Raw genomic sequence first — 51,547 nt, 5'->3', positions numbered from 1 at the left:
CCAAGATTCTCTCGTCGAGACCGCTAGTGTAACCGCTCTGCCACAGAACTCAGGCTTCAGAAACAGCTAGCCGAGGATGCTTTGTGAGGTACTGAATCTTCTCCGGGGACGTTCCCAATCCAATTGAGAACCCCAGAGGCAGTGGAATGCACGAAACCGACCGGGTAGTAGTTTCCCCCGGCGAGACGGCCGACCTGTTCAGTAGTTCGTTTCCGTTCGGTACAGAAACTGAGGACGGGATGGGATGCTCCCCAGACGGGAATAGTGGCCAGTTTACTGTTATCGTTGAGACACGGGTCGGTGGAAATCAGGTCTCAAGCACCTACAACGTTCAATACACTGGTTCCGACGATATGACTGATTGTGAGGTCACGATCACTGAGGTATAACGATGGTCGATCTCATTGATGTCGTCCTTGAGGGTATCAAGGGCGTCGTTGAGTGGTTCATTGGGCTGTTCATGGACGGTCTCAGATCAGGGTATGAAACTCTGACTGAGGGAATGTTCGGGACACCTACTCCAGAGACGAACGGAGCTTTTGTCTTCGGTGAACCGACCAATGCACCCTGGCCAGCGATTCACGATGCTCTCATCGGCGGCGAAATCATGCTAGTTGCCCTCTTGCTCCTTGTGATGAGCGTTCAGGGCCGTCACACGGTTCGGATCTTCAATATTGGAAGTACCTACGAAGCCCGAAAAACGAAGAAAACGGCCTGGGTCGGTGCTTTTCTAATCATTACGTGGTACTGGATTGGGACTCTCGCGCTCTACCTCGTTGACGGATTCACTATCGCCCTGATGCCGGAGCTTTCCTCGGTTACGGAGGCGATGATTGGATTCTTGGAAGTATCTATCACAAACCCAGGGCTGGGATTATTGTTTGCCGTGATTGGTGGAATCTCGATGTGGGCGTTGGAGGCGCTGTTCTACATCCGGATGATTCTGCTGTATGTCTACCTGTACGGAATGCCGATTGCATTTGCACTGGCCTACGGAAATATTCCGGTCGTATCCGATATCGCGATGGGGTTTTGCAAACGGTTTGTCCCGTTGGCTGTCCTCCCGCTCCCGGCAGCGATGGTCCTCAAGGGGTACGACTTGATCTACGGCGGTGGGACGCTCACGCCAGGAACAGCGTTCCTCAAATATCTCGTCGCTGCGTCCCTCCCGCTGGTCGCCCTCTACATCACGTGGAAGACGTTCAAATACGCGACTCCGCTGACGGCCAAAGTCGTCGGCGGTGCAACGAAAGGCGCAGCACTCGTTGGCGGTGTCGCCGCTGGAGCCTACGTCGGTGGCGCCGGCGTCGCGACGACCGCCGCTCGATGGGGGCCGAAAGCCGCCGCTGGCCACGCCGTCGCCCAAAAAGCGGCTGCCCGCGGTGGGCATGGAGGAGACGATGGCGGGACGCCATCGTACCGTCGAACAGAGAATGACCCTGGTGGAGCGACAGCGGAATCGGCGAGTGACGACCGTGGGATGGAGTTTGATCGAGGAATCCACTAACAATGTCAGCAGATCAAGACGCGGCCGCACGGCGCATCATGGATCAGTTCGGCGAGGAGAGCCGCATCCCGTATCTCAATATCGAGGAAGGGGACGTCGGCATGCTCATCGCCTTCCCCATTATTGGGCTGTTTATCGCGGGCCTCACCGGGATCGAATCACTGGCTCTCCCGTTCGTTGCTGGCGGGCTTGGCTTTGGCGTTGCCGTCATCTACGTCTCACCAACCCACCAGAACGCCTGGACGTGGACCAAAGACGTCTATCGGTACCTCAAACGGCCTCAGGTCACGTTCAGTGCGCCCGCCAACGCCGACACGGGTACCAACGAGTCAGAGCGCAACGAGGGCGGACTCGCGAACTACACGCCGTTCAAGCCGGACGAGCGAACGCAGGATCTCACCAACATCAAGCGAGCGTGGCCGGGCGCTGGTGCTATCCAGCGTGAAGACGGCTCGATGGAGGCATTCATCGAGATCGATCCGGCCAACATGGACTTCGCAATGTCCGACGACTGGGCACAGCTGCAAGACGCCGGAGAAGAGTTCGCCAACAAAGAGCTGGACTCGAAGCTCAAACTCCACGCCACAACCCGTTCCTTCCCGGTCGAGCAGATCACCGAGACCATCGAGGAGCGCCTCACTGACGAAGACGTTACGGAGAACCCGATCTTCCGGGAACTCCTCGAAGAATATCGGGAAACACGGCCGAAGGAGATGCGTGACCGGGGCATTCAGCAGGTCCGGTACTACATCGGCGTTGAAGTCAGCCCGATAGAAGTGTACGACCGCTTCCGCGACGAGGGCACCCCCGCCGAGAAGCTGACCCAGTTCCCCGTCATCGGGTTCCTGTTCAACCCGTTCGTCACTCGCCGCGAGGACCTCACCGACGTCGAACGTCGTGCGCAGATGTTCGAGAAGCTCGACAGTCGCGTGAACGACGTTCGCTCCGAGTTCATCCAGCAGGCGTCGGGGTGGTCCGCACGTCGACTCAGCACGGTCGAGCTGTTCGTTCTGAATATGGACTTTTGGAACGGCCGCGAACATGACTACGACGAGGCGGAACGTGTCGTTCGCGACCAATCGATCATCGGCCACTCGCGCCGGGAGGACCCACACGATGCGTAATGTGATCCTCCAGACTGATGGTGGCGCGCTTGGCTCCGTCACCGGGTGGCTCCAGAACCTGACACCAGCAGAGAGTGCAGTACTAGCCCTTGCAGTAGGTCTCGGCCTTGGCGTCGGCGGTAAGTACCTCTGGGACCGCTTCACTGCGGATGATGAACCAGACGTGGACTTCACCGATATCCTCGACGAGGAGACACTCGAAGAAGGCGAGGCCGAACGCAAGCTCCTCGACGACATCTCCGAGTCGCACAAGACCGTCACCGCGCCCGGAGCTGTCGAGTGGGAAACGCGAGCCGCACGGGTCGGCGAGCAGTGGACGACGACACTGTACATCGCTAACTATGCCGACTATCCCAACGACGGGTATCTGAGCGACCTCTTCGAGATGACCGACGTGCAGTTCGATCTGACGGCCCACATCACGCCGAAGAACCAGGAGCGGGCCCGGAACGAACTGCAGGACATCGCGGACGACCTCCAGGTCGATGCTGACCTCGAACAGAGTATCCGGAGCGCGTATCTCCAAGAGCGCGCCAACGAGGCCGCAGCGACGTACAAGGCTGTCGAGAACGGCGCGAACGTCTTCGACCAAGGGATGTTCATCACGGTCCGGGCCGACGAGAAAGACGAGCTCAGAGATGCCGTCCAGAAGGTCAAGAGCGCGCTCCGCGACGATCCGGCGAACCTCACGCCGAAGACCGCAATCTGTCGGCAGGATCTCGCTCTCCAGTCCGCCGCACCCATCGGCGACAACGAGTTCGGGCGGACATCGATTGCGCTCGGCGGCGCCGTCGGCGCGTTACTCTCCTCGCCGCACAACGCGACGATTCTCGAGGAGGGCGGCGTCGAGTTCGGGATTCACAAAGACAATCAAAGCCCCGTGGTCATCGACCCGTTCGCCCGGGACAACGGGTACGCGATGTTCACCGTGGGCGATACCGGCTCGGGGAAGTCGTTCAGTTCGAAGCAGAACTTCATCCGTTCCATCGAGCAGAGCAAGGACCGCATCGGCATCATCCTCGAGCCGTTGAACAACTGGGCAGGAGTCGCCGAAGCGCTCGATGCCAAACGCATCACGGTCGGCGGGACACTCGGGCTGAATCCCTTGGAGATCCGCGAGACACCCGAGCACGTCCAGCGGGCGATGGGTGAGGACGCGAGCCCGTTCAACGAGAAGCTCGACGACGCGATGAGCTTCCTTACCAACTTCTTCGCGCTCCGCGGGATCTCGCTGGGTGACCGCCGGACGACACTGGAACTGGGTCTCAAGCGAGCGTACAAGCGTAACGACATCACCGACGACATCTCGACGCACGGCAACCCGAGTCCGACCATCCGGGACATGATGGACGTCTTCGAGGACATGGTCAACGATCCCGAGGAGTTCGTTGTCCGATCCGACGAGGAGGCCGGGAAGATCAAGGAGGATGCGACGTGGCTCCTCGACCAGCTCCGCCCCTTCGAGGACGACGGTCGCCACGCCAACCTCGGCCAGGAATCCGACTTCGACATCCGGGACGAGAAGGTCATCTATCTCGACCTCGCCCAGCAGGAGGGGAGCGTCGACAGCAGTACGGCGCTGACCATGCAGCTGCTCATCTCGCTGGTCTACGAGCGAGCGAAGGTCTCGGAGAAGGAGGTCGTGTTCTACATCGACGAGGCCCGCTACATCATGCAGGACGCCGCGAGTCTGGCGTTCCTCGAAACGGTGTTCCGGCACCACCGCCACCACGACCTCTCGATCCGACTGGTCACGCAGACCGTCGACGAGTTCTTCGAGCACGCCGAATCTGAGGCCATCCTGGACCAGTGTGCGGTCAAGCAGTTCCACCGCCTCGACGGGATGGACAAGGAGTGGGCCGACGAGTTCGGGCTGAACTACGCGCAGATGCGGTTCGTTCAGGACGCCGTTCCTGGCAACGAGGACGCCGGTTTCTCCGAGGCCCTCGTGGGCGTCGACGGCGAGTGGCGCGGCATTCAGGTCAAAGCGATGCCCAAGGAGAAGCAGGTCATCGACTTCGAGCCAACCGAGCAACGGCGAGACTCACTCCCGGGGACTGGTGAGAATGCTGTGGACGCGGAGGTGCAGGCGTTCCAAGACGATATTGAAAGCCGAGCGACCGACAACGGACAACGCCCACCTGAGCAGACGCCAGCAGAGACTGATGGTGGCGCAGCGGGAGGTGACGGCGATGCGTGAGTACCTTCGCGTGACGCCAACCTCCGAACGGCTCAATCCGGAGCGTCTGCCGCAGGCACTGGAGAGCCTCCACAAACTGACCTCCACGGACTCGACAGGGCTAGCTGACAAACTCAATCCGCTACATAGCGACACACCGCTACGCTTCGAATTCCTCGCGCTCAGCGAGGGGAAAGATGACCTCGTCGAATTCTACTACGGTGCCGACGACCATCTGGATACCCTTGAGAAGCGGCTCCGGTCGGTCTATCCCGAGACGTTCGACATCGAGCGTACCGAGGTCGACATCGCATCCCGACTCGTACAGCCTGTCGAATTCGACCGCGAGACATTCGTCGAGCACTATGAGGCGGGCGACCTCCAGTACGAATTCGACCCTGACGAGCAATACGAACGTGGCACTGACGACAACAAACAATCGGGGCCAGGGGACGCCGAATCGGTCGCGGATGGAGGAACGGTCGGTGACCAGTCTGCCGACCACATCATCGAGATCGGCGATACTGCCCTCGAACTCGCCCCACCAGATGCGATTCCCGAGGATGAGCCACTCACGACGCTTGCCAAACCAACGGTAACATCGGAGGGGACGATACTCGCGCGGCCAGCGACCGAATCCGTCTCCCCACTCGGCGTGCGGTGGCAAGGGTCGGCAACTCGGAAGCAAGACTGGATGACCTCACTCTCGCCATTTACTGCAGACGACGAAGCGGAACTCCCAGCCGTCGATCAGCCAGGAGGTGCGCTCGCGTCGCTCGTCGACCACCTAATGGAGGCGACAGCACCAGTAGCATTCCAAGTCGTCTTCCAGCGACGCGAGAGCTGGCAGTCCGATGCCGACCTTCGCAAGGAGGACGTCATCGACGGCCGAGACACACTCGCTCAGGAGATTATTGGCTCCCTCTTCGAACTTGACGATCAGCCGGAGAACCGGGACAGAAACCAGCTGAGCGACGCGGTTGCAAAACGTGTCGCAGCAATCGAGGCGAAAAATCCGAAGCGGTCGTTCACCGCGAACATCCGAGCAGTCGGGATTCCATCCGGTGGTAACGGTCGCGATGATCTCGATGAGCGGATACAGTCACTTGTCCCAGTATTCGACCCGCTTGACGGGCCGTACTACCAGGTTGCAGCCGAACGAATACGTGACAGCGGCTTGCGGGCAGCCACAAAAGAACGGAACGCACGAGCGGCGCTGCAGCGGCTCTTGGATCGTGAGATCACGACCGGTCGTGGGACGACCCGACCGGAGTTCGTCCTGAGTGGTCGAGAACTCGCGCACTTCGTACTCGTCCCCTCCTCGGAGCAGCTTACTGTCGAGGGGGCACGTGGGACGCGTGCGGAACAGCAGAGTCGGAATCCGTTGCCCCGTCCGCACCAGGACCTTATGGGTGAGTTCCGAGACGGGATGGCAATCGGGTATGCCCTCGACGACACCGGCGAGGCCGAAGACGTGCCGACACACATTCCACCCGGACTGTTGCCCACTCATTACGGCCGGTTCGGAACAACCGGCTCTGGGAAATCGAAAGCCCTCATCAACGATATGCTGTCGCTGTACGACAACACCGAGGGGCCGACGATCCTCATCATCCCGAAGAACGACGATATGGCCCAGAATTATATGCGAGCTCACGCGCGTCGGTTCGGAATGACCGACCTCGAAGAGAACGTCGTCCACTTCCCAATCCCGGACGTCCTCCCCGGGTTCTCGTTTTTCGATCTCGAACCGTCGATGGAGAGCGGACGGCGCCGCGAAGACGCCGTCCAACGGAAGGCCGACCACTACGAAGAGATTTTGAAGCTCGTGATGGGAACCGACCGCTACGAGCGGGCGACTGTGGCCCCGACTCTCATCAAGACACTCATCAAGGCCCTGTTCGACGAGGAATACGGCCGTGAAAACGGGCTGTACCGAGCGTCGACGGACTATTTCGCCCACCGACAGCTCGAACACGTCGTCGACCAGCTCTGGGAGGCCGGGCCACCGAACGAAAACATCGGCAACGCCCCACGGTCGAGCGACGAGGAGGTCACGCGGACGATTCGACGGCAACTCCAGTTAGATCCGAACACCTTCGCGAACGTGATGGGTGGTGTCGGAAACCGCCTTGCGTACATTTCACAGGATACGCACCTGCGGCAGATCTTCAACAATACCGAGAACCAGTTCGACTTTCGGGATGTCCTCGATGAGGATACGGTCATCCTCTTCGACCTCGGCGACCTGCGCGACGACGCCGCCCGGATTATGACCGGTGTGATCCTGACGAATCTCGATGCGGCCCTCAAAGATCGCAAACAGGCGCTCTCCCAGCACCCGGACGACTACGTCGTGAACTTGCTCGTCGACGAGGCAGCGTCGGTCGTGGTCTCCGACATCATGAACGATCTCCTCGAGAAAGGGCGGGGCTTTCGCCTCTCTGTTGGTCTGTCGATGCAGTTCCCCGAACAGATGGAGGCTGAAGGTGGGCGGAAGATCTACCTGAATGCCCTGAACAACATCGGCAGTTCGCTCATCGGGAAAATCAACGTCGACCGGGAACTGGCACGAGCGATGGCCCACGAAGAAATGGACCCTGCGGATTTCGCCAATCGGATTCGTTCGTTGCCGCGCGGAGAGTGGATCGCCAGCCTGCCAAGCCCGACGTTCGGTGAAACGGGGCCGTATCCGTTCAGTCTCGAACCCCTCCCGATCCCACCGGGCCACCCCGAAAGCGAAACCCCGCTCACTGAGCGTGAAGAGGAGCAGTTCACTGAGACGCTCTCCTCGATGCACGAGCACATCAGTGACGAACACGGCGTGCCGGCCGCAACAGACGCCTCAACAACGAGAACACCGACCAACGAACACGAGGTGCTCGATATCGCGAGCGACGACCTGGACGTCGCGATTGCGACGGTGGTCCGGAGTCTCCAGCTTCGAGAAGGATGCCGTGAGGAGAACGGCTGGGTGGCCGTCGAAGCAGTCGACGACGAACTCAGACGACTCTTCGACGACGTTGACGCCGAGCCGCCGTCGTATGATGCACTCGCGGACATCCGAGAACGATCACGATACCTCGATACGACCGTCGATATCGACGCCGACGAGCTCCGCATCCGGCTCACTGACGCCGGAGAGGATGTCTCGACACCCGATACTGGTAGCGTGCAGGCCGCTGGTGGGAGTGCCCACGACGCAGCACTCCTCCAGATCGAAGAAGAACTCACCGCACTCGGTTTCACCGTCTCGATCCTCGCACAGGATGGCAGCGAGAAACCTGACGCGAGGGCGAGCCACCCCGACGTTGCCGACCGATTCGCCATCGAAGTCGAAACGACGACGCCCGACAATCCCGCGAAGGTACTCACGAATCTCCGGAAGGCCCAAGCAGCAGGGGATATCCCACTGTTTGTCGTTCGACCAGGAAACGACGAAACTGAGTGGGCCAAGCGTGTCGACGGCATTCTCACGCCACCCATCCGCACCCTTCAGAATGACGAGACGCGGTTCTACACAACTGACTCGAATCTCACGTTCAACGGCGGGGCAACCGAAGAAGGTGGAGTGACGGCCGTGCGACCGGCGACCGACGACGAGAACGGGACCCAGAATATCTGGCAGCGTGATGGCGCCGAGATCGTCCTTCGTGATGCCAGCGGGACGGAACACATCCGCCTCCCGTCGCTTGAAAAACTCTCGAAGGACCGTGTTCCAGCCATCTACAGCTACGACCACGCTGCCGACGAGTACGTGGTATACGAGCACGGTGAGCAACACATCTACGAGACGAAATCGAAGTTCGAGGACGACTGGGTGCGTGTCAAGAAGCCATTCGTCCCCGAAGCCGAACTCCCCGTCCCAGATTACACACGTTCGACGTACGGCATCGTTATCCTTCACGATGAAGCGGAATCGGTTGTGTATGAAGACGGTGAGAAGCGGCCACTCTCGACAATCACTGACGAGTCGCTCCGTCCGGTATCGCCCGAATCAGCGGCCGCTGACGAACCACCCAGTCAGACCGACCAGGCCGATGAGAAAGTCGAGGAAGACCAATCGCCACCGTCGTTCGAAGCGTTTGTCGACGAATATCTCGTCGAAGACGCGGATGAAGCCGTGCCGAAAGACGATGTATTCGGTCTCTACAACGACTGGGCAGAGGCACACGGCATCGACGATCCGCTGAATAAGAGTTGGTTCACCCGGAAGCTCAACACCCACATCAAGGTGGACTCCACGAAGAAGCGAATCGACGGAGAACCCGTCCCGCATTACACTGGTGTCCGCATCCGATCTGAAGAGGACTTTCAGCCATGAAACGGACGTACACGCTCCAATTCCCGATATCATCGGGACTTCTTGAGACCTGTTCCACCCAAGCTGAATCATGACCTCATCCAATCAAACTCGAAGGTCGGAAATCACCCGACGGCGGCATGTTCCACCCAAATCCTCAATGGGTGGAACACCAACGAACCGAGCGAAATGGGTGGAACACGCTCACGTCCAGCGATTTTTAACCTGCTATAGCGGGTGTTCCACCCAACAACCAACTAAGATAGAACGGGGGGTCCCCGTTGGGACCAAGGGATTGGATCGCGACGTACAGCAGAGAGCGTTCTGTGCTGGCTCAGAACCAGTGAGAGCCATGCGAGGTGCTACGTGAGGATGAGTGACCCTATCGTCAACGAGCCGGAGGCGATTCCGGAGACGTTACGCGAACGCGACCAGTGGGTGTGCTGGCGCGAGGAGGAGCGAGACGGCAAACCGACGAAGATTCCGGTGACGCCAGGGGCTGGGGGGTTCGCGTCAGCAACAGAGTCGGAGACCTGGGCGAGTTTCGAGGCAGCACTCGACTACAGCGAGACAGAGCACGCCGATGGTATTGGGTTCGTGTTTACTGACGACGATCCCATCGTCGGCGTCGATCTGGACGACTGCCGCGACCCGGAAACCGGCGACGTCGACGACGCAGCGCTGGACATCATTGAGCGACTCGACTCCTACACCGAGGTGTCACCGTCCGGTACCGGCTATCACGTTCTCCTCAGGGGTGAACTCCCGAAGGGCCGGAATCGGCGAGGGAGCATCGAACTATACGACACAGCACGCTTTTTCACCGTCACTGGCGACCACGTCGAGTGGACACCAACGCGCGTTGCACGCCGGCAGGACGCGCTCACAGCGATTCACCGCGAGTACGTCCAGGACACAGAGCGTGACACAGCCTCCGAGTCCGAACAGCGTGATGGCACTGACGCCCGGTCACCGACGACCGACGCAGCCGACGTCGACGTCGACCTCGAAGACGAGGACCTCCTCGAAAAAGCGCGAAACGCATCGAACGGCGAGAAGTTCGAGCGGCTCTGGAACGGGAATACGGTCGGCTACGACAGTCAGTCCGAGGCCGACATGGCTCTGTGCTGTTTGCTTGCATTCTGGACCGGCGGCGACCAGACGCAGATGGATCACCTGTTCCGCCAGTCGGGACTCCACCGCGAGAAATGGGACGAGGTTCACTACGCTGACGGGTCGACCTACGGCGAGAAGACCATCGAGCGAGCGATTGCGACCACATCGGAGTTCTACAACCCGGACGCCGGCGACGACGCCGCAGATCCCCACGGCACACCTGACGAGGTCACAGCTGGCGGGACACCTGACGAGGCAGACCGGAGTCGTGCATACCTGACGGAGAAAAACCGACTGTTGAGCGAGCGCGTCGACGAGCTCGAAGCAACACTCGAACAGAAGACGGAGCGGATCAAGACTCTCGAAGCAGAGGTCGAGCGGCTCACCGGCGAACTCGCAACCCGTGACCGGGAGACTGCGCAGTCTCACGAGGAAGACTCCGGTACTGCGAGAGAGACCGATGACGATTCAGAATCACCCTCTATGTTGAGTCGATTCTTCGGTGGCCAGTCCGAGTAGTAGCGCCGCATCACCTTCATCCGAGAAGCCCTCCCTCGAGAGTTCTGGTTCCGCGAGATAGAAGTATTAACCAACGTTCTCGCTATATTGCGCTGTTTGTTGGTTAACTACGCTCAATCTCGCCGCAAAATGGGAGCTATCGCAGGATACTGTTGTTCGGGAAACTATTCCTTGAAGTAAGAACTATATCCTTAGACCTGCAATTCTGAGTATGTCCGAGACAGACGCCGCCGATGGGCCACCTCCCTTTGAGGATGCGTTCGCCAGCGACGACGTCGAACAACGCATCTACGGCACCATCCTGCAGACCCGCGAGCCGACGACGGCAAGCGCGATCGCCGACAGCGCCGACTGTGACCCCAAGACCGCCCGAAAGTATCTGGGCTGGTTCGACGATCTCGGCATCGTTACCCGGCACGACGGCCACCCAGCCACCTACGAGCGTAATGACGCGTACTTCGAGTGGCGACGCATCAACCAGCTCGCAGCCGACCATTCTGTCGAGGAACTCCAGGACCGCGTTCGTGAGCTGACGACGCGCATCACCGAGTATGAGGAGGCGTACGACGCCGCGTCACCGGCCGTCGTCGACGCCGTCGCCGCCGCGGAAGCCAGCGACGAACGGACCATCGACGACGTGTACAGCGACCTCGCCGACTGGGCGACCGCCCGCGAGGAGCGTGACCGCTACGAACGCGCACGCCAGCAACGCACGGGTGGCGAGCGCGAACAGGCATCCGGGTAACCCGCTCGATGGTGCCACCGACAGGCGATGGCGGGAGCCCCGCCCCCATCGATCGCCCCATCCTCGAGTTCCTTCAGACACGGCTCCAAGCCACCGGACAAGTCTCCCGAGCGGCCATCACGGATGCAAGTGGCCATCTCGAGCTTCAGGTCGTCTTTGCATCATCGTACTACCCAGCGCCCGTTGACGAAGCAACCCTGACTATTCGCTGGTACACGAACGACGACTTCAAGATCCACTATCGAGAGACTCATTCGGAGCACACCTGGGAATGCCGATGGGATCGGCATCCGAACCCCCACAATACGCGCGATCACTTCCATCCCCCGCCCACCGCCCCGACGCCCGGTGACGATGACTCCTGGCCGACCGATCATCGTGATGTCCTGCGACTCGTCCTCGACGAGATTGAAGACCGGATCGCAGTACTGTGGAACGAATAAGCGACTGCCCCCGCAGTGGCGTTTATCGCGCCGACCAAGGGTGACGGCGCTCAGCGCGATGGGCACCACCAGGAGAGTCGTCGTGGTGTCCAGCCTGGAGTCAGCTGAGTGCAGTCACAGGTGAATCCATGTCTACGTTTAGTAACTCCGAGACAGCGAGTGCATCGCCGTCAGAAAACCACACGAGCCCACCCCGAGAGACCGAGGACACAGAGCCACAGAGATCCTGGCCAGACGATACGAGCAGCGAGGATGGAACACCAACGCTCAGGATGGACCAATGTCCGGAGTGTGGGAACCGTCGCTTCGTCTCAAAACTCCTCGTGTACGAGATCACAGGCTACGACGAGGGCGGCGAGCAAGAGTTCCGCCGCCAGCACGTCCGGGCAGAGTTCGAATACACCTGCAGCGAGTGCCAGACGACACTCCGGACGCTTCCCGCAGATCGCCGCGATTACTACGACGAAGTCGCGGTCCTCGAAACGGAACGGCGGGCAGCCCTCCGTGATCAACTCCGCCAGCTGGGGCAGCAGTGCTGGCGGCGTCTCGCAGCGCGAACGACGTGGCTGGCACTCGGACTCGTAATACTCGTGACCGGCCTCGTGATCGCACTCTAACAGTCCGAAAGAAGAGAGCCTCCCCGCTATCGACTCTTGCAATCCGCCGAAATACGCAGTGTGCCATCGACGGTGGAGAGCTAGCCCATCAGCAGCAGGAGAGGAACGGGTTCGGCGTACGTGCCCGGGAAGAGCAGGGCGCAAACGGCCGGGCGAGCTGGCCGCACGTGATCGTCGTTCGCGCCCGCAAAGGGGCGAGGCGCGCTCGAAGCGCGTCCAGTGAGAGCTTCCATGACTGGACCTGATATCCTCGACGATACGACAGACGACTACGAACGACTCGAAACCGAACTCGTTGCCCAGGACCGGGATGGGGCCCGGGTCTCGACGGCGGACGTCGACGAGCGGAGTGCCCGCCGTCTCGTGGGTGATCTCATTGAAGACGATGTGGTGACGCCGGTCCCCGACCAGCGGGTCCTCGTTCACGGGCCGAGTGGCGAGGCCTTCGACTCGATCACCCAGCTCGCCGTGTTCCATCGCGGATGGAGAGCCGCCAGAGACGCGGAGGACAACTGATGCAACAGACGCTTTCCGGGTGTGCGTTCTGCGAGACGCTGCCAGGGTCAGAAATGGGCGAGGCGCATACGTGGGGGCAGGACGAACGGGTCACCCACCCAATCTGTGTCGACTGTGCCGTCCAAGAACGGCCGGATCCCGAGGAGCACGATCACCACGCCTGCGACGGGTGTGGGCTCGTCGTTGACACGCTCGCAGCGCTCACCCGGTTCCGTGTGGAACTGGGGCACCTCGAAGGCCCGTTGCAACTGTGCGAGCACTGTAGTCCAGGGGGGCTCGCAACGTACTGGACGCGTGATCTCGAAGAGCATCTCGTAGCCGAGTGACGCTCGACCGAGTGACGCTCACATCGTACACACGAAAACGGCTAAGTGCGTTGGCTCACAATGTACACATTATGAGCACCGATAAGAAGCGCGTGCAGTTTCGGGCCCCCGATCGGCTCATCGACCGGGCCGACGCACTGGCCGCAGTCCTCGGGGAAGACCGAACAGACGTCCTCGTGACCGCGCTTCGGGAGTACCTCCAAGACGCCGCTCACGACGACGCACTCACCCAGGAGATCGCTGCCGCCTATTACGACGATGAGATCACCTTCGAGCAACTCAAAGCGCTCGTCGGCGCCGAGGAGGCGGCAAACCTCCGAGTGTTGAAACAGCAACTGGACGAGGACTTCGTCGACGAGGTCGCCGACGCTTAGATGTCGCGGCTTATCGCAGACGCCTCCGCCCTCGTGAGTCTCGGGATCGTTACTGACGACGATCCTGATCCACTCGCACTCTGTCTCTCCCGGTACGAGGTCGTCGTCCCAACGGCGGTCATCGATGAACTCCGAGAGATCGCCTCCTACGATGACGTCCATGGCCACGCCGCGTCCGCCGTCCTCGACCAAACGGAGTCATTCACGACACAGTCGGTGGACCTCGATGCCGAGTTTCCGCTCGATGACGGTGAGAACGCGGCGGTCACGCTCGCGAACGATCTCGATGCTGCACTCTTCCTCTGTGACGAGTTCAACCAACTTGGCTTGATTCACGCCTCACTCGCTGATACCCGACTCGTCACGACACCGACGCTACTCTCGGTTCTCGTTCGAACTGAACACCTATCAGCTGCCGATGCCCGGTTGCTCCTCGATGCGATCAGTGACGCCCGTAGCTGGGGCGCGAACAGTTACGTGCAGCGAGCTCGCTCATTGCTCGAAGAGCCCTGACACCATGGAGGATCCTTCGAAGTGATTTGGAATGTCCGATAACGACGCTCTCTACGACGTTTGTGAACGAACGAAGAATCCCGAGCACGCATCAGTTGATGACGTGGTCGAACTCATCCTCGAACGCGCACAGCATCCCCGGACGGAGCACCGGGACGCGCATCTTGACGAGATGATGGCTACTGTCGTCGATAGGTACGGGACCGGCCCCGTCCGAACCGTTATCCATCGCATCCTCGTCGACCACCACCCCTTTCGGACTGCTACGCATGACCTCGAGATGCGTAACGTCGACGGTGTTCGTATCGGGACAGCAGCCGGCCAGTTCCTTACAGAATTGAACGCGCAGCACGACGATTGAAATACAGTTTCTGAAAGCCCTCGGCCGCTCGGCATCCCGCGACCACCGCTGCGCTCCTCGTGCCTGTGGTGCTTGCGGGGTCGGGGGACGACCGAGACGGCCTCGCCCTTTCTGAGTCCGCCAGGACGGTAGCTGGATCGCCGAGTGTCGCGGCCAGCTGGACAGGTGTGTACGTGACGGCCCGCCCCGCTCGCCGCTGCCGCCCTCCGCGTCGCTCGCGACCGACCATTCCGGGCGTGCGGGCGCTCTCCGCACCGCCCGCGCCCGTTCCGGGCTAAAATGCATGTGCCCTCGGCGCCAGCGGGTATCCCCGTCGGTTGCGCCCCTTGCGGGCTTTCGCGTTCCAGCGCTTGGTGCCGCCTGCGCTGTCGCGCGCCACACCGCGGCGCGCGTTCTCGACGACAGTCGCTCTGGACACGAACCCGCACATCGGGCCGGACACGAGCGGGCATATCCCGCTGGCCGCTCGCTCCGGGCGGGTCGGCGCGCGGTGCTGGATGGTCGTCCGCCTCGGGCGCGCTCTCGCTCGCGCCCACAGGGCGCTCGCGAAGGCGCGAGCGAGAGCGCGCAGACGAGTCTGTCGGTCGTTGTCGTCGAGGAAATCCGCGATGTTGTAGCATCGCGGTGTCGGGCGCGTGAGCGCCTTCGTCGGAAATCACCTGTGAGTGATTCCAATGTCAAGTAAGAACGTCACCACGGATGTAGTTTCGGTCGATGAACAGGCTTTCGAGAAACACGATGACGTCGAGGTCGACGAGGACGGTTTCGAGGTCGTCGACGAGACGCCGGAGTTCCGGGCGACGGTCGACATGGAAGTGCAGGCGAAAGTCGATTCCAACCATCCGGACGCGCGGGTCGAGGAAGGTCCGGATCACCTGTTCGGGAAGACCCTCGAACAGGAAGAGCGCATCGAGGCCCGGGAAGCCGAGCTGGAGCACATCAGTGCCCAGGCGGAACTCAGTAAGCAGGAGGGACGCGCGAAGCGGACGCGGGAGGTCGTCGTCGAGCAGTGTGGCCGGGACGAGCCCGAACCGGTGGAGCGCACGGATCCCCGAGAGAAGCTGACGCAGGAGGAACTCGCGGCGGTGAACAAGCAGGCGATGCGGATCAGCGACGAAGTACAGGGCGGCTGGTCGAGAGCGGTCGTCGCGAAGCAACTGGCCGAGAAGGTGCAGCGCGGGCGGGACGTCACGAAGGCGGTGCTGGAGACCCTCGAGGAACTAAAGGCGGCGCCGGGGGCGATCGTGCCCATCGCGGACGTGCCGGACGTCCCGGTCGGTGAGGTGACGGTCGAAGGCGAGATAATCGAACTCTGGTCTCCCAGCAGTAGCGCCATTCAGCAAGTCGGGCTGATAGCGGATGATAGCGGGAAAATCAAGTTCACCTGCTGGGAGAAATCACAGCAGACAGTGGTGCGTGAAGGTCAGACAGTGCGGTTTCGGGCAGCAGCCAAGAACTGGTACGAAGGTCGGTGCTCAATCGCGCTGACTGGCTGGTCGGATATCCACTTCCCGGAGCGCGGCCGCTGGTGGGAAGCATAGCCTGCTGACGTAGTCTTCTTTTTTCTTACGCGCCGGACCGACCCAGACCCCACCGCCCCACCCTCCGCTCCGTGCTCGCGTCGCTGCGCGCGCAGCCACGACCTTGAGCTGACATTCCACGAACTGTGGCTGGGGTCGAGAGATCCAGCGAGTGGTTCGGCACGGTCTATCTTGCGCCCGGAGGGGTACGGGCGCGACAGTATCGCGTCCTTGAACCAGCTATGTCCGAGGATACGAACGAGTACGTATGTGAATTCTGCGGGGAAGACTTCGAAACGGGCAGCAAGAAAGCCGGACACATCTCGTGGTATCACCGCGATGATCGCCAAGAAGAGGACTTGATAACTGAACTCCAACGGCTTGCCACCGAGAAAGGCCACCCGCCGGAGATGAGCGAGATGAACACCGGGGGAGAATACTCGCGAAGTACGTATCTGAGCCACTTTGGAACGTGGAATGACGCTCTACGGGCAGCAGATCTCGAGGTCAAACGCCCCACGAACGTCCCAAAAGACCAGATTATCGAAGCTATTCAGGCGCTTGCCGATCGACTCGGCCATCCACCAACGGTCGACGAGATGAACAACCACGGGAAATACTCGCGGAAAACTGCCAGCAAGCGGTTTGGAAGCTGGAACGACGCCCTACGGAGTGCTGGGTTCGAACCACATAATGAGGAAATCCCACGAGAGGACCTTCTTGCAGAGATTCATCGACTCACTGAGGAACTCGGTCACGTCCCAGCAATTGCTGATTTAGACGAACACGGACAGTACTCGATCAAGGGCTATCTTCGAGAGTTTGGTGGGTGGGATGCAGCAATCACGACCGCAGGCTACGAGCCACATACCCCGTATTGTGGCTCTGATCATCCGCGGTGGGTCGGTGGAAAAGAGCGGGATCGCTTGTGGTATGGTCCGAAATGGAGTCAGCAGCGTGAAAGAGCGGTACAACGAGATGGATTCGAGTGCCAGCGCCCGAACTGTGACCACACACGGGCAAGCCACCGAAACCAGTACGGACGCGACCTCCACGTACACCATATTGTCCCGCTGCGGTCATTCAGAGACGAAACCGGTGAGATTGACTACGAACAAGCGAATGCACTCGATAATCTAGTCACCCTCTGCATCGAGCATCACGCTCGATGGGAGCAAATTTCACCACTACAACCCGATGTTCGCCATTCATAGCCAGCCATTCACGTCAGCACTTTCCTTATCCGCTAATCCACCACCAACGGTTGATTAGGACGAATTCGTAGTCCGTGGTGTTTTTTGAGCCCTCAGAAGGGCGGAGGGCGATACAATTTGTCCTCCAAAAATCAGTTATGAGTGATCAGCAGACAACGACAAGCCGTGAGCGACTGCGAATGCATCTCGTGCAGGCCCTGACCCGTACTGAATCAGACGAGGTTGAGCACCATCTCAGGGCTGCGCTGGAGGAATGGGAGAACCAACCACCAACACCGCTGCAAGAGTGCCCCGTCTGTGAGAAATTCGGTTTGCCAGAGCGGATTCGACAGCACTCATGCGACATATAATAGTACCAGATTTGATCAATCCAGTAGAACCGTCTAGCTGGTGCTGGGGCGAAAACTGCATCGAGTACGAAAGAATCAATTGAGTATCTAACTAACCCCCAAACATGGGTCCCGAAGTTTGGTTCATCCTCCTCCTGTTCCTGCTAGTTTCAGTACCCGTGTTTGTCGGTGTAGTCGCATTTATCAATCGCGCTACTGGCGGCGGGAAGGAAAATGAGATAGAGGAACTAAAACAGCGGGTAGAAGAACTTGAATCTAAGCAGGACTAACTATCGGACTCGATAGTATTTCTGCACTGGCAAGAGTAGTCGAAACTAAACAGAAAGAGGCCAATTATTCATCTATTGAATTCTCCCTCGAATTCCCAGAATGCGGCCGCTGGTGGGAATAGCCGGGGCGACGCCCCCTTTTTTTGCTGGTGTGTACGCAGTCACCGCCACCTCCCACCACCTCCACGGTCCGGGCTGCTCACGGCGCTACGCGCCGTTGCGCGGCCGGGCTTTCGCCACCGCAGTCCATCGGTGTCAGCGCCGTCCTCCGTGGTGTGTATTTGCCCCCCTGATGGGTGAGGGGCATTCCGAGAGGCGCGATTTGCGTGTATCCCCTCGTGTGTATTCATGGCAACCAGAGACATCTACGAGACGGCGTTCGACGAAGACGTCCAGACGGAATCGAGTGCGAACCAGTGTCCCGAGTGCGACGGCCGGGTCACCACCAATGCGATTGAAACCATCTGCGAGGACTGTGGGCTGGTCATCGACGAGCAGCGGATCGACCACGGGCCAGAGTGGCGAGGGTTCGACGAAGACGAACGGGAGCGAACGGGCGCTCCGTTGACGGCGGCACGACACGATCGAGGGTTGTCGACGGAGATCGGCCGCGGGACCGATGCGAACGGGAACGAACTCTCAGGACAGAAGCGACGGCGGCTCGCTCGGATGCGGCGTGAACAGACCCGTGGGCGGTTTCAGTCGAAAGCTGAACGCAACCTCGCACACGGGCTTAGTGAAGTCCGCCGGATCAGTAGTGCGCTCGAACTATCCGAGACGATCCGTGACCAGGCCTGCCAGCTATTCCGCAGCGCTCAGAACGAGGATCTCCTGCAGGGCCGCTCAATCGAGGCGATGGCCGCCGCGAGTGTCTACGGAGCGTGTCGGTGCAACGGGCGGCCGCGAACGCTCGACGACATCACCGAGTCGGCGCGCGTCGAGCAATCGCGGGTGACGAACGCATACACGACGCTGAATACGGAACTCGGCCTGCCAGCCCAGCCCGTGACGCCGAGTGCGTTCGTTCCGCAGTTGGCCTCGGAGCTCGACGTCTCCGATCAGATCCGGCAGCGGGCTCGGCAGTTGGCGGAAGCATCCGAATCGACCGGAGCAACAACGGGGGTTCGGCCATCCGGATTCGCTGCAGCCTGTCTGTACAAGGCCGGACGCGAAGACGGAATGTGGCTCACCCAGTCAGACGTCGCTGACGTTGCGAACGTCTCGGTGGTCACCGTGCGGACCCACCGCGATGCGCTGGACGAACTGGCTGTCTAACGCCCACACTGCTGATTTTCGGTTGTATGTCTGTAGGCTGATTGATGTGAGAGCCATTATTTAAACCCGAAGACGAAGCATGATACGGCCAGATCACTCTATGACCGACCAGTACGCCGACTACGAAGCCCTCCGACCGCTCGGCGAAGCGACCCACGTTCCCGACGACCAACTCGCCAGTAGTAGTGGTGAGCTCCGGCGGCAACGCTCTGGTGGCGTCGACGCAGGCTATCCAGACGACCCGACAGCAGCTGCGACCGAGTGCGATTCCTGTGGAGCGTCGATCCCCGCTGGCCAGTCGAAGTGCCGGTTCTGTCTCACGAACCATCTCGAAGCAGCCGACGAGCAGGGCACGTCGAATGCCGAACGGACTCTCCTCCACGTCATCCAGCTGCTCGTTGAGGCGTCGACGTTCTACGGCGCCGTCGCGAAGGGATCTGCTGCGGCCACCCTCCTCGCGAGGGCAGATGATGACCCAGTAGTCGATGACTGCAAGCTAATCTATGATCTCGACGAAGAACCGGCCCCACAGCTTGTCGATCAGTGGCCCTCGCTCCCCTCGGCGACACGGGTCACGTCTGAATGTGGTAATCAGCTGCTCGCGGCTGCTCGTGAGCGGACGGCGTGGACAGAGACGACGCAGTCCTGTCACGACGGCGAGCACACGACGTTCCTCTACGAGGAAACCGGGAGTGGGGTTCACTCCGAAGATCGTCTTGCAAGCCTACGTGAGGACGCAGACGACGACCTCTGGCTGGTGCCGGCGATTGCGCTCCAGGAATCCGTTGGCAAGACCGATACCGAACAGCCACGACGCGAGCGCCCAAACAGAACTCACCTCGAGTGTCGGGAGTGTGATCGGGAGACTAAGCATCGATTTCGCGAATTCGAGGCTATCCCCGACGACGAGTGGACCGGGCAGCCCATGTGGGAGTGTCAGCGGTGCGGGACACCTCGCTATGGGCCCGAACCCGAAGCCGGTCAATAGAGACGGTGACAGTTTAACCAACTAATCCCGATATCGATTCGTCCTGTTGGTTAATTGGAGACTAGTTCGAGATCACTCCCGGACCGCCCCGCTGACTGCCCGCCGGTGTTTTTTCGCGCCGTAAATTGGCGGAGGCGCACACATGGACCCACGAGACACCCCAGGCTATCGACTCCACCGCGCGCTTAGCAGCCTCTCCAGTATCGACGCCGACCAATTGGGGCCCGCTGATCGAGAGCGAATTAGCACCGCGACGACGCTCCTCGAGCAGGTGGATGTTCTCACCCAACCGAATACGACGAGGGACGGTGACGCTAAAGAAGAATCCTGACAGCACGACGCGTCGGCAACGCAGTATCCTGTGGCCGTCACAGCGTGAGCGGTTGTTCGCCCCCTTGAAGGGGTGCGGGGGCGCGAGACCGCTCCCGAGAACAACCCATGGCAACACTCCAAGCCGCAACGACATCGACCGGCGCGCTCGTATCGGATCCACAGGCAGTCCGCGAACTCTGTGAGAACCACTGCTTCGGGACGCTCAACTGGGAGGTGGACGACGACGGCGAACTGATCATCTGGGGCTACGACAGCTTCGACGTGTACGAGGCTCGTGAGAACGGGCTTCCTGACTACGACGGTGGCATCGTCACCCACGAGTTCCTCCGGTCGCTCGCAGAATATCTCGAACCGGACGAAGAATTCGACATCCAGACAGCCGGATTTACCAAGTGCCGCTTTCCCGTGCTGGCCAAACGGTACATCATCCGCGACGGTGAGGTCCTGTACGCGGACCTCAGTTTCCCCGACCCGATCGACGAGTAGCGTTGTTCGTCCCCCGGGAGGGGTGCGGGGCGATCCAGTCGTGGGTCGTCCTCCGAGGTGATTGTTCAATGGGCCACCGCGCACTCGTTGCGTACGAACGAACTGACGGACAGTACACGCTCCACTACTCTCATTGGGGTGCAGCGAATCTCAAGCTCAAGCACCGAATATCGGCTGAAACACCGTTCGGTGGCGACGACACCGACTCGAAGTGGGCGAAACAGCTGCTGGCGGAACTGGCCGATGGCCTCGAGGTAGATGCCGTCGATGGCTACCTCGCCGGTGAAGATCGCCCGTCGACGGTCGTCGAGCCGAAGCCCTGCGCCACCGGGCTTACCCTCGACGAGATCGTCGCGGACCATCTCGACTATCTCCACCACGAGGCGTTCTTCGTGGTGTCGACGACATTCGAGGTAGCCGCCTACCGGACACTATGGTTCGGCCTCCAGTACGACTCGGAGACAGTCGAACAGGGAGAGACGGTCGGGAACGGCGCGCTCGCGACGGTGCGCTGGTACGACGGCGAGCCGGTCGGCGACGGCCACCTGCAGGGACAGTTCGCGGCCCTCAAAGACGTCGTCGGCGATATGCTCGACAAGGGTGTGTTCACCCAGTCGACCGCTCGCCAGTACCTCACACAGAAGCTCGGCGAGTGGGTCGGCGAGCGCCAGGAACTGCGCATCCCTGGTGGTGAATCACCGTCGAAAACTGCGTCAGTCGACCGATTATAACGCCAATCCCTTTCTGAGTCCCCACGAACGTCTGGATATGTCAGATCGGGCTGATGACGAGGTGCGAGTATGGCTCGTCGAACGTACCTACTCCGATGATGAACAGAACCTAATCATCCTCACCTACGCGACACCCGACGGCAAACAGTATTATCGGAAAGAGCGGGCACTCACGTCCTTCACCGATATTCGAGATACGACAGCGGCAGTCGATGCGGGGCCCGGCAATCTCGGCACGGTTGATGACCCCGATCTCCAGGACCAATACGCGGCCGAAGCGCAGCGAATGCAGGAGGTCCACGACCCGAACGACGTGATCTGATGCTCACCAGTAGACGTAGTCCCGTGCCATTGGTTATGTCGGAGGAGGCCGTAGACGGGGTATGCGCGAACTCGTCTTCGCCCTCGAATACGAGCCGGGGTGCAATAGGGTGGCGGATGCCCTTGCCGACTACCCCGACGCCCGTGTCCGCTCGCTTTCGTTGCACGCGACTGCCGACCAACTTTGGCGAGTCGACCATGCCACCGGCACTCCGGACGCACTCGACGCCATCGAGGACGCGTTTCGAAACAGCGACTACTACGCCGACTGTCTCGCCACCGAGGACTGCGGCGCCACCCAGACCACCCGCGTCCTTGACCGCACGGACGACACGCTCGTCCTCTACTCCGACTGGGAGCGAACCCCCACCTGCGCCTCGGTTCCCCACATCGCCCGCGACCATCTCGGGGACGGCGTGCTGTTCGAGACCCGTCATGAGGGCCGCCACTACACGTGGCGACTCATCCACTCGGGCGACGGCGACGTGGCGGCATTCTTCGACTCCCTCGAGGTTGCCGTCGAAGAATGCGCTCAGATGGAGATGCTCCGCACCGCGGACACGACGACAGCAGCTGGAGGAAGCGACGAAACACCGAGCGGATTACCCCCGGCGCAGGAAGCCGCCCTCCAAGCCGCCGTCGAACACGGCTACTACGAGTCGCCCCGCGAGGTCGATGTCGGCGAGTTGGCCGAGCATCTCGACGTGCCTCGGTCAACACTTACCTACCGGCTCCGTCGGGCGGAAGAACATTTGGCGAAGCAACACGTCGCCGGCGAGCGGGTAGCGGAAGAACGGCTGGCATCGCACTGACACCGCGGTTGGAATATTCCAACAAAGACATATCGAACTCCCGCTCCTACCGTGAGGTGATGACAGAGAATTCCGATGTGGATACAGCGGGACCACCGAACGGCGGCGGGCAGCGGGAGTTGACTGCCCGTCTCACGGTCCCCGAGATGGACTGTCCGTCGTGTGCGCAAAAAGTCGACAAGAGCCTCCAGCGCGTCGACGGCGTCGTTGAGGCCACGCTCCAGCCGACCACCGGGACAGCTACCATCAAGTACGATCCGGACCGGACTACCAAAGCCGACGTCGTCGCGGCGATCGAAGCCGCCGGCTATGACGTGATCGGCGGAGCAGACGACGAAACCGACGAGTCTGCCGACGGCGTCGATATCGCGCCACCTTCGGAGGTCTGGACGAGTTCTCGCGCGAAGAAGACGTGGCTCGGCGCAGCGTTCGTCATCCTTGGTCTAGTCTTCGAGTTCCTTCTCACCGGCCAGAACGTCGCGATAGCGAGCATCCTCGACTACCCGCTACACATCGCAGATGTCCTGTTCCTCGGTGCCGTCGCGGCCAGTGGCATCCCGGTCGTCCGCAGCGGGTACTACTCCGCGAAGAACCGAAGCCTCGACATCGACCTCCTGATGGGGACAGCGATCATCGCCGCAACCGGCATCGGCTACTTCGTCGAGGCCGCGACGCTGGCCGTCCTGTTCAGCATCGCCGAACTGCTCGAGGACTATGCGATGGACAGGGCACGGGATTCTCTGCGCGAGCTGATGGAACTCTCGCCCGACGAGGCGACCGTCCGTCGCGATGGTGAGGAAGTGACCGTTTCCGTCGAGGAGGTCGACGTTGGCGAGACCGTCGTCGTCCGCCCTGGCGACAAGATTCCGCTCGACGGGACGGTCATCGAAGGCGAGAGTGCAGTCGACCAGTCGCCGATCACGGGCGAGAGCGTCCCCGTCGACAAGACCACCGGCGACGAGGTGTACGCCGGCGCGATCAACGAAGAGGGGTACCTCGAGGTAGAGGTCACCTCGACCGCTGGCGATTCGACGCTCTCGCGTATTATCGAAATGGTACAGGGCGCACAGGCGAAGAAGACCGAGTCTGAGCAGTTCGTCGACAGCTTCTCCGGCTACTACACACCCCTCGTCGTCGTGCTGGCAATCCTGACCGCCGCTATCCCGCCGCTGGTTATCGCTGATCCGGTGGCGGTGGACCTAGCCGGTTACGGGTTCACCTTCGCGGGCGACTGGCAGACGTGGTTCATCCGTGGGCTCACGCTGCTGGTGATCGCCTGCCCGTGTGCGTTCGTCATCTCCACACCCGTCTCGGTGGTGTCGGGCATCACGAGCGCCGCGAAGAACGGCGTCCTGATCAAGGGCGGAAATTACCTGGAAGCGATGGGCGAGGTCGACGCCGTCGCCGTCGACAAGACCGGGACGCTCACCAAGGGCGAACTCGCCGTCACCGACGTCGTTCCGGTGGGTGACACTACGGAGGACGATCTGCTCCGTCGCGCCGCTGGGCTGGAGCAGCGCAGTGAGCATCCCATTGCTACGGCGATTCTCGCCCGTGCTGAGGAGGCGGGCGTGGGCAACCTGCCCGACCCGACGGGTTTCGAGAGCCTCACTGGGAAGGGCATCCGCGGCGAGATCGGCGGCGAGACGTACTATGCGGGCAAGCCCGCGCTCTTCGAGGAACTGGGCTTCGACCTCGCTCGGGCACGCCGCGAGACGGACGGCGGCGTTATGACGGAAGAGGCGACCGAGGGCGAGAACGGGGCGTTCGCCGAGGATGCCCTCTCCGCGCTGGAGCGGGAGGGCAAGACTGTCGTTATCGTCGGGACGGAGTCGAAACTGCTGGGTGCGATCGCCATCGCCGACGAGGTTCGCCCGGCCTCGAAGCGGGCCGTCGAACGCCTGCACGAGCTGGGCGTCGAGCGCGTGGTGATGCTCACCGGCGACAACGAGGGCACCGCCCGCGCAATCGCCGAGCAGGTCGGGGTCGACGAGTATCGCGCAGAACTCCTGCCCGACGAGAAGGTCGACGCTGTCGAGGAGTTACAGGCAGAGTACGGTGATGTCGCGATGGTCGGTGACGGCATCAACGACGCGCCCGCGCTCGCCACCGCGGAGGTCGGCATCGCGATGGGCGCGGCCGGCACCGACACCGCTCTCGAGACGGCCGATATTGCGTTGATGGGCGACGACGTCGGGAAACTCCCGTACCTGTACGACCTGTCGCATACGGCCAACGGGGTGATCCGGCAGAACATCTGGGCGAGTCTCGGCGTGAAGTTCCTGCTCGCGCTGGGCGTGCCACTGGGGCTGGTCAGCGTTGCGTTGGCGGTCGTTGTCGGTGATATGGGGATGAGCCTCGGTGTCACCGGGAACGCGATGCGGTTGTCGCGAATCGAGCCCGATCGGTTCTCCGACACCTGACTCTGCGGCGGGAAGTGCGGGCAGGACGCTCCTCTTTCGCGACTTTCCTGCGCTCTATCGAGACAATTTGCAGTTTGTCTGGGGCAGTAGAGACTGAGCCCCACCGCAGGCTCTGATTTGATGCCCGAGAATCCAGACGACGATCCACTCCACGATTGCGAGTTAAGTCCCGACGCAGTCCTCGGGACGCGCACCTTCCACGATGTCCTGTTCACTGACGATACCGAGACGCCGGTAAACGTGCTCACCGGCGAGACACCCGCACATTCGCAGGCGACCGTCGAGGAAGCGAAGGCGTTCGCTACGAGTATCGATACGGACACACCACAAATCGCGCTCCCGGCCTCTGTCGAGACGCAGATCGAAACCCAGAGCCAACCCTACACGGCGGCCGCGTTCTTCCACTTCAAGGCGACCGGGTCGCTCGAACTGCACCGTGCCTACCACGCCGCCTACGACTCCGACGCGTTCAGCACCGACTTCGAGGCCGACTACGAGTCGGGCGACCTGACGATCACCGTCGAGCAGACTGCCGATTCCTGAACGCGGTCTCCCGAAGCGAGGTTTTTCGAGCGCCGGCGATGGGTGCCGGCGCACCGAGCAGACAAAGCCGAGCAGCGCCCGGTGAGTCGGCGCTCCGAGGTGAACAAAGATGCATATGGTCATCTACGCGTTAGTCGAGGCACCGACACGGCACGACGCTCTGGTCGAAGGGAAAGCAGTCTTCGACCGTCTCGTCGGGGCGAATCCCCACGGCTGCGCCGTGTTTGATTACTACTGTACTTTCGACGAGGAGGATACGACGGTCGCCGGGAAGGCTCGCTGGGGAGATCTGCCGACGGCAGCACCGATAAACTCAGAGGAGGGTGGTGAACTGATCGACCGGGCTTGGAAGGCCACGAAAGAGGAGTTTCAGCGGAATCTCGACCGGGTGAAGGAGGCGCTCGACGAGCTCAGCGACGAGGCGATCATGCGCGACGAGGATCTCGCCCGACATGCGTTCCATCAGGTCGGCGCCTACGAGGGACCATCAGTCCCGATGTACGACCAGCACGCGATGGGGATTCGCCACCGCGATCAGCTCGATCGTGTCCTCGAGGAAGACGAGGACAGCCAGACGCTCTGGATCGTCCCCGCAGACGTTCACTTCTGACTGACAATGCCCAGAATCACCAATTGGTCCCGGGAGAGTCGTACACCAACACTCGCGTATCGGAACACCGAGACCGGAGCACGCGCCGTCCTACACCGGACGCCGGACTCATACCGGTACAAGTGGCGCGGGGCGATCCTCGTCGACGGCTACCCGGTCTGGTCGCGAGGCTTCGAGACGAAGGAGGCGACGACGTTCCGAGATGCACTTCGGGAGCGGCCAGCGCCCGAACTGAGCTGTCCGGAGTGTCCGAACGATGACGTTCTCGTCGGCGAGAAGACAGCTGATGGAGCGACGGTACAGCGTTGGTACGACTGCCCGGACTGTGGGTACGAAGCCCCATCGCGCATCGTCTACGGCCCTGAACGCTGAGAACGTACACACGCAGGGTGTTTTTCGGCCGGGGCGGAGAGAGTGACCCGGTCGAACCGGGTCGGTCCAACAATGAGTCTCGAAGTACTCGACCGACACAGCGAGGCACTGTTCGAGTTCCTCTGGTGCCCCGTCTGCGGGCAGGAAGTGTTCACCCACATTCCCTTCGAGGGAGTGTTCTGCAAGAACTGTAACACGCAAGTCGTCCTCCGAGAGTCCCGAGAAAAACCGTGGCTACGAGGAGGCTGTGCTCGCGTGCTTCGATACCGACTCGACGTGGAACCTTCACGTCGACGAGAAGCTCCGTCGCGACCTGCCTGACGGCTCGGCACGGGTGAAAATCCTCGGGGCACCGGGGGCCTACAAAGTCGACTGGTGGAGTCCAGCACCTGGGGAGGATTGGGAGCCGGTCGAGCGTGGTGAATTCGACGACGTGGAGGAACCAGACGAGGTGTCACATCTCGCGTAACGGATTGCAATCCCGCTACGACTGTGTGGTGTTGTTTCAGCGCCGGCGATGGGTGCCGGCGCACACGCGCCGGCGAGTACCGATGTCGACACGGAGCCAACTCCGATTCGTCCAACGAGTCGAACAGACCGATGAGACAGATGGCAGCGCCGACCGCGTCGCGCAGGTGTACCGGCATTCGGACGGCTACCCGGGGAGCGTCCTCCGAGATCTCGCACAGCTGAAAGAGCTGCTCGATGCGACCCGCGCCGAACGCGGACCGGGCTACACGGCGGCGACCTTCGTGTTCCTCGACAAGCTCTCGACGGTCGACCTCTATCTGGATGGCGACCCAGAGCGAACGATCGACGCGGCTCAGCCAGCGGATCTCCTTGAGCCATCCAATATGGAGCATCTCGACCAGCCGCTGTTCCTGCTGGGCCACGGCGTCGAGAATCCGGCCGACGGCATCCACGGCGACGAGGAGTACCTCTACGTCGTCGAACTCCCGACGGAGAACCCGTTCGACGAGCCGACCGAGTGGACCGTCAAAGTGAGCGGTCACTCCGCGTTCCCCCGCTGGGACGGCCCGACCGACGAGGCCTTCGAGCAGGCGAGCTGGCAGTTCCACGGGTCGCTCGAGGACGCGCTCGCAGAACTGGTTCGGGACGAAGCTATCGTCAAGTAAAATCCCAAATCGTATTTATATATTTAGGATTTAGAAAGACCCAGATGATTTCGAAGGCCGGACTCGCTGTGCTTGACGCGCTGAGGACCGGCCGTGAAGCAACACCGGAGGAACTCGCGACCGAAACCGGATATTCACGAGAACATCTGTACGACGTACTCGACGAATTGCTCGCAGGGGGAATGCTCACAGAAACCCGTGGGTCCAGCAATCAGCGTCGTGTCCGCATCGCGGAACATCCCGTCGCCGAAGCGTATCGAACGCTGCAGTCGGAGTTCAGCCACGTGGACTGGACGGAACTGCTCTCCCCAGCCACACTCCGCGTGTGTTGGTATCTCGATAGACCACGTTACATCGCTGATATCGCAGACCGGCTCGGAATCACTCGACAAGGCGTCCACAGCGCGTTATCGCCGCTCAAGCACCGAGCACTACTCTCCAGATCCGATCCGAAGTACGCCCTTCATGACGAGGTCTCGCCGCTGTTGGCGTTCGCTCAGGCCGCCGTAGAACACGAACATCGAGCACGAGTCCGGGAAATCGCCCCCAGTGCCACGATCGCGTGGTGCGATCCGAAGCGAGCACTCGTTCGCCTGCAGACCGACGAGGATACGGACGCACTCCAAGCAGCTCCGGACTGGGAGATGACCGGACTGGGCCGGTTTGCAGCGTATGGTCTACAGTTTTTCCTCGCCGGCGAGCCTCCGTTCTGGTATGCTCCGGACGAGGAGCTAACGCCTGCTGAAGTCGTATGCCATACGCTCCTTCTGGATAGCGGATCCCGGCGCGTCAGCTATTCGATGCTACTGATCGAGGCGGAGGACATCGATCAGGAGACACTCGTCGAGACCGCACGGTGGTACGACCTGGAATCCACTATGAAAGCGTTGTATCGGCCACTTCGGGGCGACTTCGACAGGACAGATGATCTGCCAGTCATCCTCCCAAAGAAGGACGAATATATGGCACTCAAAGAGCAGTACGGAGTCTCCTAACAGTAACCCCGCAGCCTAGCGGAAAATTGCGACGGGTTAGATGATGCCGCCGATCACGAGTAGTCCGACGACGAGCAGCAGCGTCGCAACCACGCTCCCGCCAGCCAGCAGCTTGTTCTCCATCGCCTTCTCGTGGATCGGCATCTCGGCGTACTCCTCGCGGAACGCCTCGAGATTCTGTTCGTCGTAGAAGTACTTCGTCTTCAGCGCGAACCGTTCGGTCACCGCACAGCCGGTACAGACCGGCTCCCCTTCGAGCCGTTCGGTCTTGCTGTGGGTGTCGCAGGCGATCGCCCCGCAGTTCGGACAGTAGGTGTACGTCTCGTCGACGCCACTCGTCTCGCAGTGGACGCACCGATGGATGCCGTCCTCTTCGGTCACTCTGGACGGCCCTGCCGCGTAGTACTCGTAGGGATAGGTGTACTCTCCGAGGTCGGTCGTCTGTCGAACCTCAGGTAGATACACCGGCTCAATCGATTGCACTGAGATGTCCGAGAGATTCGGCTCACACGTCTTGTTGTACGTGACGTTATTGTCGCCGGTGTAGGTCACTGTCGTCGTGTGGTAGTCCTGGAGGCGGTCAACAGCCCACTCCTTGTACTCCGTTTGGGTCTGGCCGAACCGGCGCTCATCGACGTCGTCGAATACCTCGGTAAACTGCCCGCTATCGAGGGGAACCGTCGCGTGGAAGTTCTCGGTGACCAGCGTCGCGACATCGTCGTTGGCCACCTTCGGATGGCCGCGTTCAGCGTGGACAACGAACTGTGTGCGGTCGTTGATCCGGTGGATGACACCGACGGAGGTCTCGAATACAGCGTTCGTGTCGGCGGTGATCGCAACCACCGGTCGGAACGTCACTTGCGAGTGCGGCACCGGCAGATCCGCAGCCTCGATGTTCTCGATGTCGCGGAACGCCTCCTGGACAGGTGCGTCGACATCCGCCGCCGGGTCGTACGGCCGGAGCGTCTCGTCACAGAGGATCTCGATGCGGCCGTTGTAGAGATCGAGACCGATCTCGTCGGCGATCTCCCGGAGGTCCTCGCCGTCGATCAGCTCGATGGGAAAGGGATCATCGTTCCGCTGGAGCCGATCTGCGTACTCCTCGGCAGGGTTCGTAAATCGACCTGTGGTGGCGACCATCCCTCGCTTCGGGCCGTCGAAGTCGAACGTCGCGATGGCCGAGTGCAGCTTCTGGACGACCGGCCGGCCGACCGTCCCGGTGTGCTTGCACTCGACGATGATCGCCCGTCGCGTGCCGTCGACGATCTCCTCCATGATGACGTCGCGCCCCTCGTCGGCCGTCCGCTCGGCCTGGCGGACGTTTTCGTAGCCGAGGTTCCGGAAGACGTCCTCCATCAAGTCCTCGAACTCGAATCCCGAGAGGTCGTCCAGTACAGCCATTCCGATATACCTGGACAGTACGTTGCAACTGTCAAATACGTTGCCGAACGCTTCGCCGTCCTGTTTATGAACCCCCGAGAGGGGTGCGGGGGTGATCAAACGAGCCTCCCGCGAACCAACCTATGAGTGGAATCAGCGACCCACGCTCACACGTACAGTCACGGACCACGGCTGATCCCGACGTCATCTACGTCGGTTACCGTCGTCGAGGCCGCGCCATCGTCGAGAAGCAATCAGACCAACAACAGCTCACGCCAGAGCGGAGTCTCGAGCTGGCGAATCACAGTCCTTCGGGCTTCGAATGGGGATATGGTGGCAGCGGGCCGGCCCAACTCGCACTCGCCCTCCTGCTCGATTACACCGACGATGAGGAGGTAGCGCTTGCGGAGTACAAGGCGTTCAAGACCGAAGTAGTGAGCCAGCTAGAGTGTACAGGACCCGACGGCTGCTGGCGACTCACCGGACGCGAGATAGATGCTACCCTTCATGAGATAGTCGACGACCCAGTCGCACCGTCCGTCAACTAACGATCACAGAGCGCAATCAATGTCAGAACACACTCAGCAGCCTCGTGTGGACTCAGAATCGCAACAGAACCGTGAGCGTCAGGTGCCAACCGAGTACGTCGAGCGAAGCGATGTCGGCGTCTCACTCACCGTCAAACTCACTCGCGGTACTGGCACCCGCGATCAAGACAAGATCACGGCCAAAGTGAAGGGTAAGACGCTCGAAGACGCCCGCGAGGATATGGAAACCCTCCGCGAGTATATCCACGACCTCGCTGAGGACACTCGCCAGATCCAGCCAGCCGACCCACACGAATAGTACTTTTTTGACTATTGCACAGAATTGTGTAGCCGCAGGATGTACGAAGTGTGCGGTGAGAAGGAACTCAAGGTTATCCTCGCGCTTGATCCAGGCGATTCCATCTCAGGCGTCGCGCGGAAGATCGACGAGAACCGGGAGACGATCCGTCGCGTCGTGAATAGCCTCGAGGAGGCGGGATACGTCGCGTACGACGATGGGCTTCATCTCATCGATCAGACGCTCCGAGACGCCGGTCTCGAGTTCCTGACAGCGTCAGCGGACATCTCGCCGCCGTCGATCTCAGAAGCCTATGTCCTCCCGCAGTTCACGGGGATGGAGTATGCATACACTGGCATCGATGCGGTCTACGTCTGGACTCGCGGTGGCTACCAGGTCGCTCGCGACCCAGAGGACTATCCGCTGTTCATCGCCGTCCACGAGTCTGACCTCGATGCCTGGACGGCGTTCTTCGATCGGTTCGAAATCCCGACTGCGGAAGAACGCCTGCCTGCTGCCGACCTCGATGGTTCGATACAGGTGGTACTCAAGCCGCGGCCACAGATCGAGGCCGAGATGGTCGACGGACGGCCTGTCATCCCACTCGAAGAAACTGTGGCGTTCGCAAACGAGCACTACGCGCACTTCCAGTCAGCGCTCGACATGCTCGGCCGTATGTACGACAGCGTCGACACTGACGCGAACTACCGCCAAACTGACGTGGAGTTCTGACAGGAGATTTCTTCGACTGGGAGGGGCCTGGCCGCTGTTTGTTGCCGCCTTGAGAGAGCGGAGGCGAACAAAAATGAGCGATTCGTCAGATCTATCCGTCGAATCAGACGCTCTCACACCGAAACAGCGTCTCGAACCGCCAAATACCCGTCTCATCAATGCTGGTATCGCGACGATTCATGACATGGAGACGCTGCGAGCCTGCGTCGCCTACGAGAATGCGAATCAGCAACGGATCCCGATTCTTCGCCGGCTCAAAGATCGGGCCAGCGAAATTCGCGCAGAAGACAATTGACGCAGCACTCGGGGATGTCTGTCGGAGCCTCGGTGGGTGGAGGCTCGAATGAGATGAGCGATCAAGCCGAGATCGAAATTCAACGACAGACCGCATTCGGCGACGATGGCCAACTCGAAGTAACTGAAACGAGCGTCGAGACCTCACTCGAGGACTTCGGTGCTGACGTGGATCATCGCGACCGGGATTCACGTCTTGATCGGCCCGAGGCCAGTGTGTTCGGCGTCGACGATCGACCCGCAGTTGAGCAATCAACCGAAGGAGATCAGTCAACACTCTTCGCTGATACGGACGAGGATCAGCAGACCCTCGCTGGCGACGATGCAGCCGCTCGCTGTCTATTCGAAGAATAAACAGTCCCTATTGATTAGTTATCTGTAGAAATGTTATAGTTTGAACTATAATAGTCTGAGTTCTAACTTTGAAGCGACGCTGAGGGGTTAATAGCCGGTGGTAGTTTTTCGACCCCCAGCAGGGTGCGGGGAATCCGAACGCCCGCATGCAACCGATGGAGATGAATTCGACTACCGACCCACGAGCAGTCGTACAGGATGCGAGTGAGCGATGGCAGGCGAGTGCAGACTGCGTTGAGTACGTCGGAATGCGTGTCGACGGAACGCCAGTGGTCCTGAACCTCACCGCACACGAACGCCTCTCCCCAAATCGAAGTCTCGGTCTCGTGCGGCATAGCCCGGCGGAATTCGACTGGGGCTATACGGGAAGCGGACCGGCACAGCTCGCCTGTGTGCTCCTCCTCGATTACACCGACAACGAAACTGTCGCCCAGCAACACTACATCCAGTTCCGCAACGACGTGGTCAGTCAGCTGGTGTGTGATGGCCCGGCCGACTGCTGGCACCTCACCGGGGAGGATATCGAGGCGGCACTCGCCGAATTCGAAGAGTACCGAGCACTCACGCCAGATGGTGGGGCGCCGTCATCGTCACTGCCGGCGAATTGGAGTGCGGTGAGCCGGACAGATCGGACAGTCTTCCAACGTCGAGATATCGACCACTACGTCGTCCGCGCCAAAGGGAGCGAAGAGTGGTTGATCATACTTTGTGCGCAGGGGGACCGGGCGTATCCCGCCCCGCTTGACCATCGAACACTTCCGGTCGAGAACGACCCTGTCTCTGCCGTTCAGGCACTCGTCGCTGAGAGTAACGACCTCGTCGAGCCAGAGGAGGCCAACTGATGGAGAAATTCCGACTTTCGCGAGCAACGTACCAGCTCATCGAACGCGCTGTCACGGCGCTGGAGTGCATCGGCCGAGAACTCAAGCGATACAACGACCGGCACGAGCGAACAGCTGGGAAAGACACAGACGAGACGAATCCCGGCGAATCATGACTGGCGAAGCGACGCTTGATGACTTCGAGAGCGAGACATCATCCGGAGAGTCCGGCTCGCTCTCACTGGAAGAGCGACTCCTCACCCCGATCTCGCCGTCAGTGGGACTTCGGCTGATTCCCGGTCGTGGTGATCCGCTCTATCTCCAGAACCGGGGCACTGAGCGGTATCTGTTCCGCGACGAGCACAACCGATGGTTCATCCTTCAACCCTCGGCGAAGGACTCAGAAGAGGCGTTCGTCCGCTGGGTGTATCTCCCAGCAGACCGGCCCGAACGGCTGGCACAGTCGGCGCTTCGTCGACGGACAGTGATCGGCTATGATTACGTTCAGCGGTCGGCCGCACCAGATCCAGTCAGATCGACGGTGACGGCGATGTTCGTCACGGAACCGTGGTCCGACACCGCCTACGAGTGTGGGTCGTGTGAGGCGCTGTTCGACACGGCACAAGAGCACGCCCTGCACTGCTGGGACGCACATCCGTGGGTGCCGAATCCTGAACAGGTGCGCCGTCGACGCCACGCCGACGAGTGAATTGAAGAGCCGAAGCCAGGTGTCGAGACCGTCCAGATGTTTAACCAACAGTACTGGATTCGTGGGCGGGGCGTTGGTTAAGAGTGGTTGTTTTTGCGCCCGTGAGAGGGGCGCAGGGCGCGTGATGAGAGCGCCGTCGCGAGCGACGAATTCGATTTCGAGGTGACTGCAATGAAAGACCCAGAATCCAGAACCGTGTTCGCTGGCGTCGACGGACGAACCGATACAGAACTACCCGACTGGTACCGCCGGAAGAAAACGGTCGACGAACCGAAGTCCTTCGCCGAGACGATTCGTGACCTCCCGCAGGCCGTCGAGACGACAGTCGCATACCGGAATCCCTACTCCGACGAGTGGGTCGAAACGGAGCGCTTCAACGCCCTGGTCGAGCCGACAAGAGCGCGCGACCACGCGACAGACGGCGAGCCCGACGCAGACCCACTATTTCACGTCCCCACGGACAGTTACGCGATCATCAACCCGGTGGATGTGTACAGGCCCTTGGAAGAGGTCCTTCGCGAGGAGACCATCGACGGGTCGCCGCTCGGGAACGTGATGTTCGGCGAGATCCGGCGCTACCGGGGCGGCGGCGAGGTCCATATGGACGTGATGTTCGACGGCCTCGAAGTCCGGCTGCCCGGGCGGTCAGACCCGATCACGATGGGCGTGACCTCCGGCTACGACTTCTTCGGTGAGCACGCCGTCTACGTCGAGGGATTCGCTCAGGACGGGTACTGCTCGAATTCGATGCGCTCGCTCACCGACAAGGAAGTCATCAAGCACGTCGGGGACGTTCGGGACTTCCGGACCTGGTGGGAGGAGATTCTCGCCCAGGTCGAACTCGTCGCCGACGACCTCTTCGAATTCATCCGAGATGCGCAGGAGATCGATCTCGAGTTCTCCGAGCTCCCGTTCACCGTCACCGAGTTTTACAGCCTGCTGGGATTCCCGGACTATCTCGCAGAGCGTGCTGCCGAGGATGCCGAGGCGAACGCTGCGTCGCCGTTCGAGATCGATATGTGGACGCTGCACTCCGGCGCGACGTACGCGCTCACTCACTTCTTCCAGGGCAAGGAGGGTGCGTCGCTGGACGGCTACGTCCGCACGGCCAACGACATCCTGTTCAACCCCGAGGGTACCATCGAGCGCGTCGAGCGAGCCTACGAGGAGCAGCTCGAGGCGGACGGCGACGACGGGTCGCAGGCGTCGCTCGCCGGCGAGCGTGCGCTCGCGAGCATCGAGCGCGTCAGCGATGATCTACAGGAGAAGGTCGACCAGTTCGAGGAGCGTGAAGATGCGCTGCGTGAGCGGTTCCAAGAGGCGATGGGCTGATTGTCGGAGCGGCGTTCACTGAAACTGTCCTCAAACAGCCGTTTACGTGAGCGGTTCCGGTTCCTCGTTATATTCGACGACTAATTCGACATCATCAGGACCGAATTCATCGCGTTCCGCTTCCAGCGTATCAAGAGCGTCTTTAACCGGGAAGAAATCCGGCTTCTCGAGTGCATCTTCTGTGGCCCAAGCGTATCGAATCGTTTGCTCCGAATCGATGAGGAACACGGCACGCTGTGGAACGCGCTCGTGGTTCTCCCATTCGTCATAACAGACATCATATGACTCGGCAACCCGCCCGGAACTATCACTAAGTAACGGGAAATTGATGCCGTATTCCTCGGCGAATGCTCGGTGGGCGTAGACGCTGTCCCCAGAAATTGCCCAGACATCGAGCGCCGGCGTCAGCTGAAACCACTCTGCATCGCGGATCGCACACAGTTCGTTTGTACAAACAGGACTGAAATCAAATGGGTAAAAAACTAGCAACGCAGCCCGATCATCCGCAGTTGTCTCATCCAAGCTGTACTCGGTTTGTTCTCCGTCACGGAGACCTGGAAGAGTGAATGACGGTGCAGACGCTCCCTCGTTTATCATGCGTCACAGTAGCACACGAAGAAAGGATAGTCTTGGGGCTAACACCCCCACCTGAATGGAGTAGCCTCAAATGTGGGATGAAATTCACTGGAATCCGTACGTCAGGAGTTCGCCGTCGCCCACTCAAGAAGGGGTTCTAATCTCGAACGAATCTCATCCCCTTCGTCAGTTAGCGCGTATTCGACGCGTGGCGGAATTTCGTTGTACTGCGTCCGTGAGACGATCCCTGCCTCCTCGAATTCGTCGAGGCGTTTCGAGATTGTCGACGTGCTCGCTGTAGGGAGGTGCGCCTCGATCTCCGCGAACCGCAGCGAATCGTGTGCGCCGATGATACTGACGAGTTGCATCGCGTATTTTCGGCTCAACGTGTCGATAACTCCTGTGAGCGGACAATAGCACGTCCCCTCAACATCGCACGTTGGCGCCGGTGAAGTAGTATCTGCCATAGCTTCGTGGCCTCCAACCTACTCTATAGCTTCGGACTCTGGAGTATAAGAACTTCCCGTCGTAAAGTTTCGGTATAGATGACTCACACATCCGACTATGATCTCGTGATTCTCGGCGGTGGCGCCGCAGCTTTCGCCGCGATCACTGAAGCGAGCCGACGGGACCTCTCGACGGCGATGGTGAACACCGGCTTGCCCATCGGCGGAACCTGCGTGAACGTCGGCTGTGTCCCGAGTAAGCATCTGCTTGCCGTCGCCGAGAGCGGCGCTGCAGCGTCGGAGAATCCCTTCGACGCCGTTCGAGACCCTGAGGAACCGACTGTCGACTGGGCCGACGCACTCGACGGGACCGACGACCTCGTCGAGGGATTCCGGCGGGAGAATTACGTCGATGTCGCCGAGCACTTCGAGACCGACATCTACGAGGGGTACGGCCAGCTGGTCGACGACACAACCATCGAGGTCGTCGACGGCGCCGACGAGGGCGCGCGCATTACTGGAGAGAAGGCGCTCGTCGCGACTGGCAGTTCACCGTGGGCGCCGCCCATCGACGGCCTCGAGGAGGTCGATTACTACACGAGCGAAACCATCCTCGAGGAGCGCGACCTCCCCGAGAGTATCCTAATGCTCGGTGGTGGGTACATCGCGCTGGAGTGGGGCCAGATCCTCCACCGTGTCGGCGTCGACGTGACGATTCTCCAGCGCTCCGAGCGCGTCCTCTCGGACATGGAAGGCCAACTTGGTCGCGAGATGCAGCGTGCATTCGATGAGGAAGGCATCGAGATACTCACCGATAACGACTTCCGGCGCGTCCGCAGGCCAGCAGCTGACGGCGGCGCCGAAGCGATCCAGTCGGGCGTCGCCGTCGAAACAACCGTCGACGGCACTGAGCGAACGGTCACCGGCGACGCGCTGTTCGTCGCGACCGGGGTCCAGCCCAACAGCGAGGAGATCAGTCTCGAAACGGTAGGGGTCGAAACGAACCCCGATGGAACGATTCGTGTCGACGAGTACTTCCAGACGACGAATCCCGACATCTACGCGGCGGGCGACGTGATCGGCGAGCCCGAACTGGAGACGGTCGCCGCCAAGGAGGGCAATCACGCCGTCAAGAATGCCTTCGGCAACGAGGGCGTCAGCATCGACTACGATGCAGTCCCCGCAGTCGTGTTCACCAGCCCCGAAGTCGCCGCCGTCGGGACGACCGAACTCGAGTATATGGACGAGCACGGCACCTGTTCGTGCCGGACCGTCCAGATGGCGGACGTGCCGCGGGCGAAAGCCGTGAAGAATACTGACGGCCTCGTCCAGGTCGTCAAACACCACGAGACCGACGAAATCGTCGGTGTCCACATGGTCGGGCCGCGTGCCGCCGACATGATTATGGAAGCCACGCTGGCTGTGAGGTTCGGACTGACCGTCGACGACATCATCGATACTGTCCACCCGTTCCCGACGTTCTCCGAGGCGTTCAAGCAGGCCTGTCAGGCGTTCCGTCGGGATACGTCCAAAATGAGCTGCTGTATCGAGTGAGGTCAGTCGTCGGTCGAGAACACGTCCTCGAGCGTGCCGCTCTCGCCCAGTTCGATGAGGGCACGGTTCAAAAGTTCGCGAACGATGAACTCCTCGTAGTGCTGGGTATCGCAGTATTCACAGGGTTTCATCTCGCGGGCGACCGCCTCGATCTCAGTACCGTGGTCCGCGTACAACGTCTCGATGAGGGATGTCAGCTCCTCGGATGCGGTGGACTGCGCCCCTGCAAGGGTTTCGTCGGCACCCTCCGGGAGCTCGTACGAGAAGACTCGCGTGTTCGACTTGTAGTACTTCCGCGTCCCCCCACCAGCTTCCTCGAGACGGGCGATCTCAACCATCCCCGCGTCCTTCAGGACATTCACGTGGTGGCGGACCGTTGTTTCCGCCTTCTCCTCGCCGCGACGATGCAGTTCGTCGTGAATCTCCTCGATCGTCAGTTCATCGGTCGCGAGCATATCGAGGATCTTCGCCCGGACGTCGTTCTCCAGCGCCTTCGCTTTTTCCGGGTCTGTCGTCACGACTTCGCGGATCGGCACATCAGATTCGAGGAGCGCCATTCTTGTGAGGAGATAGGCGAACAACGACAGTAAGAGTAACGCCACTCTCCCGACATCGGTATTAGGACTTTGATACCGCTATAATTATTGTCGTAATGATTTTCCGCGTCGCGCGATAACCACCACTCACGATGGGAACGACACACGAACAATTCAACGTCGGGGGAATGTCCTGCTCGTTCTGTGCCGAGAGCATCGAGAAGGCCTACGCCCGGACCGACGGCGTCGAGGACGTCGACGTGAGTCTCGCCCACGAGGAGGTACTCGTCCAGTACGACGATGACCGCCTGAGCGAGGTGGCGGTGAAGGACACACTCCGGGACCTCGGCTACACCATCCGAGATCCGGACAAGGCAAAACGATACGAGCAGCAGCAGGCCGAACTCACCGACGGGAAGCGGCGTCTCCTCATCGCTGGCGGCGCATCTCTCGTTGTCGCAGCCCTGATGGGGTGGATGATTCTCGTAATGGGACGCTTCGAGTCGGCATCGCTCGCGATGGACCTGGTGACGCTGGGGCTAGCGCTCGGGACGATGTTCGGTCCCGGGCGCTACATCAAACAGAAGGCGTTCCAGAGCCTTCGTCGGAGGATCTTCAACCAGCACGTCCTCCTAGAAGCGGGCGCCTTCGCCGGGCTCCTCGGGGGGTTACTCGGCCTGTTTGTCTTCCCGAGCTTCCCGACCGTCCACTTCTTCGCCGTCGCCGTGTTCATCACCACCTACCACATCCTCTCGGAGTACACCAGCCTCATCGTCCGCACGCGGGCTTCCCAAGCCGTCCAAGGCCTTCTCGACCTCCAGCCCGACACGGCACGCCGCGTCAGTGATGACGGTGACGTCGAGGAAGTCCCCCTCGACGACCTCAACGTCGGCGACTACGTCCGGGTCAAGCCTGGCGAGAACATCCCCGTCGATGGGATGGTCGTCGAGGGAGAGTCCACGGTCGACGAGTCGGTTGCCACCGGTGAGTCCATCCCCGAGGAGAAAACGGTCGGCGACACGGTGATCGGTGGCAGCGTCAACGAGACCGGGACGCTGCTTATCGAGGTGACTGCAACCGGGGAGGACGCGTTCCTGAATCAGGTGGCACGCGAGATCGAGGAGGCGCGGGCGATGAAACCCGGCATTATCCAGCTCGCCGACCGCGTCCTCAAGTACTTCGTCCCAGGCGTCTTGACGATTGCCGCGCTCTCGTTCCTCTTCTGGGTGGTCGCACCGCTCGCGTGGGGGGCAGACCCCAATGTCCAGCGAGGGGCGTTCGCAGCGCTGGCGGTCCTCGTCCTCGGCTATCCGTGTGCGCTTGGGATGGCAACACCGCTCGCCCTGATTCGGGGTGGCGGGAAGGCAGCGAACCGTGGCATCTTGATGCGCTCCGGCGACGCCTTCCAGATTTTCCCCGACGTCGACCACATCGTGCTGGACAAGACCGGCACGATCACCGTCGGCGAACCCGCCGTCAGTGCGGTCGTCGGGTTCAACGCCGACGAGGAAGACGTACTCGCGACGGCGGCCAGCGCGGAGGCCTTCTCCGAACACCCGCTCGCCGATGCGATCCTCGAGTTCGCTGACGAGCGAGATGTCGAGTACGCGGATCCCGACGTCTTTGACTCGGTGACCGGCAAGGGCGTCCGAGCGATCGTCGGCAGCGACGACGTGTTGGTCGGGAAACCCGGATGGCTCAGCGATGAGGGGATTGACCTTTCGAAGAGGAGCGACGATATTGAGCGACTTCAGGGCCGCGGCCTCACCGTTGCCGGAGTTGTTCGTCACGGTGACCTACTCGGCCTGATCGGCATCGGTGACGAAATCAAAGCAGACGCCGCCGAGACCATCCGGCGGATTCGCGACGCCGGCATTACGCCCGTGATGATCACCGGGGACAACGAGCGCACCGCGAACGCGGTCGCCGAGGAGGTCAGTATCGACCGCGTCATGGCCGACGTGTTGCCCGACGAGAAACGCGAGGAGATCGGTCGCCTGCAGGAAGCCGGCCACCGCGTGGCGATGGTCGGCGACGGCATCAACGACGCGCCGGCACTCACACAGGCGGACATCGGCATCGCCATCGGCGCCGGGACCGACATCGCCATCGAATCGGCGGACATCGTCCTGATGGGTGACCGGCTCGGCGGCGTGATGGACGCCTATGAGATCGGGAACGAGAGCTATCGAAAGACTCGCCAGAATCTCGTGACGGCCTTTGCGTTCAACGGCATCGGCGTCGCCGCCGCGACCACGGGGCTCGTTCACCCGGTGTTCGCGATGCTTGCGATGGTGTTGTCCGTCTCGGCCGTCCTCGCCAACAGCTTCGCTGGTCAGCTCCTCTCCGGTGAGGGTGTCAACACCGAATTCGCTCTCAAAGAACGCACCGACGGCGAGCGTGGAGACGGCCGAGTGACAGCCGATTAAGCCTTTACGTCATAGCCAGCCTGTTCGATTGCCGCGTTCACGTCGTCGTCTGAGACTCCATCCTTGAGGACGACGTCGACCGTGTCAGCGTCGTGGTCGGCCTCGACCCGATTTACACCATCGAGGTTTCGCAGGGCGGTCTCCACGTTCTGTTCGCACCCGTTGCACGACATCCCGATGACGGCGATCGTCTTTCGCTCCATACGGGCCTGTAAACACTCGCGGGGGATGACCATTACGGTAACTGTTGTATCGGTTTTATCTCTATTAGAGGCGGGGCGTCATCGTCCGGAGAGTTGTTTGTGTCGGCCCCAAAGGGGTGGAGGCTCTTCGAGAGGAGGGGACCACTGACGACGAAGAGTAAGTCCTGTCCTTAACCAACAATCCCCGCATAAGTTTCCCTGTTGTTGGTTAACAGACTGTACCTCGGTTTGTCAGGCCCCCAGAAGGGGCGCGGGGCGGCCAACAGCGGCCTCGTAACTCCAATCATGTCCCTCGAGCTGAGCTCCAGCGCCAGCACGGCGAGCGACATCGCTGCCGCCAGACAAGCCGACATCGTGGCGTTCCTCCATCGAGCGCCGTTCACTCTGGATGCCTATGAGCTCGGTTTCCTTCCCGGCTTTCGGGAGGACTGCGGGTATCAGGAGACCCAATATCAGAATCTCACCCTCCCCGTCGGGATGCTCGACAACGACTTCCAGAACCCCGATCTGGATCGATTCGTCGAGCGGTTCTTCGAGTACGAGCCACAGGTCGGTGTCATCGGCGACATCTACGAACCTACTGACGTTGACGCCCACATCGCTGCTGCTCGTGAGATTCAGGACAGCTTTCCCGATGCCGAGGTCATCATCGTCCCGAAATCCCAAGCGGTGATTGACACGATCCCAGATGATATCATCCTCGGCTATTCGCGAGGGTACGCCGATCGCCTGGCGCACGAGTTCTCCGACCCAACCGATTGGAGAGGGCGGCGCGTCCACATCCTCGGTGGGAGTCCGCCCAAGCAGCTCGACGCCATTCGACAGCTGACCAGGCCGACACTCACCGACGAGCCACCAGCCGACATCGTCGGCCTCGATTGGAACGGGCTGCATCGCGGCGCGCAGTTCGGGGAGTTCTGGACGGCTGACGGCTGGGATGATAGCGGTCGTGACGCCTCCCACGTCACAGTTCGGAAGACGGTGCGACACAGTCTCGCCCGCATCAAGGCCTTCTGGCAGTCCCACGGCGTCTGGCCTGACTCAGCGCCACATAGCGACATCCTCGAAATCGAGTACGAGGGGCCGTCACCAACCGACCTCGATAGTGCTGCGTGTACCGAATGTGAAGCGAACGTCTGGACGACTCGGCGCGGTCCCTTCATCGCGGAGTATGATACCGGCGTGCTCTGTGGCTACTGCAGCTACGAGTGCTACTTCTCGCATCGCCATCGGAACAACCTCGAGGAGATCGCCGGCGAGCAGAGCGTGTACATTCCACCGGCGTGACGCTACGAGTGGTTTTTCGCGCCCCGGAGGGGGCGAGGGCTCGATCCAAAAAGTCCTCCGAGAAGGTGATTTTCCGTGAGTCAACAACAGCGTCCGAACGATGTCTCGATCGACGATATTCCAGTCGACGTATCGAACACCCAATCAGGCGAGGTCGACCCCGCTGAGGTACCCGAGGAAATCCGATCGATCACTCGTGGACTCGCAAGCGAGCAACCGCCGACGAATCCGCTCGTCGTCCTGAAGGCCGCCCGCTGGTGGTATATACATGGCAAGGGCGGAACCGATCCCGCGTTCCAGTGGGCGATCGAGTGGGTTCGACACCTCGCGACGGACACGCCGAGCGATGTCGACCAGTTCGACGCGTTCCTCGAGTACCTCGTCACGGTCGGCTTCGCTGACGAGAAAGTAGCGCTCCGATAGCAGCCCCGATCTAAATCCCCCGAAGTCGCGCCGACGTTTATTGTGCGCCCCCGAGGGGTGCGGCGCGTCCTGACTTCTCGGAGACGTCGTCGTACTCGATGTGATGCAATCCATGATGACAGCCAGTGAGTCGGGAGTCTCGTTCGAGGAGACCGACACCCGACACGACGAGATGCACAGTACCATCGAAGACTGGATCGACGAGCTCGTCGCAGACGTCGACGAGGCAAAAGCCAGCCAACAGTTCCAGGAGTGGCTCGATGTCCAGTCCCGATTCCACGACTACTCCCATCGCAACACCCTCTTGATCAAGCTCCAGTGTCCCGAGGCAACCCGCGTAGCGGGCTACAATACGTGGCGATCGGAGTTCGACCGGCACGTCCAAGAAGGCGAACAGGCGATCTGGATCTGGGCACCCATTATTACGAAGCAGTGCCCCGAGTGCGAGAACTCACCGAGCTACCACGAGCAAAGCGACTGTGACTACGACGAGACACCGGCCGAGGAGTGGTCCAAAGGACTGGTTGGATTCAAACCAACTGCAGTCTTCGATGTGTCTCAAACCGAGGGCGAACCGCTCCCCGAGCTGGAAACCGAGGCCACTGGTAACGCCGACGACCTGGTGCCAGCGCTCCTTGATGCGGCAGCTACTCTCGATGTCGACGTCCGTGTCGTCGACGCTGCTGAGTGGGAGCATGACGACGCGAAAGGCGTCTGCAAACACCGGAATCTCGACGAGTGCCAACCCGTCGTCGAAGCGAAAGATAGAGCGAATCAGGCCGACCTCGCGGTGACGCTGATTCACGAGTACGCCCACGCACTGCTCCATTTCGATGTCAACGACGAACCCGAGCGCGCAAAACGCGAGGTCGAAGCCGAAGCCGTTGCGTACATCGTCGGGCGGTATTTCAACCTGGATACGAGCGGGTCAGCGTTCTATCTTGCCGCGTGGCAGGACGACGATGCGGAGAGCATTCAGGAGCGTCTCGGCCGGATCAGTTCCACCGCGCAAGAGATAATCGGGACGGTCGCCGAGGACTGAACACGCCTTCTCCAGCTGTTAACCAACGGCTTGGGGTACTATCCCACTCTGTTGGTTAATTCGTTCGGCGTCCGACCCTGCGCGTTTCGATCGATTCCAAGACAAACCCCACCGACAGTCGATGTTATCGTTCAGAATCGATTCGGCGCTGCTGGTCACGAAGGAACTCAACGACGGCATCGATATCCTGTTCGGGAACCGTTTGCTGTTCGAAGACTCCTTTGAATGCATCTGCGAAATCCTCCGACGTGAGGCGGTTGAGGACAGTCTCGATGCGACCAGCGAGCTTCTCGGACTCTCCGCGATGCAGATGGGTCGCGATCCGGTCGAAATCCGCGCCAGCAGCCAGCACCACCAGATCCCGAGAGTCTGCCTTGCGGCCACTGTGGAGTTTCACCGCGAACAGCAACTCCCGTTCCGGAATCCTGGCTGTTACCGGGCGCCCGGTTCGCAGTTCCTCGGTGACAGAGTGCTGGGCCAGATAGCGATACGACCATTCAGCTTCCGTCTGGCGACAGCCCAGCGCGTCCACCATCGCGTCGAACTGAACCGGATTCCCGATATCTTTCGTAAACCGGATAGTCCGGCCCTCGTAGAGTTCGTTTCGCTCGACATCGGCCGTTTTCTCGTAGCCGCGGTCGGTGAGAAGGTCCGTGTAGTCGTCGACCGCTTGGGCCGGAATGACGACGTCGACGTCCGTGGTGAAGCGTTGATTGAACGCCGCGATCGCCCACCCACCGACGAGCACGTACGGCAGGTCAGCGTCGATGACTGCCTCCAGCGTATCCAGTAGTTCGTCTTCGCGTTCACCGAGGCTCATGCATTGAGACGCGGATCCTCGTGGGACGCGTCGATATCGCGGTCGTACTCGTCGGCGATCATCTCCAACGCCGGCTCGTAGTTCACCCGGTACTCCAACATGTGCTCGATCGTCTCGTCCAACGGAATAACCGGATTGCCGTCGACCCACTCGCGAGTGATGCCCCCACTCGTCGGGAACAACACGTACGAGACGGTCGCGTCGGAGTCGGTCGCGTCCGGCCGCTCTTCGATCCGGCTCGGAATCCCGAACTCATCGAAGAACGCCGTCCACCGTTCGATATCACGGTCGGCAACCTGGATGAAGATCGGATAGTCGTCGTGGCCGCGGGCGATCTGATAACCGCCATGGGTCCAGACGTAGACGCCGTCGATTTTCGTGTACGCAAAGGGCATCCCGGCGAAGTGCGGAATGACGTAGCCGTCGTCGATCGAGGGGGGAACAGCGCGAGAGATGGCCGCGACGAGATCGTAGTAGCGATCCCTGACAGCGTAATTCTCGATGTAGACGCCGCCCTCACGCCGGATGAAGCCTGCGTCCTCCAACCGCTCGATCCAGTCGTAGACCCACGAGTAGGAGCCGTCGATCTTCTGGGCGATTCGACGAATCGAGTCGCCCGGCCGGGCCGCGACCATGATTTTCGCCGCGGTCACGTCGACGTACTCCATCATCGCTAGTTATCGGTATCGCATCTAACGGTATTAGTCTTGTCCCCCGTATTCCCTATGACGTTATCGCTATACAGATATACCATTCTTGGCTCCGGTAATCCGATCCGGCTCAGAATTTGAGCGGAGATGAATTAACCAACAGAGGATACGATGGATCGCTATTCGTTGGTTAAGTTTTTCAGCGCCCGCCGAAGGGCGGAGGCGCACTCCTGTCTCCACCGACCTATGACCGACCGATATCTAACGACCGTTCTCGACGAGGCAGAGCGAGTCGCAGAGCACCATGAGCAGGTCGCCCAATCTTCGGACCATCCGGAACACGAGTATCTCAGGTACGCCGTCCTTCGGCTGCTCGAAGGAGAGGCTGACGACACATCGGTGGAAGTACCGCAGGTTGACGGCGTGACTGTCGGCTACGGAGAGGACGACGCGATGTGCAACAGTTGGGACGACGACGTCGAGTGGTGGGAGACGGTTCCGCCGCAGGAGGAGTGTACTCGGTTCCGGGTGTTCTACCCCGACGAGTACGACGCTGTTCCGCGAGTCATCGTCGACGTGATGGCAGCACTCGGGGCGTGGCGTGTCTGGACTGGGAGCGCTGCCGCCTGTGGCTCCTACGACCATCGCGAGCGGCGGGAAGTCCACTATCTGTGGCCGGAGGGCCATCCAGTTGAGGCCCTGCTTGCGGATCGTCTCCAGGATCCCAAGGCTGCGGTTGCTCCAGACGGCGGCCGCACCGGCGACGTACGCGATCGGATGGTCGTCACGGAGCACTCAACCCAGCACGACGACCTCGAGCCGCGAACCAGACGTGCCGTCGACGAATCGATGGCCGTCTCGCTGCTCGAAAAGGGTGGCCGCTATGAGGTCCGATCGGCGTCCGGAAACTGGTATGAAGTCGACGTGATCAGCGAGTCGTGTACGTGTCCAGACTGGCGGAAGCGTACGCCCGAGGGCGGCTGTAAACACCTCCGGCGAGTCGATCAGGAGATCAAGCAGGGGCGGGTCCCACGACCTGATGGGCGTCTCCCCTCGAACTCGTAGGATCGCCCAGCGTTCGAGATCTCCCGAGGCTACTGTAACATCAGACGAAACTCCTTGATGGAGAGTTTCGAGTATTGATACAGCTGCTGGAGAACCGGTGAGAGCCGTTGGTAGCGGCTTAACCAACAAAACTATGCGGTTTGCGCCTTTGTTGGTTAACACAGATCGGCCCATGTCCTACGAGCCACCGACGCCCCCAGCGGACCTCCCCACCGACGTCATCGACACACTCAACGACTATTCACCCGAGCTGCTCCGAGACGTTGCCCACTATGCCGAGGACCTCGCCGAGCATCGCGAGCGCCAGGCCCGCCTTGCCGAAGCGGAGGAGGAAGACGAGATCGACGAGCGACCCGATGACCTCCCCGATGATGTCCCGACGAAGGCGACGATCACGATCAAGGAGATCAACGATAACCGCTACTACTACTGGCAGTGGCGGGAAGGAGATCGCGTCAAATCAAAGTACAAATCCCCAGTAAATCCGGACGAGTAGACGGACTAGTACCTCAGTCGGATGGCCAGTTGTTCGGGGAGACACCCCGTCTGCGAAGTGAAAGACGCAGGGTACGAGAGAAGTCCCGAGTTGATGAGTGAGGATCCGGTCACTGTCGACGAACTCGTCGAGAAAGCCGACGAGTATCTGCACGAAGCCTCACCCACACCGGAAGAATACGAAGCGCTGAAACAGAGTGTTGCGGAGCTCACGCCGATCTTCTCAGCTGAGAATTCGTACTTTGTCCTCGGCAGCTACGGGAAACCCGAAATCCGTCCTCTCCAGCTCGTAAAAGATCGCCTCAACCGACAGCCCGGTGCGTACGCGTTCCTGATGATCGACATTCGAAGCGAGTGGACGAATACCTACCTCAAGTTCCGGCTGCTCGCCGATCATACAGACGTCATCCTGGGCGTCACCGAACACGCCCAGGGCTGCTTCCTCGTCGAGCAGGGCTACTTCACAGCCCTTGAGGAGTACTTCGCGAAGACGCACGTGTTCAAACACGACGTACAATACGATAGATGTGGACGCGATCGACACAAACGTAGCCGTCGAGAGTCCCTACAGTGGAATGCAGACCGCGATCTTCGAGATGCTCAACGATGCTAGGCGTCTCTGCCGGTGGACGACTGAGGACGACCTCGTCGAGTGTACCGAGGCTCTCGTGAGTGATCAGGAATACCCGTAGACAGAGACGAATCGGTTACTCCCACCCCCGACGTTTCTGTCGTTTCTCCACGAAATCCTGTTCACCGATGGCCCAGACAACGAATGAACTCGAACAGGAAGACATCCCCCGTTTTCGAGTAGTAAGTGCGGGGTGAATCCGTGCAAGATTGGGTCTTCGAACCACGAACCCTTACGCGATAAGTAGCCCACTGAAGAGCGATTGCAAATGCTCGTAAATGAAATTTCGTTTAAATGCTGTCAGACACTCCACTATTGCCAGTAAAATCGGAGGACAAGACGCTATTTGATGAAATTGGCAACGGTGGTCCTGATAGTAACTAGTCGGATTGATTAGAACAAGGAAGTTACTGGCAACACCGGAGAGGGTACTGGAGAAACTGGCACTGACGGTTGCGCGGTTACTGGCAAAAGTGGAGAGGGTATTGGCAGTACTGGTGTTGGCGGTTGAGAAGTCACTCCAGAACCCGATGCCGCTTGGCAGTTTCACGAATGTCGTTGAGCTCACCTAGTTCGCTCTCGAGTGCGTCGAGGGCCGACGACAGAGAGACATCAAGCTCGTATTCGTTGTAGTTCCCGCGTCCACTCGACGAGTCGACCAACCGTAAGATCCCGTGGAGGCTCAAATCCGACAGGTGGTCGTGTACTCGCCTGCGTTTCAGTGGTTCACTGCCGTGATTACGAAGAACCTCTCGATAGCGCTCATAGATCAGTTTCGTCCGTTCGGGTGTTTCTCCCTCTGCCGCTAGCTGACAGACAGTCAGCAATACATATTGCCCCTGCCGGGTCAACGAATGCATCCCTTCGACAACCTGTTGTCGTTGGATCTGATGCTCGGCCTCCCGAACGTGGTCTTCGGTGATTTTCGCCTCTCCACCCGCCATCGCGTCGTTCTCGGCGATATCAGCTGCTTTCCGGAGTAACCGTAATGCCTGCCGAGCAGATCCCGAGTCCTGTGCAGAGAATGCTGCGCACAATGGGATTACATCTGATTCGAGGACATCGTCGTAGAGCGCGATATCGGCTCGGTGCTTGAGAATATTCTGCAGTTCAGTCGCGTCGTACGGAGGGAACAAGATTTCCTCTTCGCAGAGAGTGTCCTTGACTTTCGGAGAGAGGTTTTCTCGGAACTTGAAGTCGTTCGAGATGCCGACCACACCGATTTTCACATCGAGATCCAATTGCGAGCGTGCTCGTGGAAGCTCGTACAGAATATCGTCATCCGAGCCGATGTTATCGATCTCGTCCAGAACCACGAGAATAGTCCCACCGATCGACTCAAGGTCGTTGTAGAGTTCGTTGAAGATGCGTTTTTGTTGATACCCGGTTTCGCTCATCGGTTCGCGCGAAGACGAGACTGTGGTGAGAGGGTGAGAAGGAGAGCGAATCTCGTTCACGAGATTGACCGCTACCTGATAGGATGTGGTGCAGCCAGTACAGTTGAGTTCAATAACGTTGAGATCGACGTCGTCGTACTCTCCGGCGGATTCTTGCAGCTCCTCAAGAAGATCGTGCGTAGCAGCTGTCTTCCCGACGCCGGTAACGCCATAGAGAAAGACGTTGTTCGGTTGCCAGCCCTGAATGACGGGACGGAGAGCGGCCGCATATTCGTCGAGTTCTTCGTCCCGCTCCTCGAGTGTCTCTGGCTGGTAATCATCCCGGAGGACGTCTTTGTCTTGGATGATGAACGATTCTCGATTGAATCGGCCCATAGGCGGACTCAAGACGAAGAACCATCATAAAACCATGGGTTCCAGTATCACCACTAACCCACCACTCGAACCAATTATGCCAGTGTCGCATCCACTTATAAAACACACACACTCCACTATTGCCAGTAAACCTTTGCAACAACTGGAGGGGGGTCAACGACCCCCTCTCTAATTAGCGATACTCTTAATACATTGTACGTTAAACCATACCCGCACTAACGAAAACTCCACTAGTTGTAGTAGGTTTAGATAACAGTAACTAGACTAGAGACGTGACAGTTTCTGCCCTCCCGTCCATTCTCCCCTCGTTACTGGCAATGGTGGAGTGAGAGAGGTACTTAAACGACGGTATTATTGGCAATACTGGCAACTCTGGTCGCCCTCTCCCTGCTACCATCGTTGCCTGGCCGATATTCCAGTCGAAATCTACCCTTCCCGACACCAGTCGATGATGACCGTGGACCTCTTTCGGTTAACCAACAAATCGTATGTATTAACCGTCTGTTGGTTAACTGCTCATGGCTTATGCTCGATTCGCAGTCGGCACTCAGTACTAGTATCCCGTGATTTCGGCGTTTCGCGATTCCGCAAGGGTTCGCTTGATTGCCGCTCGATCTCACCCAATCGGAGACAGGATATTACTGCATCGGCGACGCAGCTTCCGAACCGACGAGTGAGTACTCCCGGTCCCGGCTCGTGCCTTCCGCATCGACGAGGTTGTACTGGACCATCTTGGAGAGATACGTCCGCACTGTCCGTTTTGTCCGAGGATCGTCGACCTTCTCGGTATAGTGGTCGTGAATCTCGCTCGGCCCGAGTGGCTCGTGATCGCGAACAATGTTGTAAACGACGCGCTGGTGTGGCGTGAGTGAATCGATGCTCTTCTGCTTAATCTGGGCCCGGGCATCCTCGGCGGCGTCCAGGAGGATGTCGTTGGTGATCCGCTCCTGGTTCTCGCGGTCAGCCTTGCCGGCGGCTGTTCGAAGGATGCCGATAGCGAGGCGGGCATCGCCGGCGGCCGCGTCGGCGATCCGGTAGAGCTGGTCGTCGGTGATGACGTCCTCATCGAGGCCCCACTTCGCCCGCGCACTCAGAATGTCGTACAGCTGCTCGTCGTGGTACTTGTCCATCCGGACGTGTTCGCTGGAGCGCAGGCGGCTCACAAGGCGGTCGTCGACGCGGCTGAACAGCTCCTCTTCCTTGTTCGCGATGCAGATGATCGCGAACTGCGGGAGGCTGTGGAGGTCGTAGATGACGCTGGGGTCCTCCAGTTGGTCGACCTCGTCGAGGATGACGACGGTTCGCGGGCCGTCATGCTGCTGGAGGCGATCGACGAGTTCGTTGTGGGGCGTCGACTGCCGGTGGATGTCGATGGTCGCGCCGAGATCGTCGAGGATCTGGTAGAGCGTACGAAATCGGGTGTAGTTGCGCCAGCAATTGACGTAGGTGGCCTTGACGTCGAGGACCTCTTCCCGGAGTCGTTCGGTAACGAACTTCGAGATGCAGGTCTTGCCGGCGCCGCTGGGTCCAGTGACGATGGCCGTGTCGGCGGGTTCCCCGTTCGTGATGGGCTCAAGAACGCTGGAGAGGTGGTTGACTTCGGCGTCGCGATGCTCAACTTCCCGAGGGACGAACCCGGCGCGGAGAACGCGAGCATCGCGAATCATCTTTGCTTGATAGACTGGTTTTCTGGCTAGTACTAAAAACGTGATCGGGTTGCTTCCGGAAAGAACCCAATTAACCCCATCTCAATCCCTTTCGCCCTCGATGTGATGCGGTTCGTTATGCGGAAACCGACCGTTTCCGGAAACCCTTGAGGTCGAACATAACGTGGTGTTTCTCCGGGAATCCTCCGGCAATCCCCGCTCTTCGGCGCTTCAAAAAACGGGATGTCATAGTCTCTGCTGTTGTACGTGCCAAGTATCCGGGCGCCGGAGTCGCACTTATCAGCCATCTCCGGCAATCGAACCAATACGAACAAATCATAGTAATGACCAGGAGGACGACGGCGCACGACGCGACGACTGGTTAAGGGATAGAACAAAGTATCCCGTACATCCGTCTTTAGTTAAGCCTCACACCTCGGTTGTGTAGCGGTAGCGAGCGTCTCTTGTAAGATTGGTCGTTGCTGGTGGATCTTTTGAGCGTCT

Annotated in this window: 54 protein-coding genes and 3 pseudogenes; 48 read left to right on the top strand and 9 right to left on the bottom strand. The window is 60.3% G+C overall.

Annotated elements, in window-relative coordinates; translation table 11 throughout:
• Positions 1 to 95 precede the first annotated feature (95 nt).
• From J2744_RS15570 to J2744_RS13755, 31 genes and pseudogenes are all read left to right on the top strand, one after another.
• Positions 96 to 389 (top strand): annotated as a pseudogene (locus J2744_RS15570) (hypothetical protein); the annotation flags it as partial.
• Between the two features lie 2 nt (positions 390 to 391).
• A complete protein-coding gene (locus J2744_RS13890; RefSeq protein WP_092893807.1) occupies positions 392 to 1,507 on the top strand; it encodes a hypothetical protein in 1,116 nt (371 codons plus the stop codon).
• Positions 1,508 to 1,509: 2 nt separating this feature from the next.
• A complete protein-coding gene (locus J2744_RS13885; protein ID WP_049987851.1) occupies positions 1,510 to 2,631 on the top strand; it encodes a hypothetical protein in 1,122 nt (373 codons plus the stop codon).
• The gene (locus J2744_RS13880) at positions 2,624 to 4,831 is read left to right on the top strand and encodes a VirB4 family type IV secretion system protein (protein WP_049987850.1); all 2,208 of its coding nucleotides are present in this window, start codon (positions 2,624 to 2,626) and stop codon (positions 4,829 to 4,831) included. Before J2744_RS13885 ends, J2744_RS13880 begins: the two co-directional genes overlap by 8 nt.
• Positions 4,797 to 9,134 carry a primase-like DNA-binding domain-containing protein gene (locus J2744_RS13875; protein WP_245203387.1) on the top strand — a complete coding sequence of 1,446 codons (4,338 nt, stop codon included), beginning with the start codon at positions 4,797 to 4,799 and terminating at the stop codon, positions 9,132 to 9,134. The genes J2744_RS13880 and J2744_RS13875 overlap by 35 nt, the downstream gene beginning before the upstream one ends.
• 351 nt (positions 9,135 to 9,485) lie before the next feature.
• Complete coding sequence (locus J2744_RS13870; RefSeq protein ID WP_210113843.1) at positions 9,486 to 10,748, top strand: phage NrS-1 polymerase family protein; 1,263 nt, start codon at positions 9,486 to 9,488, stop codon at positions 10,746 to 10,748.
• A 211-nt stretch (positions 10,749 to 10,959) separates the two neighbouring features.
• Positions 10,960 to 11,493, top strand: a complete 534-nt coding sequence (locus J2744_RS13865; RefSeq protein WP_210113842.1) for a DUF7342 family protein — start codon at positions 10,960 to 10,962, stop codon at positions 11,491 to 11,493.
• Positions 11,494 to 11,501: 8 nt separating this feature from the next.
• The gene (locus J2744_RS15565) at positions 11,502 to 11,936 is read left to right on the top strand and encodes a hypothetical protein (RefSeq protein ID WP_343771684.1); all 435 of its coding nucleotides are present in this window, start codon (positions 11,502 to 11,504) and stop codon (positions 11,934 to 11,936) included.
• A 272-nt stretch (positions 11,937 to 12,208) separates the two neighbouring features.
• Positions 12,209 to 12,553, top strand: coding sequence for a hypothetical protein (locus J2744_RS13860; protein WP_245203386.1), 345 nt, complete (start codon positions 12,209 to 12,211; stop codon positions 12,551 to 12,553).
• A gap of 231 nt (positions 12,554 to 12,784) precedes the next feature.
• Positions 12,785 to 13,069 carry a hypothetical protein gene (locus J2744_RS13855; protein ID WP_122106709.1) on the top strand — a complete coding sequence of 95 codons (285 nt, stop codon included), beginning with the start codon at positions 12,785 to 12,787 and terminating at the stop codon, positions 13,067 to 13,069.
• Entirely contained in the window at positions 13,069 to 13,395 is a 327-nt protein-coding gene (locus J2744_RS13850) for a DUF7558 family protein (protein ID WP_122106710.1), read from the top strand. The genes J2744_RS13855 and J2744_RS13850 overlap by 1 nt, the downstream gene beginning before the upstream one ends.
• 71 nt (positions 13,396 to 13,466) lie before the next feature.
• Entirely contained in the window at positions 13,467 to 13,769 is a 303-nt protein-coding gene (locus J2744_RS13845) for a hypothetical protein (RefSeq protein ID WP_210113840.1), read from the top strand.
• Positions 13,770 to 14,282 carry a PIN domain-containing protein gene (locus J2744_RS13840; RefSeq protein WP_079235407.1) on the top strand — a complete coding sequence of 171 codons (513 nt, stop codon included), beginning with the start codon at positions 13,770 to 13,772 and terminating at the stop codon, positions 14,280 to 14,282.
• Between the two features lie 31 nt (positions 14,283 to 14,313).
• A complete protein-coding gene (locus tag J2744_RS13835) occupies positions 14,314 to 14,643 on the top strand; it encodes a hypothetical protein (protein WP_210113839.1) in 330 nt (109 codons plus the stop codon).
• A 674-nt stretch (positions 14,644 to 15,317) separates the two neighbouring features.
• Positions 15,318 to 16,184, top strand: a complete 867-nt coding sequence (locus tag J2744_RS13830; RefSeq protein WP_210113838.1) for a DNA-binding protein — start codon at positions 15,318 to 15,320, stop codon at positions 16,182 to 16,184.
• Between the two features lie 125 nt (positions 16,185 to 16,309).
• On the top strand, positions 16,310 to 17,377 hold the full coding sequence (locus J2744_RS13825) for a homing endonuclease associated repeat-containing protein (protein WP_210113837.1): 1,068 nt from the start codon (positions 16,310 to 16,312) through the stop codon (positions 17,375 to 17,377).
• 454 nt (positions 17,378 to 17,831) lie between these two features.
• Positions 17,832 to 17,996 carry a hypothetical protein gene (locus tag J2744_RS13820; RefSeq protein ID WP_210113836.1) on the top strand — a complete coding sequence of 55 codons (165 nt, stop codon included), beginning with the start codon at positions 17,832 to 17,834 and terminating at the stop codon, positions 17,994 to 17,996.
• A gap of 348 nt (positions 17,997 to 18,344) precedes the next feature.
• Positions 18,345 to 19,271: a transcription initiation factor IIB gene (locus J2744_RS13815; protein WP_210113835.1), complete on the top strand. Its 927-nt coding sequence runs from the start codon at positions 18,345 to 18,347 to the stop codon at positions 19,269 to 19,271.
• Between the two features lie 100 nt (positions 19,272 to 19,371).
• Positions 19,372 to 20,259 carry a biosurfactant protein 1 gene (locus tag J2744_RS13810; protein ID WP_210113834.1) on the top strand — a complete coding sequence of 296 codons (888 nt, stop codon included), beginning with the start codon at positions 19,372 to 19,374 and terminating at the stop codon, positions 20,257 to 20,259.
• A gap of 142 nt (positions 20,260 to 20,401) precedes the next feature.
• Positions 20,402 to 20,590: a hypothetical protein gene (locus tag J2744_RS15365; protein WP_233340876.1), complete on the top strand. Its 189-nt coding sequence runs from the start codon at positions 20,402 to 20,404 to the stop codon at positions 20,588 to 20,590.
• A gap of 107 nt (positions 20,591 to 20,697) precedes the next feature.
• The gene (locus tag J2744_RS13805; RefSeq protein WP_210113833.1) at positions 20,698 to 21,078 is read left to right on the top strand and encodes a hypothetical protein; all 381 of its coding nucleotides are present in this window, start codon (positions 20,698 to 20,700) and stop codon (positions 21,076 to 21,078) included.
• 68 nt (positions 21,079 to 21,146) lie between these two features.
• The gene (locus tag J2744_RS13800) at positions 21,147 to 21,809 is read left to right on the top strand and encodes a DUF6735 family protein (RefSeq protein ID WP_210113832.1); all 663 of its coding nucleotides are present in this window, start codon (positions 21,147 to 21,149) and stop codon (positions 21,807 to 21,809) included.
• Positions 21,810 to 21,846: 37 nt separating this feature from the next.
• Entirely contained in the window at positions 21,847 to 22,131 is a 285-nt protein-coding gene (locus J2744_RS13795; RefSeq protein ID WP_004594503.1) for a hypothetical protein, read from the top strand.
• A gap of 61 nt (positions 22,132 to 22,192) precedes the next feature.
• Complete coding sequence (locus J2744_RS13790) at positions 22,193 to 22,942, top strand: helix-turn-helix domain-containing protein (RefSeq protein ID WP_004594502.1); 750 nt, start codon at positions 22,193 to 22,195, stop codon at positions 22,940 to 22,942.
• A gap of 59 nt (positions 22,943 to 23,001) precedes the next feature.
• Positions 23,002 to 25,365 carry a heavy metal translocating P-type ATPase gene (locus J2744_RS13785; protein ID WP_011222451.1) on the top strand — a complete coding sequence of 788 codons (2,364 nt, stop codon included), beginning with the start codon at positions 23,002 to 23,004 and terminating at the stop codon, positions 25,363 to 25,365.
• A gap of 120 nt (positions 25,366 to 25,485) precedes the next feature.
• Positions 25,486 to 25,908, top strand: coding sequence for a hypothetical protein (locus tag J2744_RS13780; RefSeq protein WP_011222452.1), 423 nt, complete (start codon positions 25,486 to 25,488; stop codon positions 25,906 to 25,908).
• Positions 25,909 to 26,017: 109 nt separating this feature from the next.
• Positions 26,018 to 26,518, top strand: coding sequence for a PX domain-containing protein (locus tag J2744_RS13775; RefSeq protein WP_210113831.1), 501 nt, complete (start codon positions 26,018 to 26,020; stop codon positions 26,516 to 26,518).
• A 6-nt stretch (positions 26,519 to 26,524) separates the two neighbouring features.
• Entirely contained in the window at positions 26,525 to 26,890 is a 366-nt protein-coding gene (locus J2744_RS13770) for a DUF7568 family protein (protein WP_210113830.1), read from the top strand.
• 72 nt (positions 26,891 to 26,962) lie between these two features.
• Positions 26,963 to 27,359, top strand: a pseudogene (locus J2744_RS13765) (DUF7567 family protein).
• Between the two features lie 82 nt (positions 27,360 to 27,441).
• Positions 27,442 to 28,026 carry a hypothetical protein gene (locus J2744_RS13760; protein ID WP_210113829.1) on the top strand — a complete coding sequence of 195 codons (585 nt, stop codon included), beginning with the start codon at positions 27,442 to 27,444 and terminating at the stop codon, positions 28,024 to 28,026.
• A gap of 44 nt (positions 28,027 to 28,070) precedes the next feature.
• The gene (locus J2744_RS13755) at positions 28,071 to 29,021 is read left to right on the top strand and encodes a helix-turn-helix transcriptional regulator (RefSeq protein WP_210113828.1); all 951 of its coding nucleotides are present in this window, start codon (positions 28,071 to 28,073) and stop codon (positions 29,019 to 29,021) included.
• Between the two features lie 36 nt (positions 29,022 to 29,057).
• On the opposite strand, the gene J2744_RS13750 is transcribed toward J2744_RS13755, so the two are convergent.
• Positions 29,058 to 30,422, bottom strand: a complete 1,365-nt coding sequence (locus J2744_RS13750; RefSeq protein WP_210113827.1) for a restriction endonuclease — start codon at positions 30,420 to 30,422, stop codon at positions 29,058 to 29,060.
• A gap of 122 nt (positions 30,423 to 30,544) precedes the next feature.
• Between J2744_RS13750 and J2744_RS13745 the strand changes: the two genes are divergently transcribed.
• The 9 genes from J2744_RS13745 (at position 30,545) to J2744_RS13705 (ending at position 35,468) form a co-directional block, all read left to right on the top strand.
• Positions 30,545 to 30,949, top strand: coding sequence for a DUF6166 domain-containing protein (locus J2744_RS13745; protein WP_210113826.1), 405 nt, complete (start codon positions 30,545 to 30,547; stop codon positions 30,947 to 30,949).
• Positions 30,950 to 30,968: 19 nt separating this feature from the next.
• Complete coding sequence (locus J2744_RS13740; protein ID WP_128904649.1) at positions 30,969 to 31,247, top strand: DUF7389 domain-containing protein; 279 nt, start codon at positions 30,969 to 30,971, stop codon at positions 31,245 to 31,247.
• Positions 31,248 to 31,286: 39 nt separating this feature from the next.
• The gene (locus J2744_RS13735; protein WP_128904650.1) at positions 31,287 to 31,958 is read left to right on the top strand and encodes an IclR family transcriptional regulator; all 672 of its coding nucleotides are present in this window, start codon (positions 31,287 to 31,289) and stop codon (positions 31,956 to 31,958) included.
• Positions 31,959 to 32,031: 73 nt separating this feature from the next.
• Positions 32,032 to 32,253 (top strand): hypothetical protein, encoded by a 222-nt coding sequence (locus J2744_RS13730; RefSeq protein ID WP_128904651.1) that lies wholly within the window; start codon positions 32,032 to 32,034, stop codon positions 32,251 to 32,253.
• A gap of 53 nt (positions 32,254 to 32,306) precedes the next feature.
• Complete coding sequence (locus J2744_RS13725; RefSeq protein ID WP_128904652.1) at positions 32,307 to 32,606, top strand: hypothetical protein; 300 nt, start codon at positions 32,307 to 32,309, stop codon at positions 32,604 to 32,606.
• A 155-nt stretch (positions 32,607 to 32,761) separates the two neighbouring features.
• The gene (locus J2744_RS13720; RefSeq protein WP_128904728.1) at positions 32,762 to 33,448 is read left to right on the top strand and encodes a DUF6166 domain-containing protein; all 687 of its coding nucleotides are present in this window, start codon (positions 32,762 to 32,764) and stop codon (positions 33,446 to 33,448) included.
• Positions 33,448 to 33,603 carry a hypothetical protein gene (locus J2744_RS13715; RefSeq protein ID WP_198530094.1) on the top strand — a complete coding sequence of 52 codons (156 nt, stop codon included), beginning with the start codon at positions 33,448 to 33,450 and terminating at the stop codon, positions 33,601 to 33,603. Before J2744_RS13720 ends, J2744_RS13715 begins: the two co-directional genes overlap by 1 nt.
• Complete coding sequence (locus J2744_RS13710; protein WP_128904653.1) at positions 33,600 to 34,136, top strand: hypothetical protein; 537 nt, start codon at positions 33,600 to 33,602, stop codon at positions 34,134 to 34,136. Before J2744_RS13715 ends, J2744_RS13710 begins: the two co-directional genes overlap by 4 nt.
• 171 nt (positions 34,137 to 34,307) lie before the next feature.
• On the top strand, positions 34,308 to 35,468 hold the full coding sequence (locus J2744_RS13705; RefSeq protein ID WP_128904654.1) for a hypothetical protein: 1,161 nt from the start codon (positions 34,308 to 34,310) through the stop codon (positions 35,466 to 35,468).
• A gap of 42 nt (positions 35,469 to 35,510) precedes the next feature.
• Here the strand turns inward: J2744_RS13705 and J2744_RS13700 are convergent, their stop codons facing one another.
• Together J2744_RS13700 and J2744_RS13695 are read right to left on the bottom strand one after the other, a co-directional pair.
• Positions 35,511 to 36,065, bottom strand: coding sequence for a peroxiredoxin (locus tag J2744_RS13700; protein WP_128904655.1), 555 nt, complete (start codon positions 36,063 to 36,065; stop codon positions 35,511 to 35,513).
• Between the two features lie 101 nt (positions 36,066 to 36,166).
• Positions 36,167 to 36,511: a winged helix-turn-helix transcriptional regulator gene (locus tag J2744_RS13695; RefSeq protein WP_128904656.1), complete on the bottom strand. Its 345-nt coding sequence runs from the start codon at positions 36,509 to 36,511 to the stop codon at positions 36,167 to 36,169.
• Between the two features lie 78 nt (positions 36,512 to 36,589).
• Between J2744_RS13695 and merA the strand changes: the two genes are divergently transcribed.
• On the top strand, positions 36,590 to 38,044 hold the full coding sequence (gene merA, locus J2744_RS13690) for a mercury(II) reductase (RefSeq protein ID WP_210113825.1): 1,455 nt from the start codon (positions 36,590 to 36,592) through the stop codon (positions 38,042 to 38,044).
• 2 nt (positions 38,045 to 38,046) lie between these two features.
• On the opposite strand, the gene J2744_RS13685 is transcribed toward merA, so the two are convergent.
• Entirely contained in the window at positions 38,047 to 38,601 is a 555-nt protein-coding gene (locus J2744_RS13685) for an ArsR/SmtB family transcription factor (RefSeq protein ID WP_128904658.1), read from the bottom strand.
• A gap of 131 nt (positions 38,602 to 38,732) precedes the next feature.
• Between J2744_RS13685 and J2744_RS13680 the strand changes: the two genes are divergently transcribed.
• Entirely contained in the window at positions 38,733 to 41,009 is a 2,277-nt protein-coding gene (locus J2744_RS13680; RefSeq protein WP_128904659.1) for a heavy metal translocating P-type ATPase, read from the top strand.
• On the opposite strand, the gene J2744_RS13675 is transcribed toward J2744_RS13680, so the two are convergent.
• Positions 41,006 to 41,212 (bottom strand): heavy-metal-associated domain-containing protein, encoded by a 207-nt coding sequence (locus J2744_RS13675; RefSeq protein ID WP_128904660.1) that lies wholly within the window; start codon positions 41,210 to 41,212, stop codon positions 41,006 to 41,008. The two genes, J2744_RS13680 and J2744_RS13675, sit on opposite strands and share 4 nt — an antisense overlap.
• Before the next feature lie 285 nt (positions 41,213 to 41,497).
• Here J2744_RS13675 and J2744_RS13670 point away from each other — a divergent pair, with 285 nt between their 5' ends.
• The 3 genes from J2744_RS13670 to J2744_RS13660 all read left to right on the top strand — a co-directional run bounded on the left by J2744_RS13670 (position 41,498) and on the right by J2744_RS13660 (position 43,964).
• A complete protein-coding gene (locus J2744_RS13670) occupies positions 41,498 to 42,499 on the top strand; it encodes a DUF6610 family protein (RefSeq protein WP_128904729.1) in 1,002 nt (333 codons plus the stop codon).
• Between the two features lie 75 nt (positions 42,500 to 42,574).
• Positions 42,575 to 42,922 (top strand): hypothetical protein, encoded by a 348-nt coding sequence (locus J2744_RS13665; RefSeq protein WP_210113824.1) that lies wholly within the window; start codon positions 42,575 to 42,577, stop codon positions 42,920 to 42,922.
• 112 nt (positions 42,923 to 43,034) lie between these two features.
• Positions 43,035 to 43,964 carry an ArdC-like ssDNA-binding domain-containing protein gene (locus J2744_RS13660; protein WP_128904662.1) on the top strand — a complete coding sequence of 310 codons (930 nt, stop codon included), beginning with the start codon at positions 43,035 to 43,037 and terminating at the stop codon, positions 43,962 to 43,964.
• 124 nt (positions 43,965 to 44,088) lie between these two features.
• Here J2744_RS13660 and J2744_RS13655 read toward each other — a convergent pair whose 3' ends face one another.
• The gene (locus J2744_RS13655; protein ID WP_092893729.1) at positions 44,089 to 44,784 is read right to left on the bottom strand and encodes a nucleotidyltransferase domain-containing protein; all 696 of its coding nucleotides are present in this window, start codon (positions 44,782 to 44,784) and stop codon (positions 44,089 to 44,091) included.
• Complete coding sequence (locus J2744_RS13650) at positions 44,781 to 45,452, bottom strand: helix-turn-helix domain-containing protein (RefSeq protein WP_210113823.1); 672 nt, start codon at positions 45,450 to 45,452, stop codon at positions 44,781 to 44,783. The genes J2744_RS13655 and J2744_RS13650 overlap by 4 nt, the downstream gene beginning before the upstream one ends.
• A gap of 228 nt (positions 45,453 to 45,680) precedes the next feature.
• Here J2744_RS13650 and J2744_RS13645 point away from each other — a divergent pair, with 228 nt between their 5' ends.
• The 3 genes and pseudogenes from J2744_RS13645 to J2744_RS13635 all read left to right on the top strand — a co-directional run bounded on the left by J2744_RS13645 (position 45,681) and on the right by J2744_RS13635 (position 47,686).
• On the top strand, positions 45,681 to 46,499 hold the full coding sequence (locus J2744_RS13645; RefSeq protein WP_103992931.1) for a hypothetical protein: 819 nt from the start codon (positions 45,681 to 45,683) through the stop codon (positions 46,497 to 46,499).
• A gap of 172 nt (positions 46,500 to 46,671) precedes the next feature.
• Entirely contained in the window at positions 46,672 to 46,995 is a 324-nt protein-coding gene (locus J2744_RS13640) for a hypothetical protein (RefSeq protein WP_004594473.1), read from the top strand.
• 93 nt (positions 46,996 to 47,088) lie between these two features.
• A pseudogene (locus J2744_RS13635) lies at positions 47,089 to 47,686 on the top strand (hypothetical protein).
• 454 nt (positions 47,687 to 48,140) lie between these two features.
• Here the strand turns inward: J2744_RS13635 and J2744_RS13630 are convergent.
• Both J2744_RS13630 and J2744_RS13625 read right to left on the bottom strand, forming a co-directional pair.
• A complete protein-coding gene (locus J2744_RS13630) occupies positions 48,141 to 49,397 on the bottom strand; it encodes an orc1/cdc6 family replication initiation protein (RefSeq protein WP_004594472.1) in 1,257 nt (418 codons plus the stop codon).
• A gap of 638 nt (positions 49,398 to 50,035) precedes the next feature.
• Complete coding sequence (locus J2744_RS13625) at positions 50,036 to 51,064, bottom strand: Cdc6/Cdc18 family protein (RefSeq protein ID WP_210113822.1); 1,029 nt, start codon at positions 51,062 to 51,064, stop codon at positions 50,036 to 50,038.
• Positions 51,065 to 51,547 lie beyond the last annotated feature (483 nt).

Source organism: Halorubrum trapanicum, assembly GCF_017873555.1.
Classification (GTDB): Archaea; Halobacteriota; Halobacteria; order Halobacteriales; family Haloferacaceae; genus Halorubrum; species Halorubrum trapanicum.
This window is presented reverse-complemented; position numbering and strand designations above follow the sequence as displayed.

What these genes read in the sequence shown, in the direction of transcription:
- J2744_RS13890 (WP_092893807.1), top strand. Translation starts at nt 392, where the DNA reads ATGGTCGATCTCATTGATGTCGTCCTTGAGGGTATCAAGGGCGTCGTT.
- J2744_RS13885 (WP_049987851.1), top strand. Translation starts at nt 1,510, where the DNA reads ATGTCAGCAGATCAAGACGCGGCCGCACGGCGCATCATGGATCAGTTC.
- J2744_RS13880 (WP_049987850.1), top strand. Translation starts at nt 2,624, where the DNA reads ATGCGTAATGTGATCCTCCAGACTGATGGTGGCGCGCTTGGCTCCGTC.
- J2744_RS13875 (WP_245203387.1), top strand. Translation starts at nt 4,797, where the DNA reads ATGGTGGCGCAGCGGGAGGTGACGGCGATGCGTGAGTACCTTCGCGTG.
- J2744_RS13870 (WP_210113843.1), top strand. Translation starts at nt 9,486, where the DNA reads ATGAGTGACCCTATCGTCAACGAGCCGGAGGCGATTCCGGAGACGTTA.
- J2744_RS13865 (WP_210113842.1), top strand. Translation starts at nt 10,960, where the DNA reads ATGTCCGAGACAGACGCCGCCGATGGGCCACCTCCCTTTGAGGATGCG.
- J2744_RS15565 (WP_343771684.1), top strand. Translation starts at nt 11,502, where the DNA reads ATGGTGCCACCGACAGGCGATGGCGGGAGCCCCGCCCCCATCGATCGC.
- J2744_RS13860 (WP_245203386.1), top strand. Translation starts at nt 12,209, where the DNA reads ATGGACCAATGTCCGGAGTGTGGGAACCGTCGCTTCGTCTCAAAACTC.
- J2744_RS13855 (WP_122106709.1), top strand. Translation starts at nt 12,785, where the DNA reads ATGACTGGACCTGATATCCTCGACGATACGACAGACGACTACGAACGA.
- J2744_RS13850 (WP_122106710.1), top strand. Translation starts at nt 13,069, where the DNA reads ATGCAACAGACGCTTTCCGGGTGTGCGTTCTGCGAGACGCTGCCAGGG.
- J2744_RS13845 (WP_210113840.1), top strand. Translation starts at nt 13,467, where the DNA reads ATGAGCACCGATAAGAAGCGCGTGCAGTTTCGGGCCCCCGATCGGCTC.
- J2744_RS13840 (WP_079235407.1), top strand. Translation starts at nt 13,770, where the DNA reads ATGTCGCGGCTTATCGCAGACGCCTCCGCCCTCGTGAGTCTCGGGATC.
- J2744_RS13835 (WP_210113839.1), top strand. Translation starts at nt 14,314, where the DNA reads ATGTCCGATAACGACGCTCTCTACGACGTTTGTGAACGAACGAAGAAT.
- J2744_RS13830 (WP_210113838.1), top strand. Translation starts at nt 15,318, where the DNA reads ATGTCAAGTAAGAACGTCACCACGGATGTAGTTTCGGTCGATGAACAG.
- J2744_RS13820 (WP_210113836.1), top strand. Translation starts at nt 17,832, where the DNA reads ATGGGTCCCGAAGTTTGGTTCATCCTCCTCCTGTTCCTGCTAGTTTCA.
- J2744_RS13815 (WP_210113835.1), top strand. Translation starts at nt 18,345, where the DNA reads ATGGCAACCAGAGACATCTACGAGACGGCGTTCGACGAAGACGTCCAG.
- J2744_RS13810 (WP_210113834.1), top strand. Translation starts at nt 19,372, where the DNA reads ATGACCGACCAGTACGCCGACTACGAAGCCCTCCGACCGCTCGGCGAA.
- J2744_RS15365 (WP_233340876.1), top strand. Translation starts at nt 20,402, where the DNA reads ATGGACCCACGAGACACCCCAGGCTATCGACTCCACCGCGCGCTTAGC.
- J2744_RS13805 (WP_210113833.1), top strand. Translation starts at nt 20,698, where the DNA reads ATGGCAACACTCCAAGCCGCAACGACATCGACCGGCGCGCTCGTATCG.
- J2744_RS13800 (WP_210113832.1), top strand. Translation starts at nt 21,147, where the DNA reads ATGGGCCACCGCGCACTCGTTGCGTACGAACGAACTGACGGACAGTAC.
- J2744_RS13795 (WP_004594503.1), top strand. Translation starts at nt 21,847, where the DNA reads ATGTCAGATCGGGCTGATGACGAGGTGCGAGTATGGCTCGTCGAACGT.
- J2744_RS13790 (WP_004594502.1), top strand. Translation starts at nt 22,193, where the DNA reads ATGCGCGAACTCGTCTTCGCCCTCGAATACGAGCCGGGGTGCAATAGG.
- J2744_RS13785 (WP_011222451.1), top strand. Translation starts at nt 23,002, where the DNA reads ATGACAGAGAATTCCGATGTGGATACAGCGGGACCACCGAACGGCGGC.
- J2744_RS13780 (WP_011222452.1), top strand. Translation starts at nt 25,486, where the DNA reads ATGCCCGAGAATCCAGACGACGATCCACTCCACGATTGCGAGTTAAGT.
- J2744_RS13775 (WP_210113831.1), top strand. Translation starts at nt 26,018, where the DNA reads ATGCATATGGTCATCTACGCGTTAGTCGAGGCACCGACACGGCACGAC.
- J2744_RS13770 (WP_210113830.1), top strand. Translation starts at nt 26,525, where the DNA reads ATGCCCAGAATCACCAATTGGTCCCGGGAGAGTCGTACACCAACACTC.
- J2744_RS13760 (WP_210113829.1), top strand. Translation starts at nt 27,442, where the DNA reads ATGTCGACACGGAGCCAACTCCGATTCGTCCAACGAGTCGAACAGACC.
- J2744_RS13755 (WP_210113828.1), top strand. Translation starts at nt 28,071, where the DNA reads ATGATTTCGAAGGCCGGACTCGCTGTGCTTGACGCGCTGAGGACCGGC.
- J2744_RS13750 (WP_210113827.1), bottom strand. Translation starts at nt 30,422, where the DNA reads ATGGCTGTACTGGACGACCTCTCGGGATTCGAGTTCGAGGACTTGATG.
- J2744_RS13745 (WP_210113826.1), top strand. Translation starts at nt 30,545, where the DNA reads ATGAGTGGAATCAGCGACCCACGCTCACACGTACAGTCACGGACCACG.
- J2744_RS13740 (WP_128904649.1), top strand. Translation starts at nt 30,969, where the DNA reads ATGTCAGAACACACTCAGCAGCCTCGTGTGGACTCAGAATCGCAACAG.
- J2744_RS13735 (WP_128904650.1), top strand. Translation starts at nt 31,287, where the DNA reads ATGTACGAAGTGTGCGGTGAGAAGGAACTCAAGGTTATCCTCGCGCTT.
- J2744_RS13730 (WP_128904651.1), top strand. Translation starts at nt 32,032, where the DNA reads ATGAGCGATTCGTCAGATCTATCCGTCGAATCAGACGCTCTCACACCG.
- J2744_RS13725 (WP_128904652.1), top strand. Translation starts at nt 32,307, where the DNA reads ATGAGCGATCAAGCCGAGATCGAAATTCAACGACAGACCGCATTCGGC.
- J2744_RS13720 (WP_128904728.1), top strand. Translation starts at nt 32,762, where the DNA reads ATGGAGATGAATTCGACTACCGACCCACGAGCAGTCGTACAGGATGCG.
- J2744_RS13715 (WP_198530094.1), top strand. Translation starts at nt 33,448, where the DNA reads ATGGAGAAATTCCGACTTTCGCGAGCAACGTACCAGCTCATCGAACGC.
- J2744_RS13710 (WP_128904653.1), top strand. Translation starts at nt 33,600, where the DNA reads ATGACTGGCGAAGCGACGCTTGATGACTTCGAGAGCGAGACATCATCC.
- J2744_RS13705 (WP_128904654.1), top strand. Translation starts at nt 34,308, where the DNA reads ATGAAAGACCCAGAATCCAGAACCGTGTTCGCTGGCGTCGACGGACGA.
- J2744_RS13700 (WP_128904655.1), bottom strand. Translation starts at nt 36,065, where the DNA reads ATGATAAACGAGGGAGCGTCTGCACCGTCATTCACTCTTCCAGGTCTC.
- J2744_RS13695 (WP_128904656.1), bottom strand. Translation starts at nt 36,511, where the DNA reads ATGGCAGATACTACTTCACCGGCGCCAACGTGCGATGTTGAGGGGACG.
- merA (WP_210113825.1), top strand. Translation starts at nt 36,590, where the DNA reads ATGACTCACACATCCGACTATGATCTCGTGATTCTCGGCGGTGGCGCC.
- J2744_RS13685 (WP_128904658.1), bottom strand. Translation starts at nt 38,601, where the DNA reads ATGGCGCTCCTCGAATCTGATGTGCCGATCCGCGAAGTCGTGACGACA.
- J2744_RS13680 (WP_128904659.1), top strand. Translation starts at nt 38,733, where the DNA reads ATGGGAACGACACACGAACAATTCAACGTCGGGGGAATGTCCTGCTCG.
- J2744_RS13675 (WP_128904660.1), bottom strand. Translation starts at nt 41,212, where the DNA reads ATGGAGCGAAAGACGATCGCCGTCATCGGGATGTCGTGCAACGGGTGC.
- J2744_RS13670 (WP_128904729.1), top strand. Translation starts at nt 41,498, where the DNA reads ATGTCCCTCGAGCTGAGCTCCAGCGCCAGCACGGCGAGCGACATCGCT.
- J2744_RS13660 (WP_128904662.1), top strand. Translation starts at nt 43,035, where the DNA reads ATGATGACAGCCAGTGAGTCGGGAGTCTCGTTCGAGGAGACCGACACC.
- J2744_RS13655 (WP_092893729.1), bottom strand. Translation starts at nt 44,784, where the DNA reads ATGAGCCTCGGTGAACGCGAAGACGAACTACTGGATACGCTGGAGGCA.
- J2744_RS13650 (WP_210113823.1), bottom strand. Translation starts at nt 45,452, where the DNA reads ATGGAGTACGTCGACGTGACCGCGGCGAAAATCATGGTCGCGGCCCGG.
- J2744_RS13645 (WP_103992931.1), top strand. Translation starts at nt 45,681, where the DNA reads ATGACCGACCGATATCTAACGACCGTTCTCGACGAGGCAGAGCGAGTC.
- J2744_RS13640 (WP_004594473.1), top strand. Translation starts at nt 46,672, where the DNA reads ATGTCCTACGAGCCACCGACGCCCCCAGCGGACCTCCCCACCGACGTC.
- J2744_RS13630 (WP_004594472.1), bottom strand. Translation starts at nt 49,397, where the DNA reads ATGGGCCGATTCAATCGAGAATCGTTCATCATCCAAGACAAAGACGTC.
- J2744_RS13625 (WP_210113822.1), bottom strand. Translation starts at nt 51,064, where the DNA reads ATGATTCGCGATGCTCGCGTTCTCCGCGCCGGGTTCGTCCCTCGGGAA.